This is a genomic window from Ideonella paludis, assembly GCF_018069865.1.
GTDB classification, from domain to species: Bacteria; Pseudomonadota; Gammaproteobacteria; order Burkholderiales; family Burkholderiaceae_C; genus Ideonella; species Ideonella paludis.
This window is the reverse complement of record NZ_JAGQDG010000001.1, coordinates 786,091-842,149: the sequence shown is the minus strand read 5'-3', so window position 1 is coordinate 842,149 and position 56,059 is coordinate 786,091. Positions and strand designations below refer to the sequence as shown.

Below are 56,059 nucleotides of genomic sequence, written 5' to 3'. Positions count from 1 at the left end.
GCAAGACCTTGGCCAGTTGCTCGGGCTGGTTCACCGCCCAGTCCTTTTGCGGCGCCAGGCGGATGCGTGCGCCGTTCGCACCGCCGCGCTTGTCGCTGCCGCGGAAGGTGGACGCCGAGGCCCAGGCCACGCTCACCAAGGCGCTGATGGACAAGCCGCTGGCCAAGACGCGGGTCTTGAGCATGGACGCTTCGTGCGCGTCGATGAGCGCATGGCTCACACGCGGCAGCGGGTCTTGCCAGATCAGGTCTTCGGCCGGCACTTCGGGGCCCAGGTACAGGGCCTTGGGGCCCATGTCGCGGTGGGTGAGCTTGAACCAGGCGCGGGCATAGGCGTCGGCGAACTTGGCGGGGTGGGCGAGATAGTCGCGGGCAATCTTCTCGTAGGCTGGGTCGTAACGCAGGGATAAGTCGGCCGTGGTCATCATCGGGCGGTGCTTGACGCCCGGCACATGAGCGTCGGGGATCATGTCTTCGTCGGCCACGTCTTTGGCCAGCCACTGGTGTGCGCCCGAGGGGCTCTTGACCAGCTCCCACTCGTACTTGAACAGCGTGGTCAGGTAGCCCATGTCCCAGGTGGTGGGATGGGGCTTCCAGGCGCCTTCAATGCCGCTGGTGGTGGTGTGCTCGCTGTGGCCTTTGCCCAGGGCATTGATCCAGCCAAAGCCTTGGGCTTCCAGGGGCGCAGCCTCGGGCTCAGGGCCAACGAGCTTAGGGTCACCCGCGCCATGGGCCTTGCCAAAGGTGTGGCCGCCGGCAATCAGCGCCACGGTCTCGGCGTCGTCCATGGCCATGCGGGCAAAGGTCTCGCGCACATCGCGGCCAGAGGCCACGGGGTCGGGTTGACCGTCTGGGCCTTCAGGGTTCACATAAATCAGGCCCATTTGCACAGCGGCCAGTGGGGTGGCCAGTTCACGCTCACCGCTGTAGCGGCTGCCCGGCTTGTCGCTGGTGGCCAGCCATTGCTTCTCTGCGCCCCAGTAGATGTCTTCTTCGGGGGCCCAGATGTCGGCGCGGCCGCCGCCAAAGCCAAAGGTCTTGAAGCCCATGGTCTCCATGGCCACATTGCCGGCCAGGATCATCAGGTCAGCCCAGGAGATGGCGTTGCCGTATTTCTGCTTGATGGGCCACAGCAGACGCCGGGCCTTGTCGAGGTTGCCGTTGTCGGGCCAGCTGTTGAGCGGTGCAAAGCGCTGGTTGCCGGTGCCCGCGCCGCCGCGGCCGTCGGCCGTGCGGTAGGTGCCGGCCGAGTGCCAGGCCATGCGGATGAACAGGCCGCCGTAGTGGCCCCAGTCGGCCGGCCACCAGTCTTGTGAGGTCGTCATCAAGGTGGCCAGGTCTTGCTTCAGCGCCGCATAGTCCAGGCCCTTGAAGGCCTGGGCATAGTCAAAGTCGGCGCCCAGCGGGTTAGAGGCGGCCGAGTGCTGGTGCAGGATGCTGAGGTTCAGTTGCTCTGGCCACCAGTCGGCATTGGACTGCGCGCCTTGGGTGCTGCGGGCTCCGCTGGTGTGAAAGGGGCATTGGCTGGCTTGGGTCATCGTCATCTCCTGGGTTGAATGGGAACGAGTGGCGTTAGTGTTTGCCAATCGCCAGATTCAGTCCATTTGTTGTTCGCTATGGCATGCATTGCCAACTTGCATCGCCCTCGCCCGGGCTGCGCGGTGCCGATTGATGAACAAATTGAGATTTAACTCTCAATTACGGCAACTTTTCTGGCCTGGGCCGGTACCTACGGATGGCACGCCCGCAGGACGTGCTGAGGCTGAGGTACCGCTGGCGTGATGAAAATTTGATACTTTCATCTCGTTTTTGCGATTAACCTTTTCTTTCGATATCTCGCGAGGGGCGATCGTCCCCGAGCGCATGTGTCGCCCTAAACCCCCGAGGAGAAGCCATGAACATTCGCACCCCCCTGACCGCCTTGGCCACCCTGCTGCTGGCCGCGGCCAGTGTGCAAGCTGCACCCACCATCAATTACGAGAACCTTGAAATTGTGGAAGGCGTGGGCCTGGTGGACGCGGACACCAATGCCAAGTACATCACCTTGGGCATGAGCCGCAACAAGCTGATGGCCAATGCACCCCAGATGCATTGCTTGACGCCCGCCTACTGCGAAGTCCTCAGCTCCCCCACCACCGGCTTGGTCACCGTTCACTTGGATGAGGCTGGCAAGGTGTTCTACCTGCGCTTTTATCAAGACACCGCCCCGCACAAGTGGGCCAGCCGCAAGGGCGCCATGGACGGCATGACGCTGGCGCAAGTCCACGCCATCTACAAGGGCTCAACGCTGTCGTCCACCACCGACCCCACCAAGAGCCCCGCTGACGGCTACGTGCGCACCAAGAACGGCAACTACCTGTACCAGACCTACACGCTGTGCGGTGACACGGGTTGCACCTTCTCCACCGTCTCAGAAGTGGGCAAAGCCAGCAAGCCCTGAAGCCTCCATCGCCCGCTGATGCCTGCAGTGCCTTGCGCCTGCGGGCATCGGCTTCATCCACCACCCAGGAGTTCAACCCATGCGCATTCGCCACGCATTCGCCATCACCACCCTCTTGCTTGCCGGGGCCGCCCAAGCGCAATCCACACCGGTCGAGCAATGGCAGATCATTGAAGGCAAAGGCCTGACCGACAACTATGTGTTTCTGGGCATGAGCCGCAAGCAAGCGATCAGCCTGGACGCCTCCGGGAATTGCAAACTCAACCGCTTTCAATGCTCGTTCAGGGCGCTGAACCGCGGCGACACGCCCATCATCGTGCTGACCTTCAACGACAAGTCCAAGGTCATTCGGATTGAAGTCACGAGCAGCGACAGCGCGATCAAGTGGCCCACCACCGCCGGTGCCACAGACGACATGACTGGCGACCAAGTGCAGGCGCTCTACCCGCGCTCTGTCTTGACGGACTTGGGCCAGGGCGTCCAGGTCAACGCAGCACGCCAGGGCTATCAGTTCACCAAAGCGGCCAGCTGCGCCCCTTTTGAGCCCTGCCCCGTGACAGTGACGCACACCATCGTGAAGCCCAGCAAGGGCGGCTGACGCCCTCCACTCTGTGCACAACACCGAGGAGACTTTCATGAGCATTCGCAGCACCCTCACCCTGGCCACCTTGATGCTGGCCGGTGTAGCCCAAGCCCAGTCCACGCCCATCCAGCAGTGGCAGATCATCGAAGGCAAGGGTCTGACTGACAACTATGTGTTCTTGGGCATGACCCGCAAGCAAGCCGTTAGCGTCAATCGTGACTGCCGAGGCAAAGTGAGCCGATGCTCCTTTCAACCCCAAGATGGCTCCGGGACGCTCTTGGACACGCCGACAGTCACGCTGAATTTCGACGCCAAGAACAAGGTGTCGAGCATTGACATCAACCAAGGTGGCCGCGCCATTCAATGGCCCACCACAGCAGGTGCGGTGGACTCCATGACGGCCGACCAGGTGAAGGCCCTCTACCCTGGTTCGACCCTGGTCCGCGGCGACTCCGGCGACGCCACGGTGACCGCGGCCATGCAAGGCTATGTCTTCAACCAAGACTTTTCCTGCGCCCCCTTTGAGCCCTGTTCTCCACTGGTCCTTCACTCCATCGTGAAGCCCAAGAAGGCCCGGTGAGGCCCGCGGCGCACTGAGGCACCGATAATGTGGGCTCAGCACCCGTGATGGCGGCCGTGGACGGCTGTCGTCTCGGGTGCTCCCTCTTTTCGACGCCGCTCTTGCGGCCACGCACTGCCCATGTCCGCCGAACTCGCCGATCAGGTGCGCCGCCGTCGCACCTTTGCCATCATTTCCCACCCTGACGCGGGCAAGACCACGCTGACGGAAAAGCTGCTGCTGTTCTCGGGCGCGATCCAGATCGCGGGCTCGGTGAAGGCCCGCAAGGCCAGCCGCCATGCCACCTCTGACTGGATGGAGATTGAAAAGCAGCGGGGCATCTCGGTGGCCTCCAGCGTGATGCAGATGGAGTACCGCGACTGCACCATCAACCTGCTGGACACCCCCGGCCACCAAGACTTCTCGGAAGACACCTACCGCGTGCTCACCGCCGTGGACGCGGCGCTGATGGTGATCGACGCGGCCAACGGCGTCGAGCCGCAAACCCGCCGCTTGCTGCAGGTCTGCCGCGCCCGCAACACGCCCATCCTGACATTTGTGAACAAGATGGACCGCGAGGTGCAAGAGCCCCTGGCGCTGATGGACGAGATCGAGCGCGAGCTGGGCATGACGGTGGTGCCCTTCACCTGGCCGGTGGGCATGGGCAAGCACTTTCACGGCGTGATGGACCTGCGCAAGCAGCAGATGCGCGTCTTCAGCCCTGGCGAGGACCGCGTGGCCGGTGACGAAGAAGTGCTGGACGGCCTGGACCACCCCGAGTACGCCCAGCGCTTTGGCATGCAGTTTGAGCAGGCCCAAGGCGAGATCGAGCTGGTGCGCGAGGCCGCACCCGAGTTTGTGCTGGAAGACTTTTTGGCCGGCAAGCAAACGCCCATGTTCTTTGGCTCGGCCGTCAACAACTTTGGCGTGCAAGAGGTGCTGGATGCGCTGGTGGGCTTGGCGCCCTCGCCGGGGCCGCGCCAGGCCATTCAGCGCGTGGTCGAGCCCGACGAGGCCAAGTTCAGCGGCGTGGTGTTCAAGATCCAGGCCAATATGGACCCGGCGCACCGCGACCGCATCGCCTTCTTGCGGGTGGCCTCGGGCAAGTTTGAGCGCGGCATGAACTTGAAGGTGGTGCGCTCGGGCAAGAGCCTGCGGCCCAACTCGGTGGTGACCTTCATGAGCCAGAAGCGCGAGCTGCTGGACGAGGCCTATGCAGGCGACATCATAGGTATTCCCAACCACGGCGTGCTGCAACTGGGCGACACCCTGACCGAGGGCGAGGCCCTGCAGTTCACCGGCCTGCCCTTCTTCGCACCCGAGCTCTTCCGCAGCGTGGAAGTGGCCGACCCGCTCAAAACCAAGCAACTGCGCGCCGGCCTGACCCAACTGGGTGAAGAAGGCGCGATCCAGGTCTTCCGCCCCATGGCGGCCTCATTGCTGCTGCTGGGCGCCGTGGGCCAATTGCAGTTTGAAGTGGTGGCCCACCGCCTGGAGCATGAATACGGCGTGAAGGCCCGCGTGATGCCGGCCCGCTTCAACGTGGCCCGCTGGGTCACCTGCGACGAAGCCGACGGCGGCGAGAAGGAGCTGAAGCGTTTTATCGACGCCAACAGCCACCGCATGGCCCTGGACGCTGTCGATGCCCCCACCCTGCTGCTGGAGTACGCCGGCGAGCTGCGCGCCATTGAAGCCAACTGGCCCAAGATCAAATTCCACGCGCTGCGCGAGCACGCGGGGCTGGTGTTTCAGCAGCGGATGGAAGGGTGAGTCCCTGTTTCCGTACCAAGTTCATCACTGAGGAGAGAGATATGACGAAGAAGTCGAGGACATTCGGCGCAATTCTTGTCGCCGTCGGCATTTGCGGGTCGGCGTTGGCAACCAATGCTGCTGCAACCGAACCCCAACAGAGGCCTCGCGAAGTCACCCATCAACAAGGCCTGGAGGAGTTCGTCAACACATTCAATCCAAATGCGGCCTGGGCATATGACGGCGGCGCATTCGGAGTATCTGGGGTTGACTCTATGCTTGGCCGGGAGCACGCGGCCATGGCTTTTAATCCCTCAAAGAGCTACGCCGTAAAAGCAATTACGGTCGCGGTGGGTTATCAGTTTGGTACCAATGGCGCGACCGTCAGCTTGAACTCCGATGCTGCAGGTGCGCCCGGCGCTGTGCTGTACCAAGCCGCCATCACCGACTTGCCGAACTTGGGCACCTGCTGCGTAACGTCCATGGTGAAGGTCAAGCGGAAGGTGAATGTGACAGCTGGCAATCAATACTGGATCGTCGTGAAGACTGGTAAGAAGACGGCTGATACCGGTGCGGGCTGGAACCTCAACAGCATCGGTGCCGTAGGAACCTTTGCTGTTGACTTTGGTGACGGCTGGCAAGTCCACAATGGGCAAACAGCGGCCTATAGCGTCTCGGGCACGCGACTGCGATAGGCTAGACAGGCCCTTACATTTCCGTCGTGGGCCGCTCTCTGGCTCGGATGCAGATGAACTAGTGCCCGGGTTTCCCCACCCCTCAACCCCCTCTAAAAGACTAGAACTTGTCACGAAGTTTCTCTATCCTGTTGTCAAACAGACAAAGTGATCGAGGAGTGGGCAGTGGACGGCTTGGGCAACAAGGGGGCACTGGTGCCTGTGGAGGGCACCATCGTGTTTGCCCTGGTGGCGGCGCAGGTACAGACGGGGCAAGCCCTGTCATTGCTGGCCGCAGGCATTGCCGCGCAGCGGCAGTTGTTGAGCCGCGCGGCGGCCTTGGTGCAGCCGCCGCAAGGGCGCGTGGTTGAGCGCCAAGGCGATGGGCTCTTGCTGCTGTTTGCAGACCCACACGCCGCCCTGAGCTGGGCCCAAGCCAGCCAAGCCCTGTGCCCCGCCGAGCCGGGCCACCCCACCTCAGCCACCTTGGCCCTGCGCATCGGCGCCCACCATGGCCAGGTGCTGAGTGATGGCAGCGCCCTGTTTGGCCACGGCGTCAACTTGGCCGCCCGCATTGCGGCCGTGGCAGGCCCTGGCGAGACCCTGCTGTCTGCGCCCACCCAAGCCCAAGCCAGCCCCGCCTGGCGCGCGCTGCTGGAAGACCTGGGGCCGTACTACCTTAAACACTTTGATGAGCCACAGCAGCTCTTCAAGCTCGGCCCCTCCCCTGCATTGAGGATGACAGGCACGGCCTGAGGCCCGCACCATGACTGCGCCCGACTCCACCTTGCCCACCGACTTTGCCGACCTCGGCTTTGGGCTGAATGCCCAGCGCCGCGTGCTGCTGGTGGCGGACATGGTGGAGTCGGTGCGGCTGATGCAGCGCCATGAGTGGGAGACCACGCAGCGCTGGCGCAGCCTGGTGCAAACCTTGGTGCAAGACGTCCTGCCCGCCCACCAAGGCACGCTGGTGCAACGCCGTGGTGACGGCCTGATGTTGGAGTTTGAGTCCGTGACGGGCGCTGCCGCTGCTGCCTTTGAATGCCACCGCCGCGCGGACGCCGCCAACCAAGGCCGCCCCGGGGACCAGCACATCGTGCTGCGCATGGGCCTGCACCACGCCGAAGTGCTGGCCGACGGCATCGACCTCTATGGCGCGGGGGTGCAGCTGACCCACCGCTTGGCCGCCTTGGCTCAGCCGGGTGAGACGCTGTGTACAGCGGAGGTGAGGGACGAACTGACGGATGGGCTGCATGCCAGCGTCTGCGACAAAGGTGAGCGCCTGCTGCCAGGGCAAGACGACCCAGTGCGGGTGTATCAACTGCAGCCGGTGGGTGATGCGCCGCGCAACCTGCTGCGCTGGGCGCCCGAGTCTTTGCTGCCGAGGGTTGCGTTTGTGGCGGCACAAAACTATGCCAACCCCGACTGGAACACCGTCTGCCAACTGGTCGTGACCGAGCTGACCGCAGCCGCCAGCCGCGTCACCTCGTGGCGCGTGATCTCGGCGCTCAGCACCCGGCGCCTGACGGCCCAAGGCCTGCAGCAGCTCGACGCCCAGGGCGAGCAGCGTCTGGCCGACTATGTGGTGCAAGTGGCCTGGGGCCACAGCGACAGCACCCCTGTGATCAGCCTGCGCTGCACCGACGTGCGCCGCCAGCAAGCCATCTGGCAGCAAGATATGGCCGCCCCGCCTCAAGCCTGGGTCGCCAGCCAAGAAGGCCTGGCCGCCGACATGGCCCGCGACCTCGCCACCACCCTGCTGGCCCGCGAGGTCCGCATTGCGCATGACAGTGCGTTGCATTCGCTGCCGGGGTATGCGCTGCTGTTGGCGGCAGTCGGCTTAATCCATCAAACCACTAAAAGCGCAAGCGAGAAGGCAAGCCAGATTCTTGAGCATCTAGCTCAAAGACATCCACGCTGTGCCGAAGTTTTATTTTCTCTGGGCAACTTGTTTTTCTTATCAGGAATCCATGGATTTTTGCCCCTGGACAGGGTCCCTACTACATCTCTTAATTACTTATCTTCAGCGATTGACGTAGATAACGAGCATGCAGGCTCGCTGGGTCTGAAAAGACATATCACCGAACTTTTCAGAATCCCTACAGATTCCGATCCATTCACAGCCTCTCAACTGACACAAATATTTCCTAACGATGGTGATGTTTGGTACTACGCCTCCTGCAGTGAGGTCGATCCAAGTAGTGCTCAGCCAACATTTTCTATCAACTGCGCTCACATCGCAATTGAGGTATCTCCCCTCGACCCTCAACTTCCACTGCGACAAACAAGTTTGGCATTTGCGCACTTCCGTGCCAATCAAATCGAAGATGCTCTTCATCAAGCAAAAGAAGCCGTCCGACTGAATGGATCGCACCTGCCGGCCATGGCGCTTTTGATTGCCTGTCACTGGGAATCGGGCGACTTGGATTCGGCTAAGTATTTTGCAAATAAATACATGACCCTTCGCCCTAGTGCTTGCGTGCAAGCATTCGTCAAGCACAGAACCAGCGAACAAAATACACTTACACAGCGCATAGCCACTGCGCTCTATAAATCTGGCATGCCATTTGACTAAGTCAAATGTTTTCAAAGTAGATAAATGTAGGAGCAACTGAAATGTCCATATTCATTCCACCTCTGTCACTGTCGAAATATGCGGAGTTTGTGCAAGACAGTTCAAGTTCCACAGGTTATGACACCTTTCAAGCAGAGGCAGACGGCACACCCATTGAGAGGCAGTATTGGGAAGAAAAAATCGCGCCAATGTTATATAACATCGCAAATTTAGCAAAATCATCAACTGAATTAATGAAGAGAGCTTGGCAAGAAGCCTCACTTGAGACCTTGGGGCTCAGAGATGACAAAAATTATCTAGGTTTTCGAATGGCGATGCGGATTTCCAAATCCATAAAGGTCAATTCAATCGGCAGCTCGAATTCATTAGAGATAAATATAGAGACGAGCACAAATCCTTTGGTGGTTTGGAAGGAAGACATAGCAGCTCAACCAAGGTTAATTAACTCGTCGAATGAGTTCGACAACGAAATATTCAATCAAGACCAGTTGGGAGATTTTTTTATTCTGCGGTACTTCATACATCACTGGAAGTGGTTCACCGATTCAGAACGCGTTGCGTTTACATCGAATGCCTTTAATATTTGGAATGCGATACAAATACCATTGGCTGAAGTGGTCTTCAGCGCCAAGAGCAAAAACAAAGGGTTTTTGCGCCCTTGCGAATTGGATGCGAAAAAATATCCGATCAAACATGGTTTGAAAATTCCGCCGCACAACACCTTCCCAAGCGGTCATGCTGCGGGGGCCGGCGCCCTGGCGGGGCTACTGTATTTTCTGGCGATATCCGCCGGAAAGGGTCCGGCCGTTGGAGAGAAGTTTGTCAAAGCCTCATATCGGATTGGGCTTTTGCGTGAATATGCCAATCTGCATTGGACGGAAGATACACAGGTCGGATTTATGGTGGGTTTGAGATTCACCAAGGCTGTGATTGAGTTAGCGTCGAGCTCCACGAATCTCGATGATTTAAAATGGCTGACATCCCAGTGCGTCGACGGCCTCATGCGCACGAAACCGTGACCCCCGCCACCCGCACCACCCTGCGCCAACTCTGCAGCCTGGGCCTGCCCGGCCCGCTGCTGCTGCCGTCTTTATTGCCGGTGTTGCGCGCTTGGGTGCCTGCGGACCACGGGGCGTTTTTTTATTGTGATGAGCGGGGCAGCATCACCAATTTCTACCCCGAACGCATGCTGCCGCATGAGGCCATGGCGCGGTATCACGACAGGCACAACGACACGCAGTTTCGGGCGCAGTATCAGCAGCGCTTGGCGGCTGAGAAGCCCACCAGCCGGCGCAGTGTGACGGCCGCCGAGCGGGCCAGCGCCTATTACCAAGAGGTGTTGGCGCCGCTGGGGGTGGAGCATTTTTTGTATGCGGTGGTGCGGCACCAGGGTGTGGCGCTGGGGCAGCTCAGTTTGTACCGGGGGCCCCAGCAGCCGCCGTTTTCGGACGAGGACGAAGCCACGCTGACCGAGGTGCTGCACTACTTGGGCGAGGCCTTGGCCGTGCCGACGCCCACGCCAGCGCAGGCGGCTCAGGAGCATGTGGTGGAAGAAGGCCTGGCGGTGCTGGACGAGCAGGGGCGGGAGCTGCTGGCCGACGAGCACTGGCCGCGCCTGGTGCGGCTGGCGCAGGGCGATGTGCTGTCGCCCGCCCGCGCGCACGAGGACGCCGAGCGCCTGCCGCGCTTTGTGGCCAGCTTGTTGGCCGCGCTGCTGGCCAGCCCGCAGGCGGTGCACCGGGTTGATTCAGCCTGGGGGCAGTTTGTGTTTCGCCGCCAGGCGCTCAGCGGCCCGCAGGGCGCGGCAGCCACGGCGCTGCGGGTGTCGCGCTTGTCGGTCGAGCCGCTGCGCCTGGCCGAGGGCGCCGCAGCGCTGGGCCTCTCGCCCCAGCAGCGCGAGGTCGCGGTGATGATGGCCCAGGGCCACAGCAACCAAGCCATTGCCGAGCACATGGGCGTGTCGCTGAACACCGCCAGCTATCACGTCAAGCAGGTGTTCCAGCGCCTGGACGTGCACGAGCGCACCGCCGTGGCCAAGCTGCTGGCGCAGGCGGCGAGCGCCCAATCCTACCTGTGCAGGTAGGTCACACAGCCCTCCTCTTTCTTGATGATCACTTCACCGTCAACCAGTGAGTTGGCGCAGTGATTCTCAACAAGAGGGGTGATGTATGTTGATGCACATGGTGGAGCGCCGTCGGCAAAGTGACCGGCACTTGGACATCTTGGCGGGCGTGTTGGACGAGGTGGACTACGGCTTGCTGTTGCTCAATCCGCAGTTGGAGCTGCTGCACATGAACCATGCGGCGGAGTCCGAGCTGGATGAGAACCACCCGCTGCTGATGCACCAGCAGCACCTGTTTGCCCGGGACCCACGCGACGCCACGCCGCTGCGCGAGGCCTTGCAGGACGCCGCCAGCCGGGGCCTGCGCCGCATGGTGGTGGTGGGCGCGGCGCGCGGTGGGGTGCGCTTGTCGGTGGTGCCGCTGCGGGCGGGCCAGGGCCAGACGGGGGCGGTGCTGGTGGTGTTGGCGCGGCGGCAGATGGTCAGCGCACTGGCGGCTCAGGCCTTTGCGCGGGCCTACCAGCTCTCGCGCTGTGAAGAGCAGGTCTTGCTGGCCCTGTGCCAAGGCCAGACGCCGCAGGAGATCGCCGAGCAGCATGGCGTGAAGATCGCCACCGTGCGCACCCAAGTGGCCAGCGTGCGCTCCAAGACAGGCGTGGCCAGCATCCGCGACCTGGTGCAGCAAGTGGCCTGCTTGCCGCCGCTGGTGGGCTCGCTGCGGCAGTGCTCACCGCACCGCGAGGGGCCGCGCTTGGCGGCGTGAGGCCTGCGGAGCAGACCGAGGGTATCCCCCTTGTCCGCAGGGGCGCAGCCGCCCCCGCTTGCGCTCAGAATGGGGCTGGCCCTTGAGCGGGCTGTCCCCTAGCTGAGGAGCACTGACATGTGGACTTGGATCAAACGCATCGGCGGCCTGCTGGCGCTGGCCGTGGTGGTGGTCGTAGGCCTGGCCCTGACCAAGGCCGACACGTTTGCGGTGGAGCGGCGCATCAGCATCAAGGCCGCGCCCGATGCAATCTACCCGCTGCTGGCGGACTTTCAGCAATTCGGCAAATGGTCGCCCTGGGAGCACCTGGACCCGGCCATGACGCGCAGCTTCTCGGGCCCGGCCAGTGGCGAAGGCTCGGTCTATGTCTGGAAGGGCAATAGCGAGGTGGGCGAGGGCCGCATGGAGATCAAGCGCGCCGAGCCGCCGACCAAGGTGCTGATCAAGCTGGATTTCATCGAGCCCTTTGCCAGCCAGAACATGGCTGAATACACGCTGAGCCCCAAGGGCGCCGAGACCGAGATGGTGTGGCGCATGACCGGCCCCATGCCGTTTGTCTCAAAGGTGATGAGCGTGTTTGTGAGCATGGACGCAATGATCGGCCCCGACTTTGAGCGCGGCTTGGCCAAGCTCAAAAAGGTGGTCGAAGGGGCGTGAGCCTGCGGGCCGCTCACTCGGCAAAGCGCGCCATGATGCCCATCACATTGACGGCGCCGTCTTGCAGTGCACGCACGCAATCGGCATCGAGCCGGCCCTGTTGGGCCATCTGTTCAAGGGTGTCGTAGGCGCGCTGCAAAGGCCAGGCCTCTTTGTAGGGGCGCTGGCTGGTGAGGGCATCAAAGATATCGGCCACGGCCACGATGCGGGCCTCGATGGGAATGGCCTCACCGCGCAGGCCCAAAGGGTAGCCAGAGCCATCCATCAGCTCGTGGTGGCCGGCCACCAGGTTGCGCAAGATGCTGACCCCGGACATGGCCTCCAGCCTGAAGACGCGCACGAGGCGCGCCACCATGGCGCAGCCTTTGTCCACATGGGCCTGCATGGCGCGGCGCTCATCAGGGCTGAGCGCCCCCGGCTTGAGCAAGACTTCGTCGGCCACGCCGACTTTGCCCAGGTCGTGAAGGGGCGCGAACAAGAACAGCAACTCGATGAACTCGTCGCTGAGCCGGTGCCGCGCAGCCACGCCCTGGGCGATCAGGCGGACATAGTGGGCCATGCGGTCCAGGTGCACGCCTGTTTCAACATCGCGCAGATGGGCAAACTCCCGGGCCAGCTTGACTGAGCCCACCAAGGCGCGGATGGACAGCAGCTCGTGGCTGATCATCAGCGCCACGAGGTGACCATAGATGTCGAGTTGGGCCGTCACCGACGGGCTAAAGTAGGCGGGCTCGCGCGAGTCAAAAAACACAAAGCCGTCAAACTCGCCTTGGTGCTCCAAGGGCACGGTGTAGGAGCTTTGATAGCCCTGCTCTCGCAGCCAGCGGCTGTGCTCAGACTGGCCGGGCAACATGCCGGGAATATCGTCGATGACCCGGGTGCGCCGCTCGCGCGCCAGGTTCAGCAGGCTGGGGCTTTGGGCCAAGGCAAATTGGTAGCCCGTCAGGGGTTTGCCCTCACAGGTGCTGTGGGCCAAGGTCTTGAGCAAGCCCGTGTCGGGCTCATACAGCGCACAAGCCACGCGGGCTACACCTGGAGCCGCAGCGCAGATGCGTTGATGCAAGACGCGGATGCGCTCATCAAGGCCTTCAGGCGGTTGAGCCGGTACCCCGGGGTGCAAGGCAGGAAGGTGCGGGATGTCTTGAAGATCCATAAACGACCGGATGACAGCCAGCCCAGGGTAGCGGCGCACGGCTCACAATGCAATCCGCCAGAGGGGGGTGCTTCAGCCGCTGATAATGCGGCGCGCACCACACCGGGCTCCACCATGACTGCTCCCTCGCCCACCCGATTTGCCCTTTATCTCAACCTGATCCGCTGGGACCGCCCCGCCGGCTGGCTCTTGCTGCTGTGGCCCACCTTGGCGGCGCTGTGGATGGCCGCCGATGGCTTTCCAGGCTGGCATTTGCTGGCCGTGTTCACGGCGGGCACGGTGCTGATGCGCTCGGCCGGGTGCTGCATCAACGACGTGGCCGACCGCGACTTTGACAAGCATGTCAAACGCACGGCACAGCGGCCCGTCACCAGCGGCCAAGTCTCGGTGAAAGAGGCTTTGCTCTTGGGCGCTGGCTTGGCCTTGCTGGCCTTTGGGCTGGTGCTCACCACCAACCCGCCCACCATCATCTTGTCGGTGCCCGCCTTGCTGATCGCCATCGCCTACCCCTGGGCCAAGCGGGTGGTGTCCATGCCCCAGGCCGTGCTGGGCGTGGCCTTCAGCTTTGGCATTCCGATGGCCTTTTCCGCCGTGCAGGGCGGGCAAGAGTGGAGCCTGGACGCGGTGAATGCCGCCGTTCCGCCGCACGCTTGGTGGCTGCTGCTGGGCAACCTGTTTTGGGTGCTGGCTTATGACACCGAGTACGCCATGGTCGACCGCGACGACGACCTGCGCGTCGGCATCCAAACCTCGGCCATCACGCTGGGCCGCTTTGATGTGGTGGGCGTGATGGCCTTTTACGGGGTCTACCTGGGCAGTTGGGCCTGGCTCAGCCAACTGCTGGGCCTGGGCCACGTGGCCTTGCTGGGCACCGCGCTGGGCGCAGCACAAGCCTTGTGGCACTACACCTTGATCAAAGACCGCAGCCGCGAGGGCTGCTTCAAGGCCTTCCGCCTCAACCACTGGGTGGGCTTGGCGGTGTTTGCAGGCATTGCGCTGGCCTTGGCGCTGCGCTGACGGAACAAGGCCCGCTTAGCGCGCCGAGCGCACCAGGCGCACGTGGAAGGGGTTGCCGATGCCCGAGAGATTGCTCACGCTGCCTTGGCTGAAGTCCACCTTCCAAGCGATGTTGGAGCGGGTGGCATTGGGCGTGGCAGACCAAGCGGCGGCGGCTGGCGTGCCCGGAAACACCGCCGTGTCGATGGCCGGGGCCGTGCAGCCCAAGTCGGCCAAGCTGGCCAGCTCTTTCACGTTCGGCAAGCGCCAACCAGCGGGGCTGTCGCTGGGGTTGGCCTGCTTGGCCAAGCTCAGCGCTTCGGCCTGACTGTAGGTACTGGCCGTGCCGGCGCAGGTGCTGCCATTCCAGCTTTGACCGGCACTGCACCGCTGCCACACCAAGCCAGTGCGCAGATCGATCACTTCGCTGTCATGCAGCTCAAAGCGGCTGGCGCTGGACCAGGTGGGGCAGGCGGCTTGGGTGCCGAGCGTGAGCAGGGCCAGGCTCAGGGCGGAGAGGGTTTGCTTGATCATCATGAGGGTCTCCAAAGGCTGCTTCACGGTGCGCCGCGCACCAGTCGCACGGGCAGCAGATAGCCGTCTCCGTTGGCGTTTTGGCGTGGGGTGGTGAAGCCCAATCCATCGCGGAAGTCCAGCACCCATTGGCCCGTGGTGCTGCCGGCCTCCGGAGTGGCCGACCAGTAGACGCCGCTGCTGGTATTGGTGTTCACCAGCCACGCAGAGGCCAGCACCGGGCCGGGCGAGGCCTTGCTGTAGTCGGCAATGGACTGCAGCTCATGCAATGTGGGCAGCCGCCAGTCTGCATAACCGCACAGGCGCTGGGTGTTGGCGGCCGCCACGTAGTAGCTGGTCGAGACCACGCCCAGGTCGGGTCGGTCAAAGCCAATGTGGTTGACCAAGGTGCTGCCGGCACGCAAGCCGCTGGTGGCCTTGCCCTCCCACACCAGGCCGGTCACATCGTCCTTGACGCACTCTTCCAAGGTGTAGCTGCCGACGCGGCTGAAGCTCATGGCGTTGACGCTGGTGCGATGGCCGTCCTGCTGGCCATTCAGGGCCACAGCACTGGCACTGCTGCAGGCTGACAAGACGGTGCCACCGCCGCTGGTGTAGCACTGACTGGCCGTCACACCGCTGTGCGGCAACTTGGGCGCTGGGGCCACCACCGGGGGCACAGCCACCGGCAATTGCCACGCTGCCAAGACCGGGCCACTGGCCCCGCCAAAGCGCAGCGTGCCCGCCTTTTGGCCCGCGCCTGCACTGGCGCTGAGCGTGCAGGCAAAGACGCGCTCGGTGGCGCTGCCTGTGCCCACCTCCGTGGGCGCGCTGCTGCAGCCGTCCACACTCAGCAGCCAATCGGTGTCGGCCAGCAGTTGGGTGCCGCTGAGCTTGAACTGCACCTGCTCACCGAGCAGCACCGTGCCCGTGCCAAAGCCTCCGCTGCTGGGCGAGGACCAGCTCACAGCGCTGACATTGCTGTTCACCGTCACGCTGGGTTGTGCCACGGTCTGGCCGTTGAGCTTGAGCGCCACTTTGCGCTCACCCAGTTGGAAGAAGGTGCAGCTGACATCCAGGCCGGTGTCACTCACACCGGTGGGCGCGGCGCAGGTGGCGCGGGCATCGTCCAGCGGCTCCACGCTCCAGCCTTGGGCGGGCCATGCGCTGCCGCTCAGCCGCAGGGCCAGCGGTGTGGCGCGCAGGCCTTGCGCAGGGCTGATGCTTTGCCAACGGGCCACCGCCACCGTCACCTCATAAACAGCACTCCGCGTGCCGGCTTTGCCATCGGCCCCGACAACTTCGGCGCTGAAGCGGTGGACGCCCTCTGCCAGATCAAGGCTGGGCGTCAGGGTCCAGGTCTGGCCCTGCACGGTGGGGCTGGTGGAGAGGGCCGTGTCGCCGTCATAGACCTTGAGCTTTTGGCCCTCTGCCAAGGCCGCACTCAAGCTGCCGGAGATCAGGGGCGTCAGGTCATCGGTGCGGCTGCCGGCCAGCACGGTACCGGGCTGCGTCAGGGTGTTGGAGCTGAGGGTGCTGATGGCCACGGTGGGCAGCACCAAGGTGCCACCGCCACCGGTGCCCCCGCCCGTCCCGCCGCCCGTTCCCCCGCCTGTGCCGCCGCCTGTGCCACCACCAGAGGCGGGGTCCGAGCCTCCGCCACCGCCACCGCAAGCGGCCAGGGCTGCGGCAAGGGCGATGACCGCCAAGCGCTGACCGACGGGACGCCTGGCATGGCGGCCCAGATCTCGGGCAAAGAGGAGAGAAATGGGGCTTGAGCGCATGCGTGGGTTCTCCGACGACACCTGCCGAGTTCGGCTGCTTGCGCCCAACTCAGCGGCTTATTGAACGTTGTTTGTCGTCAGAACTTTAGAAACCCGTCGCGGCAACGTCTTCCTCAAAACAGTGGAAAGGAGAGCGGCTGTGAGCGGCCCAGCAGGGGCAACTGGCCCACCGTGCAGTGGGCCAGGGCGCAGTCGCGCCTAAGGGGCGCCTTACTCCGACAGAACGAAGCCTTCGGTGCCGACGACGGGGGTCACCGACTCAGACAGCACAAAGCCTTCGGACAGGACAAAACCCTCCAGGGATTCGGCGGCGCCGCCCGCCACATGGCTCAGCTCGCTGAGGCTCAATTCGCGCGGTGCGCATGGGTTCGCTGTTGTCATTCAATCTCCCAGTTCAAACGTGCGCAACATCGCGCACCCCTGCATTGCAGCAAGGGGGCGCGCACGGCGGCACTGTCAACCTTGACAGGGGGATCGTGGCAAGGCCTCAGGCTTGGCCGAATTCGTCGCCCAGCTCTTTGGCCCGGCGGCCGGCCGCCCCCAAAGCGGCCACAAAACTGGCTTTGACCCCCGCGTCGTCCAAGGCGGTGATGGCGGCATGGGTGGTGCCGCCCTTGGAGGTCACACGCTGGCGCAGCACGGCGGCGGGCTCACTGCTTTGCTGGGCCAAAGCGCCAGCGCCCACCACGGTTTGCTGCGCCAGGGCATAGGCTTGCTCGGCGCTCAAGCCTTGGGCCACGCCGGCTTCCGTCATGGCTTCCAGCAGGTAAAACACATAGGCCGGGCCTGAGCCGGACAAGGCGGTCACGGCATCAAGCAGCTCTTCGCGCTCCACCCACAAGGTCTTGCCGGTGGTGGCCAGCAGGGCTTGCGCGGCGTCACGCTCGGCAGCCGTGACGGCGGCGCTGGCGAACAAGCCCGTCATGCCCTGGCCAATCAAGGCCGGGGTGTTGGGCATGCAGCGCACCACGCGGGAGCTGCCGCTGGCGCGGGCAATGGCCTCGCTGCGCAAGCCGGCCATCACCGAGAGCTGCAAGGCACCGCTGATATGCGCCCGGCAGGGCGCTGCGGCCTCTTGAAACAGTTGGGGCTTGACGGCCCAGACCACGATCTGGGCCTCCGCCAACGACGCGCCAACGGCTGCATGAACGCGGATGTTGAAGTCGCGCCGCAGGGCCTCGGCCGTGTCCGCAAAGGGCTCCACCACCTGCAGTGAATCCGCCGGCCAGCCCGCTTGCAGCAGGCCCCCCAAGATGGCACGCGCCATATTGCCGCCGCCGATGAACGCCACCCGCAAGGGGGCCACAGAAGGAGTGTCAAAAGTGCTCATGACGGCAGTGTAATGAGGCCCAACGCAGGGCATGACGGTGCGCGCCAATCAGGGTGAACACCCATGCGACATAAAGCCCCTTACGGACCTTATGCATATCTTGCATGATGGACGGTGACAAATTCGGCCCCAGCCCGTCTAGAGTGCGCACCCATGCACTGACGCTGGCTCACAAGGCCTGCGCCAACGCCCTTCTACAGCCAGGAGATCCCTTCCCATGATCAGCAATCTGTCATTCGTCACCCCCACCCCGGACAGCCCTTGGGGCACCTACCTGATGCAGGTGGATCGTGTGACCCCTTACCTGGGCCACTTGGCCCGTTGGGTCGAGACGCTCAAGCGCCCCAAGCGTGCGCTGATCGTGGACATTCCCATTGAGCTGGATGACGGCACCGTGGCCCACTACGAGGGTTATCGCGTGCAACACAATATGTCGCGCGGCCCCGGCAAGGGTGGCGTGCGCTACCACCCCGATGTCACGCTGGAAGAAGTGATGGCCCTGTCGGCCTGGATGAGCGTCAAGAACGCCGCCGTCAACCTGCCTTACGGTGGCGCCAAGGGCGGCATTCGTGTCGACCCCAAGAAGCTGTCCAACAAAGAGCTGGAGAAGCTGACCCGCCGCTACACCAGCGAGATCGGCTTCATCATCGGCCCGCAGCAGGACATCCCAGCCCCTGACGTGAACACCAACGGCCAGATCATGGCCTGGATGATGGACACCTACTCCATGAACGTGGGCGCCACCGCCACGGGCGTGGTCACCGGCAAGCCCATCCACCTGGGTGGCTCTTTGGGCCGCGTCAAGGCCACTGGCCGCGGCGTGTTCGTCACCGGCCGTGAAGCCGCCCGCCGCATTGGCCTGGATCTGCAAGGCGCCCGTGTGGCCGTGCAGGGCTTTGGCAATGTGGGCTCGGCTGCGGGTGAGTTGTTTGTGCAGGCCGGCGCCAAGATCGTCGCCATCCAAGACCACTCCGGCACCATCTTCAACGACAAGGGCTTTGACCTGGCTGAACTGATGCCCCATGTGCGCGCCACCGGTGGCGTGGGCGGCTTCAAGGGCGGCGAGAAGATGAACGCCGAGGAGTTCTGGGACGTCAAGTGCGACATCCTGATCCCCGCTGCGCTGGAAGGCCAGATCACGGCCGAGCGTGCCCGTCGCATCACCGCCAAGCTGGTGCTCGAAGGCGCCAACGGCCCGACCCTGGGCTCGGGTGACGACGTGCTGTCCGACCGTGGCATCTTGGTGGTGCCGGATGTGATCTGCAACGCCGGTGGCGTGACCGTCTCCTACTTCGAGTGGGTGCAGGACTTCTCCAGCTTCTTCTGGACCGAAGACGAGATCAATGTGCGCCTGGACAAGATCATGGTCGACGCACTCAAGCGCATCTGGGCTGTGGCCGACGAGCACAAGATCACCCTGCGTACCGCCACCTTTGCCGTGGCTTGCGAGCGCATCCTGATCGCCCGCGAAGAGCGCGGCCTCTACCCCTGATCCTCCAGATCAGTCTGCACAGTTGAGCAAGAGCGCGGTGCTGGGGCACCGTGTTGACAGCCGCCGTGGGCCACCCGCCTGCGGCGGCTTTTTTGTGGGCGCAGCCAACGACACCGCCTGACATGCGCCAAGCGGCAGAGCTTCACTACAATCCCGCCGCCATGCGTCTGTGCTTCGTCCTGTTCTGTGTTGTGTGCTGCTGGTGGGGTGTGCCCGCCTTCGCGCAAGCGCCCGTGCAGGCCGCCCCCACCGTGGGTGCGGCCGCTGCGAGCGGGATGATGTCGGCCGCCATCCTGGCGGACGCCGCGCAGGTGAGCGCATCTCCAGCACCGACCCTCGACACTTCGGCCCAAGACGCTTCCTGTGAGCTGGCCGAGTTCATACCCCATGTCATCCCGAAGGCCTGGGCGCTGATGACGGCGGACCGACCTTGCGAGGGGCCTTTGGCCGAGCCCGACGGGGTCCCACGCGGCCGCTTGTCGCGGCCACCGCAGCCCCAGCGCTGATCCCCCGCGGCTGCGCGGCCACACGCCGCGTCACGGCCTCGTCTCCTCGTCTGGCACCTGCGCCTGTCCGCAGTGCCCCGCCCCCCCGCTGACCCCGGCTCAGACCCTGGGCAGCCACGAGCCCCACCATGACCAGACCCTTGCTTTTGATCGGTTTGTTGATCCCGACGCTGTTCGCCTGCTCGGAAGGCTACTCCGAGGAAGAACAGAGCTTGAATCTGCATCTGCAGATGAGCCAGACCGAGGCCCTGGCGGCCTTGAACACCATTGGCGCGAGGCCACACTTGGAGCCTCAACGAGCCTACCAGTTGCACCAAAACTGCGAGTTGGAGGTGATCACCCGCGACTCGATGCTGCGCCCCAGCAAGCAGAGGGTTCACCTGGCGCTGACCGATGCCTCCTTGATCAAGGAGGACGGCGGTGATGTGTTCTCTTTGCTGCTCAGGCCCAAGGACATCGAGACTCCCCTCTTGACCCCCGTGTTGACCGAAGGCACTTGGCGCGATGCTTCTCAGGCCAAATGGGTGTTGAACTATCTGCTGAAGTTTTGCTTGGCTGGAACGGGCACCTCCACTCCACCCACCCAGCCCTTGGCCGGTGGCGGATACTTCAAACTCCAACTCCATCCCTGATTGACGAGGTTTTCATGCATCGCCGTCTGCTTCTTGGCACCGCCGTCTGCGCTGCCCTCAGCCCTTGGCCCGCCGCTGCTCAAGGCGTGGCGTGGCCCACCAAGACCGTGCGGGTGGTCGTGCCCGCGCCGGCGGGCAGCTCGCTGGACATCATTGCCCGGCTCTTGGCCGACAAGCTCAAAGACCGCTGGGGCCAGCCGGTGGTGGTGGAGAACAAGGCCGGTGCCGGCGGCATGCTGGGTGTGGATGTGGCGGCCAAGGCCACCGACGGCCACACCTTGGCGGTGGGCTTCAACGGGCCGGTGGCTTATGCGCCCTTCCTCTACAAAAAAGTGCCTTATGACCCGGTGAAGGACTTGGTGCCGGTGGTGATGACCACCTCGCAGCCCAATGTGCTGGCCGTCAGCACCGACAAAGTCCCGGCGCAAGATGTCAAAGCCTTCATCGCCTGGGCCAAGGCGCAGCCGCAGGGCTGGAGCTATTCGTCCTTGGGCGTGGGCAGCTCGGCGCACCTGACCATGGAGCTGTTCTTGGCCGAGGCCGGGCTCACCGCCACGCATGTGCCATTCAACGGCTCGCCGCCCTCGGCCATGGCCGTCGCCCAGGGCGAGACGCAAGCCACCTTCATGGTGGCCCCGGCCATGCTGGCCCATGTGCGCAATGGCAAGGTGCGGCTCTTGGCTGTCAGCAGCAGCCAGCACCCGGAGAGCCTGCGTGAGCTGCCCACGATGGCGGCCATGGGCTTCCCGAAGGTGGAGTCGCTGGCCTGGAACGGCCTGTTGATGCCTGCGGGCACACCCGAGGCCGTGGTGCAAAAGGTCAATGCGGATGTCAACCTAGCGCTGCAAGACCCGGCCGTTCGCGCCACCATGAACGCCCAGGGCTTGAGCCCCGTGGGCGGCAGCCCAGCCGACTTCAAGCGGGTGATCGACGCCGAGCGTGAGCGCTGGGCGCCGGTCATCAAGCGCTTGGGTTTGGCGCTGGATTGACGCCAAGCTTGAGCCAGCGCAATCCTAGGTGTGGCGCGCAAGCGCACGGGCGCAGACACTGGGGCCATCCCTGCACTGACCGCCCCACACCATGCGCTTCGCGCCTCTGCCCTCCCGCCTCTTAGCCCTGGCCGCACTGTGCGGCAGTGCTTTCTCCACCCCTGCAGCCGTGGGCGTGCAATGGGTGTCCGACCCTGGCGGCGTCGGCGTGGCAGCGACACCGCAAGGCGAGGCCTATACCGCCGCCTGGGAATATGCGCCAGCAGGTGACATCGTGGTGAGCAAGCGCAGTGCCAGCGGCCAGTTGCTCTGGGAGCGGCGCTTTGACAACACCGACAACACCCGCCATGAAGCGGCCACCAGTGTGGCCACCGATGCCCTGGGCCATGTCTGGGTCAGTGGCACCATTCGCTCCGGCTACTCCTCGCCCGTCAATGCCGCCAGCGTGCTGATGAAGTTCAGCCCGGACGGCCAACTGCTGTGGCGCCAGGTGTTTGACAACAGCTTTGACGGCTCCTCCACCCGCCGCGTGCTGGTGGATGCGGCCGGGAACAGCTATGTGCTGGGCCTGGGCATGGGGCCGCTGGGCTTGGTGAGCCGCGTCAAATCCTTTGACGCCAACGGCCTGGTGCGATGGGACTACTTCGACACCGCCGGCATCGGCGCACCGCTGCACATGAAGTGGGGCCAAGACGGCAGCTTGCTGGTCAGCGGGCGCAGCGTCACCGGCAGCCGCAACGGCTATCTCAAGCTCAGCTCTGCGGGGCAATTGGTCTGGGCCAGCGCCGGGCACGTCAGCCTCACAGCGGGCGATGTGGCGGCCACTGCCAATGGTGAGTCCTACCTGATCAACGGCCAACCCGATGGCAGCGCTGGCAGCCAGTTGCGCAAGCTGGACGCCACCGGGGCCACGCTCTGGACCGCCAGCCACCCCATGGCCGCCTTCCGCGTGGAAGCCGACCGCACGGGCCAAGCCGTGTTCAGCGGCTTTCCCAACAGCGGCACAGCCGGTGCGGCCTTTGCTAAGTTCAATGCTCAAGGCCAAATGCTGTGGCAAAACCTAGACGCGGACGGGCCCAGCAACTCGCTGCTGCTGCATGCGCAGATGCTGCTGGATGCCGATGACAACGCCTACCTGGCCGCCAGCACCTTGTTCCAGATGGCGCTGACCCAGGTGCGTGCCGACGGCAGCACCGGCTGGACCGTGACCGCCCCCGGCAGCAACTCCTCAGGCATGGCCTTCACGCCCGACGGCGGCGTGCTGCTGGCCGGCGGCCAAACCGCCAAGATCGGCGACCCGGCCACCGCCAACGCCAGCGTGGCCCTGAGCGCCACCCCCGAGCCGGTGCGCGTGGGCCAAACGCTGACCTACAACATCACTGTGGCCAACGCCGGCCAGGCCACTGCAGCCAAGCTGAAGTTGAAACTGGCCCTGCCCACCAAGACCAACTTGCTCAGTGCCGTGCCCAGCCAAGGCCAGTGCACCAACACCAAACCGCTGAGCTGCACGCTGGGCAGCTTGGCCGCCGGCGGCAGCGCCAGCGTGCAGGTTCAAGTGCAACACACGGTCAAGGGCAAGCTCAACAGCACCGCCACGCTCAGCAGCAGCACGCCAGACCCAATCGCGGCCAACAACAAAGCCACCCACACCGCCACTGTGAAGCCTTGAGAGAAGCGCCGGCGCCGACCTTGATGGCCGGCCCGGCGGGCCTCATGCGGCCAAGCGCACCGGCTCCTGCACAGGCAGGCCCGGTGCAGCGTCGCTCAAGCGCCAGTACCGCCGTGCGGCCTCCAGGACCACGGCTTCGCCCTCGGCCAAGTGCTGGTCGGCACGCGCTGCGGCGGTGGCCAGCGCGAGCACGTTGGCCTGCAAGGCCGGGTCGTCCACCTCGGCCATCAGCGCCGCCAAGGCCGCCTCATCCAACTGCGTGATGAGTGAGCCGCCGCTGTAGCTGCCCATCAGCAGGTCTTCGCACAAGGCCTGCACCGCTTGCGGCAAGCCGCCTGTGGGCAGGCCTAAGGCGCGGGCTGCGTCGAGTTGATCCAGGGCCTCAAACTCGGAGCGGCAGACATGGCCGTCGGCGATCAGAACAAGGGCCACGATGCGGGCGGCGGCTTCCGGGCTGTTGCGGGGGTAGGAGCGCATGGCGGTGGTCTTTCTGGATGATGAGTGGTTCGGGTGGAGGAACTTCAGCGGTGGTGGGGTGGCACATACCGCGAGATTTTGCGCGGGTCCACGCTGATGCGCACGGGGACGTGAACCGGCGCCATGCGTTGCGGCCGTAGCACCGCGCGAAGCCGATGCAGCAGGGCCTTGACGGCTTGACGCACACGCTGCCACTGACGCCGCAACCAGGGGCTGCTGGAGCGGTCACTGGGTCTCAAGATGACTTTCATGAATGGGCCTCCTAGGCTTGATGCGAGTCGTCAGTCTGGGGCTGCAACTCATCATGAAAAATCAGAATAAATGTGAGTGTTATATCGTTTTTTACGAATTGAATGAACCGCCCTTGTCCCTCACATTGGCAGCTGTGGCGTGGCCCTCGGTGGCAGGGCCATCACTCAACACAAGCTTGGCTCTTAACGGTCATCCTGATGGAGGCGTGACATGGATGTGATGGGTATCGTCTGGTTGGGCATGCCGGTGTGGATCTGGCTGGCCTTTTTGCTGGCTGTGCTGGCGATCCTGGCCTTTGACCTGGGGGTCATGCACCGGGGCTCCCAAGAGATTGGGGTGTCGGAAAGCCTGAAGATGTCTGCGCTCTACATCGGCTTGGGGCTGGCCTGGGCGGGCGCGGTGTATGCCATCTACAGCCATTACCCCAACGCCGGCGCGATGGACCCGCAGATGGCCGCCGCCGCCAGCTCGGACGAGCGCGCCTGGACGGCGGTCAAGCTCTACATGACGGGGTATCTCGTGGAGAAGACGCTGGCCATGGACAACGTCTTCATCATCTCGATGATCTTCACCTACTTTGCGGTGCCGCGTGAGTACCAGCACCGGGTCTTGTTCTGGGGCATTTTGGGTGTGATCGTCTTGCGCGCCATCATGATCGGCCTGGGCGCGGCGCTGGTGATGGAGTTCGTCTGGATCATGTATGTGTTTGGCGTGATCCTGCTGCTGACCGGCGTGAAGATGCTGGTGATGGTGGACCACAAGCCAGACATCGCCAACAACCCCGTGCTGCGCCTGATGCGCAAGACCATGCGCGTCACCGATGACCTGCACGGCCAGGCCTTCACCGTGCGCCTGCCCCACCCCCAAACCGGCAAGATGGAGTTGTATGCCACGCCCTTGCTGCTGTGCTTGATCTTGGTGGAGATCGCCGACCTGGTGTTTGCCATCGACTCCGTGCCGGCCATCTTCGCCATCACGCCGGACCCGTTCATCGTCTACACCAGCAATATCTTCGCCATCCTGGGCCTGCGGGCGCTGTACTTTGCGCTGGCGGCAGTGGTGCATCGCTTCCACTACCTCAAGTACGCCCTGGCCATGGTGCTGATCTTCATCGGGGCCAAGATCTTCTTGGGCGACTGGTTGTTCGACGGCAAGGTGCCGGCCTCCATCAGCCTGGGCGTGACCGGCGGCTTGCTGGCGGGGGGCGTGCTGTTCTCGCTCTGGAAGACGCGCCGGGCGACCAGCTCATGATCAAGGCATGATGGCGTCTGCTTACCCAGTGGTTCTGCCTGGGGCTCGGTCTTGCTTTCAGGGCCAGGCCCCGGGCTTGTCTTGACGCCCCTCATGCCAGACTTCCCCCGCGGCCTCACCCTTGAACAGGTCTTCACCGCCATCCCCGGTCAGTGGGAGAAGGTGATCGTCAGCCTGCTGCTGATCAGCTTGGCGCTATTGGCCTCACACCTGTGGGCGCGCTATTTGGCGCGGGGCGAGATGTCGGCCCAGAAGCGCCGCCTGCACTTGGTATGGGCGCGCAACATCATCTGGTGTGTGGTGTTGCTGGTGATTGCGGCGGTGTGGGCCTCGACCATTGCTGGATTTGCCTTGTCATTGGCCGCCGTGGCCGGCGCCATGCTGATCGTCAGCAAGGAGCTGGTGATGTGTGTGCACGGCTACCTCTATGTCACGGTGGTGAGCCCCTACAAGGTGGGCGACGCGATTGAGTTTGGCGAGCTGCGCGGGCGGGTGATCGACATCGATATGTTCGCCACCTCCTTGGCCGAGTTGGATGAGTTGGGCCAGCAAACCGGCAAAGTCGCCGAGTTTCCCAACGGCCTCTTGCTCACCACACCAGTGAAGAATGTGACGCCCACGGGGGCCTTTGTGCTGCACCACATACGCATCCCGGTGCCTGAAGCACGGGTGGGCCACTTGGCGCCGATCGAAGCTGCTGCGCTGCAAGCGGCTGATCGCTGCACCGCCGCTTGGCGTGATGAGGCGATGGCGCATTTCCGCAAAGTGTCGGAGGAGAACTTCATCGCTCTGCCCTCCGGCAGAACCAAGGTGGCCTGGGACTTCTCAGAGCCCGGGCACCTGGTGCTGGTGGTTCGCGTGGCCTGCCCAGGCACGGAGCGACATGCGGTGGAGCAAGCCGTCTTCAAGGACACCTGGCGGGCTTTGTCGCCGCCCCCGGCGAGCACCGTAACGCCGTCTCAGGCTGAGTAAGCAGCGAGGTTGCGCCGGGCCTGTGCCTCCAGGCGGTCTCGCACTGCCGAGGTCAAATACAGGGGCTGGCGCTGCGCAAAGCCCCGCATCACCTCACGCCGTTTGCGGCGATACAGAAAGCCAGGCACCCAAGCGTACTCATCACGCACCTGTCGCTCATACTCGGCAAAGCGGGCAGCGTCTGCGCCAAGGATGGCGAGGTCGATGTCCACCAGCAGTGCCTCATCCGCCGTGGCGGTGGGCGCGGCATGGCAGGTCGCCATCACCAAGGCGTGCACGCGCTGGGCCATGGCGGCCTCTGCGCCAGCAGCCAACAAGGCTTGGCGCGCCCAGTCGGCACTGCGCAGTTCGTTGTCGTTGGCTTTGACCTCGTACACCGCGTCATGGAACCACAGCGCCAGGCCCACTTCACCGGGGTACTCGGCATAGGGCCGCAAAGCCTCCCACAGGGCCAAGCACTCGCTGAGGTGCTGCTGGGTGTGATAGCGGCGCTGCGGCTGGGCATAGGCGGCCCAGAGCGCGTCGCGCAGCTCATGCCCCAAGCCAGGCAGGCCGGCATCGGCCCAGGCCACCGCCCACGCCGCAGCGATGGCAGCAGGCGGTGGAGTGCTCGGTGTTTGGCTCATGGCATGCCGTTGTTGCCGTGTTGTTGAAAGCCTTGGCGCTCGTTCAAGCGACGCAGATAGTCCAAGACATGTGGCAGCTCGGCATGAGCGATGGGTGCCATGTGCCAACGCTGGGCGGAGAGGCCCAACACCACATCGGCCACCGTGAAATGCGCGCCCGTCACATAAGGCCCGCCGTGGGCCAGGGCCGCATCCAACAGGCTCATCTGGCGGTTCCATTCCTGCACGCTGGCGGCGATGGCAGCCTCGTCGGTGTGTAGCGGGCTGCGGCGCACCAGGGCCATGAAGGCATAGCGCCAAGCATTGTTCAACTCGGTGGCCTGCCAATCCATCCATTGCTCCACCTGCGCCCGCTGCAGTGGGGAGGCGGGCAGCAGGTCATGGCGATCTTGGCGGGTCGCGAGATAGCGGCAGATGGTGTTGGACTCGGTCAGCACCGTGTCACCATCGACCAAGACCGGCACCAAGCCTTGCGGGTTGTGGGCCAGGAAGGCCGGTGACTGCAGCGGCAAGCCAGGATCGCCCCAAGGCTCGTGGACGATGTCCAGACCCAACTCGACACAGGTCCACAAGACCTTGCGAACGTTGATGGACGATGCGCGACCGAGTACTTTGATCATGTCTTCCCCTCAGGCCTTGCGTGCGTGCAAGACCGCTTGCGCCACCACGCCCACCACCACGCCCCAAAAGGCTGAGCCCACGCCCGCCACGGTGATGCCAGACAGGGTGACGAGGAAGGCCAACAAGGCGGCGTCGCGGTGGCTGTCGTCCTTCATGGCCGAGGCCAAGCCCGCCGCAATGGTGCCCAGCAGCGCCAAGCCGGCCACGGCCAGCACCAGGGCTTTGGGAAAGGCGGCCAAGAGGCTGACGATGGTGCCACCGGCCAAGCCCAAGACGATGTAGAGCACGCCGGCCGCGGCTGAGGCGGTGTAGCGGCGCGCGGGGTCCGGGTGGGCTTCTCGGCCCATGCAGATGGCGGCGGTGATGGCGGCCAGGTTGAGCGCATAGCCGCCAAAGGGGGCCAGCAGCAAACTGGCCAAGCCGGTGGTGCCCACCACCGGTGAGACCGGGGTGCTGTAGCCCGAGGCGCGCTGGGCCGCGACGCCGGGCAGGTTTTGCGAGGCCATGGTCACCACAAACAAGGGCAAGGCCACGCTGACCATGGCACCCAGGCTCCATTGCGGGCTGACCCACACCGGCGTGGCCCACACCCAGCTCACGCTGCCGAGGTGGAGTTGCCCCAGCGCTGCCGCCACCACCATGCCCACCGCCAACACGCCAGGCACGGCCCAGCGTGGCCACAGGCGCCGCCCCAGCAAATAGGCGGCCGTCATGCTGAGCACCAGCACCGGCGCGGTGCTGACGGCGCCCACCGCATCCAGCGCAAAACGTGCCAGCACACCGGCCAGCAGCGCATTGGCCAAGGCGACGGGGATGCGCGACATCAGCCGCTCAAAAACGCCGCTATAGCCTACCGCCATGATGAGCAGCGCGCAGACGATGAAGGCGCCGGTGGCCTCAGGCAAGCTGACGCCTTGGCTCACGGCCAGCACTGCCGCACCTGGGGTAGACCAAGCGGTAAGCACCGGCTGGCGGTACCAGAGGCTGAGCCCCAAGCTGGTGAAGCCCATGCCTAAGCCCAAGGCCCACATCCAAGACGCCGTTTGCGCGGCATTGGCCCCGAGCGCCTGGGCGGCCGCAAAGACGATGGCGGCGGAGCTGGTGAAGCCCACCAGCACCGCCACAAAGCCGGCCACGGCGGCCGACACCGACACATCACGCCAAAAGCGCTGCATCAGATCTCCACCTTGGCTCCCAACTCCACGATGCGGTTGGACGGCAGGTTCAGGAAGTCGGCCATGTCGGCCGCATTGCGGTGCATGCTGGCAAAGAGCTTTTCGCGCCACAAGGCCATGCCGTCGCCGAAGGTGGGGATCACCGTGTCGCGGCTCAGGAAGTAGCTGGTGTCCATATCGTCCAGCGGCACACCGCGGCCCTTGAGCAATTGCAGCGCCTCGGGCACGTCCGGGTCGTTCTTGAAGCCGAAGTTCAAGGTGACTTGCCAGCAATCGTGGCCCAGCGAGGCCATGCTGACGCGCTCGTTGAAGCCGATCCAGGGCACCTCGTGGTGCTTGACGGTGACAAACAGGTTGTACTCGTGCAGCACCTTGTTGTGCTTGAGGTTGTGCATCAGCGCGTTGGGCGTGAGGCCTTCTTCCGCCACCAGGAACACCGCCGTGCCCGACACCCGCACCGGCGGGCTGATGAAGATGGCCTCCAAGAAACCGTTGAGTTCAATGGCCTCATCGCGCACGCGATTGCGCATCAAGCGGCGGCCTTGCTTCCAGGTCAGCATCAGCAAGAACATGCCAATGCCCAGCACCAGCGGGAACCAGCCGCCCTTGAACAGCTTGAGCATGTTCGAGAGGAAGAAGGTGACATCAATGACCAGGAAGAAACCCGTGACGGCCAGGCAGAGGCTCAAGGGATAGCGCCAGCCGTAGCGGATGACGAAGAAGGTCATCACGGTGGTGATGGTCATGTCCAGGGTGACCGCAATGCCGTAGGCCGAGGCCAGGTTGGACGAGCTCTTGAACAAGGCCACGGCCAGCACGATGAAAACATACAGGCCCCAGTTGACGAAGGGCACGTAGATCTGGCCGGTGTCTTTGACCGAGGTGTGGCGCACCGTCATGCGGGGCAGGATGCCCAGCTGAATGGCTTGCTTGGTGACCGAGAAGGCGGCCGAGATCAAGGCCTGCGAGGCGATCACCGTGGCCGCCGTGGCCAAAAAGACCAAGGGCAGTTGGGCCCAATCGGGTGCCATCAGGTAGAAGGGGTTTTCTACGGCCTGGGGGTTTTTGAGCAACATGGCCCCCTGGCCAAAATAGTTGATCACCAAGGCCGGCATGACCAGGCCGTACCACGCAATGCGAATGGGCCGCTTGCCAAAGTGGCCCATGTCGGCATAGAGCGCCTCGCCGCCGGTGACGCACAACACCACCGCGCCCAGCGCGATGAAAGCCACCAAAGGTTGCTGTGCGAAAAAGCCCGCGGCATAGGCCGGGTTCAGCGCCACCAGCACCGCCGGGTTGGCCAACACATGCGGAATGCCCAAAGCAATCAGCACGAAAAACCACACCAAGGTGATGGGCCCAAAGAACTTGCCAATGCCGCCCGTGCCAAAGCGTTGCACGGCAAACAAGCCCGTCAGCACCAGCAAGGTGATGGGCAGCACAAACGCATGCAGTCCAGGCTCGGCGACTTCCAAACCCTCGACCGCCGAGAGGACGGAGATGGCCGGGGTGATGACCCCGTCGCCATAAAAAATGGCGGTGCCGAACAAGCCCACCACCATCAGCGTGCGGCGCAAGGCAGGCCGCTCTTTGACGGCCGTGGTGGCCAGCGCCAGCATGGCGATCAGGCCGCCTTCGCCGTTGTTGTCGGCCCGCAAAATGAGCAGCACGTACTTCAAGGAGACGATGATGGTCATCGTCCAGAAGATCAGGCTGAGCACCCCCAACACATTGTCGGCCGTGGCCGGCACATGGCCTGCATGGAAGACCTCTTTGAGGGCATACAGGGGGCTGGTACCGATGTCGCCATAGACGACACCCAGGGCAGCCAAGGTCAGGGTGGCCAACGCGCCCCCGGTTGGGGCGGCTTTATCGGAGGGTTTCAAGGGACTGCTTCGACAATGCGAAGCCGGTATTGTGCGCCGCATCAAATTCTTGTCCACCCCCCGAGGCCGCGCTTATGACTGAGAATCAGTCTCTTTTCTGAGCACTGTGAACCCGAATGCCGGACAACGTTGCGCCCTTGCCACCCACTCCCACCCATGCGGCACCGTCGGCCGCCCGAATGGCCTTGGAGCGCATTCAGGGCCTGACCTTGGTGGGCTGGGCGCTGGACCCGGCGGACTTTGGGCGCGAGCAGTTGGAGCTGCGCTGCGGCGCCACCACCTTGATGGTGCGAGTGCGACGGGTGCCGCGGGAGGACGTTTGCCAGGCACTGGGCGTCAAGGTAGAGCGCCCCGGCTTCGAGATGGACCTGCCGGAAGAGGTCTGGCCCGCATTGGCGCGGGGTGGCCAACTGCAGGTGCTGGTGAACAAAGCCGCCTTGCCCCACCCCAGCTTGCGACCCAGCATTCAGAGCGTGACGGAATGGCTGGCTCAGGTCGAAGCCCAGCCTGGCTCCATCCGGCGCACCAACCAAATCGCCAGTGCACAGGCTCACTTGGCGGTGGCCCGCCCGCTGCAAGCGGCCCTGGCTGAAGCGGAGGTGACTCAGCAAGCTCAGCAAGGCCATGTCGCCGGCCAGGTGGAATCCTGGCGCGGCTTGAGCCTGGTGGGCTGGGCCGCCGACAAGCCCCAACAGCGCGCCAGCATCCGCCTGCGGGTGGGCGAGCAGACCCTGGCCGCGCCTGTGCGCAGAGTGTCGCGTCAAGACGTGGCCCAGGCGCTGGGCTTCAGCGACGAGATGCTGGGCTTTGAGATTGAAGTCCCGGGCACACTGTGGCCCGAGCAGCCGGGCACCGAACAGCTCGACATTCTGGTGCTGGTCGACGGCGTGGCCTGTGGCGCACCGTGGCGACTAGAGCGCAGCCAGCTGGCCAATGCCCTGGCCGATGCGCTGGCCCTGAACGACGCCACCCAGCGCCAGCACCAGACCTTGCTGGCGATGGAGCACCTGGTGCGGGCCGACGCCCTGGAGACCTTGGACGACAGCCAGCGAGACGCCCTCTACGCCCAGGCCCAAGCCAGTGGCTTTGAGCCCTGGTTGCGCCAGCGCGGTGTGGTGGCCAAGCTGCCCAGCGCCGCGCTGCGCCGCCCCATGGCCATGGGCCCACGCGGCCGCATGGGCAAGTGGCTGAGCCGGCCCGAGCGAGCCGAGCGCGCGCTGAACATGCTGCTGGCGCTGAAGGGCAAGCCCGCCCTGAGGCGCGCCGCCGAGAACCTGGAGGTCTCGCTGACCCAAGCGCTGGGCTTGTTCGACCGCGCCTTGTACGACGAGCAAGTCCCGCCTGACGAGCGGCAGGGCCAAAGCGCCGTGCGCCACTATGTCCGCCATGGCGATGCCCTGTCTCTAGCGCCGAATGCGCTGTTTGATGCGCGCTATTACACCGGCCAGTTGCCGGGCCGCCTGCACCCTGGTGTGAACCGGCTGCTGCATTACGGGCTGGTCGGCCGCTTTCGGGGCCTGAACCCCTGCGCTTGGTTCCAGCCGCAGCATTACCTGCTGCGCAACCCCGATGTGGCCAGCACCAAGATCGAGCCCTGGCTGCATTACATGAACTGGGGCTGGCGCGAAGGGCGCACGCCCCACCCTGACATGGCCGAAGGCCACCTGGCCTGCCCGCCCCTGCTGCAGCGCCTGGCCCACGCCCAGCAGGCCCAACACCCCGACCCACGCGTGGATGACCTGCTGCGCCGCCTGCCGGTTTCTGCCGGGGTCGAAGGCCTGCGCCTGCCCTGGATGCCCCCGCTGACCCTCGGCGGGCGCAACTACCTGGACCTGGAGCGCTGGCGCACCCTCAAGCCGCCGGCCTCAGGCCGTGGCGCCGTCAACGTCATCGTGCCGGTGTATGCCGGCGTGCAAGAAACGCTGCGCTGTCTCTGGAGTGTGTTGGCCTCCCCCGTGGACACGCCGTTTGAGCTGCTGGTCATCGACGATTGCAGCCCCGACCCTGCGCTCAGCGCCATGCTGCGAGAGCTGGCCGCGCTGAAGCTGATCCGCCTGGTGCGCAACCCAAAGAACCAAGGCTTTGTGGCCACCGTCAACCTGGGCATGTCGCTGCAGTGGGAGTCGGACGTGGTGCTGCTGAACGCCGACACCCAAGTCTTCCCTGGCTGGCTGGACCGCCTGGTGGCCCACGGCGCAGCCCACCCCGAAGCGGCGTCCATCACCCCGCTGTCGAACAACGCCACCATCTGCAGCTACCCGCGCATGCCCCAGGGCCAAGAGGCGCCCGAGGACGCCGCCGAGCTGGACCGCCTAGCGGCCTTGGCCAACCGCGGCCAAGTGGTGACCGTCCCCACCGGCGTGGGTTTTTGCATGTGGATGCGCCGCAGTTGCATGGACGCCATCGGCCTGTTTGACACCGGCCGCTTTGGCCGCGGCTATGGCGAAGAGAACGACTGGTGCCAGCGCGCTCAAGCAGCCGGCTGGACGCATCTGATCGCCACCGATGTCTATGTGGTGCACCAAGGCGCGGTGTCCTTCTCGTCCGAGACGGCGGTGCGAGTGCGTGCCGCCATGGCCGTGCTGGCCGAGCGCTACCCTGACTACAGCCGCCAGGTGGACGACTGGATCGCCAAAGACCCGATGCGCGAGGCCCGTGCGCGCTTGGATGTGGCGCGCCTGCGCGAGGTGGTGGGCCACAAGATCGTGCTGATGATCAGCCACAACCGAGGCGGTGGCACCGCCCGGCACGAGCGCGAAGAAGCGCAACGCCTGCGCATCCGCCACGGCTTGGGCACGCTGTGGCTGCGCCCGTCTCGCCGCCCAGGCCGCCTGGCGCTGACCCTGCCCGGCCAAAACCCGCTGCCCAATCTGGAAGCGCTCTCCCCTCAACTGGACGGCGAGCTGGAGCGCTTGCTCGCTGCGTTTGAGCTGGCCGAGGTGCAACTGCATCATCTGGTGGACCTGCCCAGCACGCTGCGCGACAGCGTGGGTGCGTGGTGCCAGAAGCTCAAGGTGCCGCTGGTGATGATGGTGCACGACTACCACCTGATCTGCCCGCGCATCACCCTGAGCGACGCCAGTGGCCTGTATTGCGGCGAGCCCGACGCCACGGGCTGCGCACGCTGCCTGCACCGCGACGGCCTGGACAAAACCGTGGGCGCGATTGGCGACTGGCGTGCGGCCAGCCTGGCGCTGATGCAGCAAGCCAAGCAGGTGCGTGTGCCGGACATTGACGTGGCCCAGCGCCTGGCGCGGCATTACCCCACGCTGAAGATGATGCTCAAGCCGCATGAGACGCCACCGGCCGCGCCCACCGACACGTCCACGCCACCGGCCGTGCAGCATGTCTTGGTCATCGGCGGCCTGAACGAGCCCAAGGGCTATGAGGTGCTGCGCCAAGCCGCCGCCAGCCCCGAGGCCCGCAGCGCGGGCCTGCGCTTCACGCTCTTGGGCCACTCCATCAACGACGAAGCGCTGCGCCAAGCCGGCGTGACGGTGTTGGGCCGCTATGAAGAAGCCACACTGAACCAGCGCATTGAAGACCAGAACCCCGACCTGATCTGGCTGCCCTCCATCTGGCCCGAGACCTACAGCTATGTGCTGAGCGCCGCCATGGAGTCTGGCCGCCGCGTGGCCGCCTTCAAGATCGGTGCCCCCGCCCGCCGCCTGCGCGAGTGGGACCCCAGCGGCCGCTGGTTCACCCTGCTGCCGCTGGAACTGGCCCGCAACCCGGCGGGCGTGGTGGCGCTGCTGCAGGCGGTGCCGCCGCCGGTGGTGGTGGCTGCGGCCGCCGGGCCTTCGGTGGGTGGTGCGGCGGGTCATCTGGCGGGTTAGCGCTACTGGGGCGATGTCGCTCGGCCTGCTTTGGGTGGGCTGCCTTTGCGGTGGTTTGGGTTGCGGTTTGGCGTGAGGCCTTGCGTGCGTGGGCCTGGTGCGTGGGCCTGGTGCGTGCGCTGGCGCAGGCCGTGGCCCGGGGCTCATGTCCCGGTGGTCGGCTTGCGCCGACTTCCCTCGGTGCTCGGTCCAGGGCGTGCGCCGTCAAACTCCCTCCGCTCCCGGGCTTTGCCCGGTCGCTTTGGTCAAACAGTGACGGCGAGTATGTTCTTGAACCGCGTGAAACCACGCGCCACGCCCTTCCCCTGCGCGCCTCGGCACCTCAAAATCGCCCCGGGCCACGGCCTGCACCAGCGCAAGTCCATCGTCACTGGCCTGCGGTTGGAGGCGCTGTTGGGGTTGGTGTCTTGGCTGCCAAAGAGCCCGTGCTCGGTGAGGTTGGGTCGTACAAGCGAGGCTTGCTTGGGGCCAGAACTCTCAATCAAAATGGCCACAAGGGAGGATGCCGTCTTTGGTGGCCGAATGCGCTGAATGAAATTGCTGCAGACAGGGCGCAAGTTGTCGCCACGGAATGTCTTTTCAATCGACAGCCGCTTGGCGTTGCAGAGACAGGTATTGTTGTTATGCAGCAATTCTGTCGCCCCAGATCACGGTTGGGCATCAGCCTGACCTACTTGTTCTACTCGACGAGTGCTCAATGACGACGTGCTATGAATGCAAATATGTGGTCCGGGGCCACAGCGCCAGTCATGGTCATTTTGAGGAGCCTGGCATTGGGTCAATTCGTCGCTTTCCCGATCAGTGGTGGACCGAAGAGCAACTTGTTGAAGAATTCAAGAAGGGTGCGATCGATGCCTTCAACTCTGTCAACCAGCATCGTCGCAACCCGAAGTACAAAGGTGTGTCCAAGCTCGAAGTGACGGTCGGGCCGATCGAGACGATTGACGAAGACACTGCGCGTCCGCCGCAGCAACTCCCGTGCCAGTGAGGCGCGCAGATGCCCAACCCATCATTCAAATGGATCTGCGCCGGGTGATTCCTTTCAAGCGACAGTCCAGTTGCTGGTTCCAGAAGCTAAGCAATACTTTCCCGTCGGCGCCGAATTCACGGTTTGGGAGGGCGGCACAAAGGGAGTGGGTCTTGTTTTGCCTTGTGCTCTTTAACCTTTGGATTAAGTGGACTTGCAGTCCGCTGCGCTGGATGACCTGATGAAATCAAGCTTGAGTTGCATGTGAGACTTCCTACTACACCGCCGCCATGGCCGGGTGCTTGCCTTTGTGGGCAGGTGCAGTTTGAACTTATGGCACTGCCCATCACGTTCTATGCGTGTCACTGCACTGATTGCCAACGTCGAACAGGGGGCGCAATGCGCCTCGTCATGTGGGTCGATCTTTCGGCACTCCGGCTTACACGAGGTCAAGCAAAGCTCATCACATTTCAAATTTCGGAGCACAAGCAGAGGCGTGCCATGGCTTGTGCCGAGTGCGACACCAGGCTCTGGGCGTTACCGACCGATCGGCCAACCATGGCTGGGCTGTTCCCCGGCACACTGCACAACGCGCGAGAGTTCGAACCCGTTGCGCACCTCTGGACACGGAGTGCGCCTTCATGGGTTCAGATTCCTCCTGGTGCCATCGTTTACGAAACTCAGCCAAGTCGTCCGGGTGAATTGGCTAGGCTCTGGCAAGAAGCCATTCAAAATCATGCGTTCAACAATGAAACAGACCCGTCCGTCTAGCAGGCCAATTGCAGCGATTCGCCATCAGCCACTCACTTCTAGCGTTGTGAGTCATTAAATGTCGCGGGTCATTGCCCGACTGGCTTGCCAGAGACGCAAAACCGGTGAGCACCTCACCGTCACAGGACACGCCGTGCCACCCCTCCACCCGCCCTGGTGCGGGGTGGTCACCAGGGCGATATAAGAGGCGCTGAGGCGCGCAGGGCAAGGGCGTGGCGCGCGTAACCGCGCGCTTCAAAAACAACCTCGCCGGAAGGGTTTGACCATAGCGAGCCGCAGGCGAGCGGAGGGAGTTTGACGGCGCACGGCCTTGCCCGAGCACCGAAGGGAGTCGGCTTTAGCCGACCGCCTCTCCATGAGCCCTGGGGACTGCCCCGCGACAGGGCCAGGCAGTCCTCCACCGGTCAGCCTGAGAACCGCCAAGCCAGCTATAAGGCCGATCAAGCAACTCACCGAATAGCCAGCGACGCCCAAGCGCAATGACCTGAGCACCCCCCTCAATGCCCCCCCGCCAACAGCGTGGCATTGCCCCCCGCCGCTGCCGTATTGATGGTCACGGTTTGTTCGGCGCAGAAGCGGTAGAGGTAGTGCGGGCCACCGGCCTTGGGGCCGGTGCCGGAGAGGCCTTCGCCGCCGAAGGGTTGGACGCCGACGACGGCGCCGATCATGTTGCGGTTCACATAGACATTGCCGATGCGGGCCTGGTGGGCCAGGCGGGCGGCGCGGCTGTCGATGCGGGTTTGGATGCCGAAGGTCAGGCCATAGCCCAGGGCGTTGATCTCGCGCACCACGGCGTCCACGTCGCCGCTCCAACGCACCACGTGCAACACCGGGCCAAAAATCTCTTGGCGCAGGTCGCTGATGCGGGGCAGCTCAAAGGCGATGGGGGCCACCAAGCGCGGCACGGCGGCGCTGCCTGCGGACAGCGCGGTTTCGCCCAGCAGCTTGGCCTCGCGGCGCAGGCGCTCGACATGGCGGCTGATACCGGTGAAGGCCTCGTCGTCGATGACCGGGCCGACATCGGTGGCCAAAAGCGCCGGGTCGCCCACGCTCAGCTCGGCCATGGCGCCCTTGATCATCTCGATCACACCGTCGGCAATGCCCTCGTGCACGCACAGCAGGCGCAGCGCAGAGCAGCGCTGGCCGGCCGAGCGGAAGGCGCTTTGCACCACGGCGTCGACCACTTGCTCGGGCAGGGCCGTGCTGTCCACCAGCATGGCATTCAGGCCGCCGGTTTCAGCAATCAGCGGCACGATGGGGCCGTCTTTTTGGGCCAGGGCGCGGTTGATCAAACGCGCCACTTGGGTGGAGCCGGTGAAGCAGACACCAGCGGTGCGGGCGTCGGCCACCAAGCCTGCGCCCACGGTTTCACCAGGGCCATGCAGCAAGATCAAGGCGTCTTCGGGCACGCCGGCTTCGCGCAGCAGCTCGACCATGCGCTGGGCCACGGCCGGGGTTTGCTCGGCGGGCTTGGCGGCCACGGTGTTGCCCGTCACCAAAGCGGCCACCACTTGGCCGGCAAAGATGGCCAGCGGGAAGTTCCAGGGGCTGATGCAGACGAACACGCCGCGGCCATGCAGGCGCAAGGTGTTGCTCTCGCCGGTGGGGCCGGGCAAGGTTTGCTCGGCCAGGCGCTGTTCGGCTTGGTCGGCGTAGTAGCGGCAGAAGTCCACCGCCTCGCGCACTTCGGCCACGCAGTCGCCCAGGGTCTTGTGCGCCTCTTTGACCAGCAGGCCGCAGAACTCGGCCAAGCGGGCATCCAGCAGGTCACCGGCCTTGCGGATGATGGCGGCGCGCTCGGCCAAGGGACGGGCGCTCCAGGCCTCAAAGCCGGTGTGCAGCGTGCCCATGGCCAGCTCGATCTGAGCCGTGCTGGCCTCAGGCACCGGGGGCACATGGGTTTTGGCAATGGCCTCGTCCAGCGGGCGGCGCTGCACCAGGCAGGTCAAGTCAGCCCCGGTGGAGTTGCGGCGGCCCTCGCCATACAGTGCATGCGGCAGCGGGAAGGCCTCGATGTGCTCGCCCGCCACGCAGGCGTCCAGCGGGGAAGAGAGCAACTCGTCGGTGGGCACTTGCTCGTCGGCCAATTGGTGCACAAAGGAAGAATTGGCGCCGTTCTCCAGCAGGCGGCGCACCAAGTAGGCCAGCAAGTCGCGATGCTCGCCCACCGGGGCATAGACGCGGCAAGCCATGTGGCCGTCGGCCAGCACTTCGCGGTAGATGCCGTCACCCATGCCATGCAGGCGCTGCATCTCGTAGTCTTTGTCCGGCTCGGCGCCGGCCTGTGCGGCCATGCGGGTGATGGCCGAGATGGTGCCGGCGTTGTGGGTGGCGAACTGCGGGTAGATGACCTTGCGATGGCCGAGCAGCGCTTGGGCGCAGGCCAGGTAAGAGACATCGGTGTGCGGCTTGTGGGTGTAGACCGGATAGCCGGCCAAGCCCAGCTCTTGGGCGCGCTTGATCTCGCCGTCCCAGTAGGCGCCCTTGACCAAGCGAACCATGAAGCGCAAGCCGTGCTCGCGGGCAATGCGGGCGACTTCGTCGACCACGGCCAGCGCACGAGTCTGGTAGGCCTGCACGGCCAGGCCAAAGCCACGCCAGTGCGGGTAGCTGCGGCTGATGCGGGCGGCCAAGGCTTCGAACACGTCCAGCGACAGCTCCAGCCGGTCGACCTCTTCGGCGTCAATGGTGAGGTTGAGGTTGGCCGTGGCGGCCTGCTCGATCAGGCTCCAGACGCGGGGCAGCAGCTCGGCAAAGACGCGCTCGCGCTGGGCGTCTTCATAGCGCGAGAACAAGGCCGAGAGCTTGATGGAGATGCCATCGGCACCCTCTGGGCCGCGGGTGTGGGTGCCTTGCGCCACGGCAATCGTCTTGATGGCATTGGCATACGAGGCCAGATAGCGGCGGGCGTCGTCCTCGGTGCGGGCGCCTTCGCCCAGCATGTCATAGGAGAAGCGCAGATTGGACAGGGCTTTGCGCTGGCTGGCGGCCTCGCTCATGGCCTCGCCAATGGTGCGGCCCAGCACAAACTGACGGCCCAGCAGTTGGATGGCGCGCACGGTGGCAGCCACCACGGTGCGAGCGCCCAGGCGCTTCAGCAACCCCGCCTCTTCTTCGGCGCCGGGCAGGAACTTCTTGGACATGGCGATGGCGCTGGCGGACAAGCCGGCCCAGACCCCACCGTCGGTCTGGTCAAAGTCAGCCCGGCCCAACTGATCCGCCGTCAAGGCCACCGCGGTTTCGACATCCGGCACCCGCAGCAGGGCCTCGGCCAGGCGCATCAAGGCCAGGCCTTCGGCGCTGGAGATGGGGTACTCCTTGAGCAAGGACTCCATGGCCCAAAAGGGTGCCGGCTTCTCACGCACCGCCCGGATCCAGGGGCGGGCGTGCTCGATCACAGCACTCCACTCCGTCACCGCGCCGAGCCGCGCACGCGCCGCGGCCAAGGCCTGGGCCTCCGGCAGATAGGCAAAAGGCAGGCGCTGGTGAGGCGCTGGCACAGAAAAGGAGGCCGGAGCGGTTGCGGTGAGGGTGTTCATGGCAGTAGAAAACCTGACTGGTAAGAATTGCAGCTTAAAGCCACAATTACTGAAAAAGATTCGGAGTTTTATGGTCTTGACGGAGTTTTCCCCGGTATGAAAGTGCCTTTAGACCTTTCAGATGCAGAGCGCGGTCTCGACAAAATCGACCTGCGCATCTTGCGCGTCCTCCAAAAAGACGGGCGCATCAGCAACCTCAAACTGGCTGAGGAGGTGCATCTCTCGCCCACGGCTGTGCTGGAGCGCGTCAAGCGCCTGACCCGGGAGAACTACATCCTGGGCTATGAGGCCAAGCTCAACCCCAATAAGCTGGGCGCGGGGCTGATGGTGTTTGTCGAGGTGCTGCTCGACCGCACCGTGCATGACGTGATGGACAGCTTCCGCGCCGCCGTGCAGGTGCGGCCGGAGATCCTGGAGTGCCACCTGGTGGCGGGAGGCTTTGACTACCTGCTCAAGACCCGTGTCTCTGACATGAGCGCTTACCGCTCCTTTGTGGGGGATGTGATCTGGTCACTGCCCGGTGTGCGGGAGACCCGCACTTATGCAGTGATGGAAGAGGTCAAAAACACCACGACGCTGAGCCTGGGGGCCTGAGCCGCGCCTCCCCCTCCTCCTGATGCCCCCCAAAGGGTGCGGTAGTTTCCCGCTCCCCCAAGTGGCCCCCCGCTGGGGCGATGGGCAAGGCTGAGGTGGGCCGCCATGATGCGGCCTCCCCCACCCGAGGAGACCGTCGTGCAACACCCCGCACCCCAGTCCGCCAGTTCCACCACCTTGTCACCGGCCCTACAAGCGGCCTTCTTGGCGGGTGAGCTCAATGACCAAGACTTTCTGCCCATCGCCTGGCCTGAGCTGTTCAAGGGTGTGGCGTGGCTGACCGAGCCCACGCAGGAGTTCATGCAAGGGGTGTTTGTGTCGGAGATGGTGTCTTGAGGGGGCGGCTGCCAAATATGGCGGTGCCCACCCGAACCAGCGTGGCGCCTTCCAGCACTGCGGCTTCCAGGTCATGGCTCATGCCCATGGACAGAGTATCGAGTGCCAGCCCTTGAGCCCGCAGTTGCGCCCACAAAGCGGCCAAGGCCCGGTGCGGCTCGCGCTGGGCGGCCAAGCCCTCGGCCGGCGCAGGCACGGCCATCAAGCCGCGCAGGTGCAGCCGGGGTAAGGCCGCCACAGCCTGCGCTACGGCCGGCAGTTCTGCCGCAGAGAGCCCACTTTTGCTCGATTCGCCGCTGATATTGACCTGCAAGCAGACTTGCAAAGGCGGCAAATGGTCCGGGCGCTGCTCGCTCAGGCGCTGAGCAATCTTGAGCCGGTCGACCGAGTGGACCCAGTCGAAGTGCTCGGCCACGACCCTTGTCTTGTTGGACTGCAGTGGGCCGATCAGGTGCCAACTGAGGTGTGGCCGCAAGTCGACCAGCGCGGCCATCTTCTCGACCGCCTCTTGCACATAGTTCTCGCCAAAGGCCCGCTGGCCTGCCGCATAGGCTTGGCGCACCGCATCAGCCGGGCAAGTCTTGCTCACCGCCAACACAGTGACATCCTTGGCAGACCGTTGCGCTTGCTCACAGGCACGCTGCACACGGAGGCTCAAGTCTTGAAGGTTCTCGGCGATACTGAACATGATGGTGGGAGGATAAACCAGGGGCTGGCTTGGCCCCTGACCTGCCGATTCCCTGAGCCACTTTTTGCGGGCATTCGCATCCATGGACATCACCCAACTGCTGGCCTTTTCTGTCAAGAACAAGGCGTCTGACCTTCACCTGTCTGCCGGTTTGCCACCCATGATTCGCGTGCACGGGGATGTGCGCCGCATCAATGTCGACCCGCTGTCGCACAAAGAGGTGCACGCGATGGTCTACGACATCATGAATGACAGCCAGCGCAAGCACTATGAAGACACGCTGGAGTGCGACTTCAGCTTTGAAGTGCAAGGCTTGGCCCGCTTCCGGGTGAATGCCTATCACCAGAACCGCGGCTCGGGCGCCGTGTTCCGGACCATTCCGTCCAAGATCCAAACCCTGACTCAGCTGAACTGCCCGGCCGTCTTTGCCGACTTGGCACTCAAGCCGCGTGGCTTGGTGCTGGTGACCGGGCCGACGGGCTCCGGCAAGTCCACCACGCTGGCGGCCATGGTGGACCACCTCAACGAGAGCCACTACGGCCACATCCTGACGCTGGAAGACCCGATCGAATTTGTGCACGAGTCCAAGAAGTGCTTGGTCAACCAGCGCGAAGTCGGCCCTCACACACTGAGCTTCTCCAACGCCCTGCGCGCCGCGCTGCGTGAAGACCCGGACGCCATCTTGGTGGGTGAGTTGCGCGACCTGGAAACCATCCGCCTGGCACTGACGGCTGCCGAAACCGGCCACTTAGTGTTCGGCACGCTGCACACCTCCTCGGCCGCCAAAACCATTGACCGTATCGTCGACGTGTTCCCCGCGGCTGAAAAAGACATGGTGCGCGCGATGTTGTCGGAGTCGCTGGTCGCGGTGATCTCGCAATCGCTGTGCAAGACCAAGGACGGTAACGGCCGTGTGGCCGCCCACGAGATCATGCTGGGCACGCCGGCCATCCGCAACCTGATCCGCGAGAACAAGGTTGCGCAGATGTACTCGGCCATCCAAACCGGCCAGAGCATGGGCATGCAAACCCTGGATCAGGCCTTGGCCGATCTGGTACGCCGCAATATCATCGCCGCAGCCGAGGCTCGCACGCGGGCCAAATCGCCAGAAATGTTCCCTGGCTAAACCTCACCTTGAGCATGTGGCAATTCATTTCGCGTCTGTGGAGCAGCAAGCCTCAAAAGCCCGTGTTCCAGCTCAGCACCTCTGCGGACTCGGGCTATTACGCCACCCAGTTCGTCGACCACCAAGCCACTGACACCCGGCTGTTTGTGCGCTGGAGCCACCGCGCGCCAGACCTGCAAGCCTCGCCGGTGGCACAAGCCACGGGCACGCAGTTGCTGGTGCGCCTGCTGGTGCAAGACCCGGCCATGCTCAGCCTGGGCGTCGAGTGGCTGCATGCCATGGGCAACTACTTTGATTACGCCCGGGTCGAGGCCGGCAAGCGCTTGTTTGCTCAAGACGAGCAAGGCGATTTCATCTTGCTGGTGCTCGATGGCAGCGTGGCCGAAGACCGGCTGCAGCCCTCAGGCCACAAGGTCCGCTTGGGTGAAATGCGTGGCGGCGATGTGCTGGGCGAGTTCTCCATGCTGGATGGCGGCACGCGCCTGGGCACGTGTGTGGCCTTGACGCCGGTGACGGTGGCCGTGCTGTCCAGCCACAGCCTGAGCCGATTGCTGGCTGAGGAGCCCCGTTTAGGGGCCGAATTGGCGCTCTGGCTGGGCAAACGCTTGTCGCTGCGCCTGCGGCAGATCAGCGCCCGCTTGTCGGTGCAATTGGTTCGTGCAGACACGCACTGAGCCTCAAGGGAGTTTTCATGGAACGCGATCAGGCCTCGAAATTCGTCAGCGATTTGCTGCGCTTATTGGTCACCCGCAGTGGCTCAGACTTGTTCTTGACCGCTGACTTTCCGCCGGCCATCAAGGTCGACGGCAAGGTCACCAAGGTCTCGCCACAGCCGCTCTCGGGCGCCCACACCGTGGCCTTGGCACGCGCCTTGATGAACGACCGCCAAGCCGCAGACTTCGAGCGCACCAAGGAATGCAACTTCGCCATCTCGCCCCAAGGCATTGGCCGCTTCCGCGTCAGCGCTTTCATGCAGCAAGGCCATGTCGGCCTGGTGCTGCGGACGATTCCCTCGCAATTGCCCACCATTGACGACTTGGGCCTGCCCAAGATCCTCAAAGATGTAGCCATGACCAAGCGTGGCTTGGTGATCGTGGTGGGCGCCACGGGCTCGGGCAAAAGCACCTCGCTGGCGGCCATGGTGGACTGGCGCAATGAAAATGCTTTTGACCACATCATCACCGTGGAAGACCCGGTGGAGTTTGTGCACCCCCACAAGAACTGCGTGGTGACCCAACGCGAAATCGGCGTGGACACCGACGACTGGCAAGTGGCGCTGAAGAACTCGCTGCGCCAAGCGCCTGATGTGATTTTGATGGGCGAAATCCGCGATCGCGAGACCATGGAGCTGGCCATCAACTTCGCCGAGACCGGCCACCTGTGCATGGCTACCTTGCACGCCAACAGTGCCAACCAAGCGCTGGATCGCATCATCAACTTCTTCCCCGATGACCGCCGCGCGCAGATGTTGATGGACTTGTCACTCAACCTGAAAGGCATGATCTCGCAACGCCTTCTGCCACGCCAAGAAGGCAAGGGCCGCATTGCGGCGGTGGAGATCATGCTCAACACGCCCTTGATGTCGGACCTGGTCTTCAAGGGCGAAGTCTCTGAGATCAAAGACCTGATGAAGCGCTCGCGCGAGCAGGGCATGCAGACTTTTGACCAGTCGCTGTTCGACCTCTACGAAGCCCATGCCGTGGCGTATGAGGACGTGCTGCGCAATGCCGACTCCGTCAACGACCTGCGCCTGAACATCAAGCTCAACAGCAAGCGCGCCCGCGTGACCGATTTGGCCGCCGGCACCGAACACCTCACCATCGTTTAAGTCATCCTCATGTCTGAAGCTCCTGTCGCCCCCCAGGCCTTGGCGTTTTTGGGTCTGGGCGTGATGGGTGGCCCCATGGCCGGCCATTTGCGCAAGGCGGGCCATGCCGTCACCGTCTACAACCGCACCGCCAGCAAAGCCCAGGCTTGGGTGGCTGAGCACGGCGGCCAAGCAGCCCCCACCCCGCGCGAGGCAGCCCAAGGCGCGGCCATCGTGTTTGCCTGCGTGGGCAATGACGACGACCTGCGCTCGGTGGTCTTGGGGGAAGACGGTGCGTTTGCGGGCATGGCGCCGGGCAGCGTGTTTGTCGACCACACCACGGCGTCCGCGGAAGTCGCGCGCGAGCTGGCCCAAGCCGCCCGCGCACGCGGCCTGTGGTTTGTGGATGCGCCCGTCTCCGGCGGCCAAGCCGGCGCCGTCAATGGCGTGCTGACGGTGATGTGCGGCGGCGAGGCCTCGGCCTTTGAAGCCATGCGCCCCGTCGCCATGGCTTACTCGCGCGCCGTCACGCTGTTAGGCCCCTCGGGTGCGGGCCAGTTGGCCAAGATGGTGAATCAAATCTGCATCGCCTCACTGGTGCAAGGCTTGGCCGAAGGCATTGCTTTTGGGCAAAAAGCCGGCCTGGACATGAAGGCCGTGCTGGACGTCATCGGCAAGGGCGCGGCCCAGAGCTGGCAGATGGACAACCGTGGCAAGACCATGGTGGACGACCAGTTCGAGTTTGGCTTTGCCGTCGACTGGATGCGTAAAGACCTGGGCCTGGTGCTGGAAGAAGCGCGCCGCAACGGCGCCACCTTGCCCGCCACCGCCATGGTGGATCAGTTCTACGCCGATGTGCAGGCCATGGGCGGCCGGCGCTGGGACACCTCCAGCCTGATCAAGCGCCTGCGCTAAGCCCTGCGCTGGCCCGCCGCGACGCGGGGGCCAGCAGGAGGCGCCGACCGAGAGACGCTCACTGTGCGGGCTGTTGTGCCGGCTTGGCCTTGGGCTCGGGCTGCAGGGCCTTGAGTTCCTCCTCGCTGAGGATCTCGAACACCCGCACCACCTTTTGCACACCGGACACGCCGCGCGCCACTTCAGCGGCCCGGGCGGCCTCGCGCTCCGTGACGCGACCCATCAGATAAATGATGCCGCGCTCGCCAACCACCTTGATGCTGTTGGCTTGCAGGTCTTTGGCTTCGACAAAGCTGGCCTTGACCTTGCTGGCGATGATGGTGTCATTGGTGCGCGAGGTCAGTGAGCTCAGGCCCGCCACCGCCGTCTCATTGACCACCGCCTTGACGTTCTCCACGCCTTGGATCGTGCTCTCCACCAACTGCCGATCAGCCTCATTGGCCACCTCACCGGTGATCAAGGCCGTGCGGTTGTAGCTGGTGACGTTCAGGTGGGCGCGGTCACCCAACGCAGCCCTCAAGCGGCTCTCGCCTTTGAGCTCAATGCCCTGGTCTTCGACTTGGGCACCCGAGGTGCGACGGTCGGTGACCATCAAGGCGCCACTGACCGCCGCCCCGCCCAAAAGCAGGGGCGCACAGGCGCTCAACAAGGTGGCACTGGCCAAGGCTGCGGCCATCAAAGTGCGTCGGAAATGCATGGGAGAGTCCCTCAAGTGGAGAATGCTCAAGCGCCTTCGTGGGCGCCCAGCAGTTGAATGTCAATGGCGTCGCACAAGGCATGCAGCGCCAGCAAATGCAGCTCTTGAACCCGCGCACGGCGCTCGTGCGGCACCGCGATCCAGACGTCGGTATCGCGCAGCAATGAGGGCCAATGGCCCCCCATGCCACCGCTGAGCATGACCACGCCCATGTCTTTGGCATGGGCTTGAGCCATCAGCTCGGCCGTCAGCGCGTCTTCGTCTTGCGGGCACAGGGCTACCAGCAAATCGCCGGGATGACCCAAGGCCGCCAACTGCGCCAAGGCTTCCGCGTTGAGCGTCGCCAGTGGCACAGCGGCCAGCGCCGGTCGGTCGCGCTCAAAGCCCTGCAGCAGGCGGGCACTGAAGGCCTGCGCCAATTCCGGGCCGCCGTGAGCATGGACCAGCAATTTGCCGCCGCTGGTCAGGCAGGTGGTGATGATCTGTGCGGCTTCAGCAATCGGCCGCGAGAGGTGCTCGGCCACCTGATACATCAGGTCCGCCGATTCGAAGAAATGTTGTTGGATGCGCTGTTCAAGCATGTTCATGATGATAAGTGGCGCAGCCGCTCAGAAAAGTTCCGGCCGGCCGATGAAGACCGCACCGGCGGGATCAATAGGCCTCAAAGGCCGCTTTGAGCCACTGCACCTCACCCGCGTCGACCGCCACCACATCAAAACGACACGGCGGCAGATGCGGCAGACGGCTGAGGTAACACTGGGCCGCAAAAATGAGCTTGGCCTGTTTGCTGTGCGTGACGCTGGCGGCGGCTCCGCCATGGCGGGCATTGCGCCGCGCGCGCACCTCGATGAACACCAAGGTGCCGTCGCGATCGCGCATGATGAGGTCGATTTCACCGGCTCGGCGCGAGGGCCCGCGGGCCACCCGATAATTGCGCTCGACCAGCGTCAGCCCGTGGCGGCGCAAGACCTCCAGCGCTTGGGCCTCGGCCTGGGCTCCTGTTTCGCCCCTCACCCCGACATTCGGCGCCGGCTGTTGCGCTGGCTTCTGCTTGCTTGCCGTGACCATCACCCCCTCCTCGTCCTCGTCGCTTGTGTCTGTGGCTGCCAGTGTGGCGGGCGGGCAGCAACACCCGCCCAGCACGCTTTATATGGTGGCCACGCCCATCGGCAATTTGGCGGACTTCAGCCTGCGCGCCATTCATGTGTTGGCGCTGTGCGATGCCGTGGCTTGCGAGGATACGCGGGTCAGCGCCGGCCTGCTGCGTCATTTGGGGCTGCACAAACCCCTGATCGCCCTGCACGACCACAACGAGCATGAGGCCTCGGCCAAGGTGCTGGCGCGCCTGCAGGCCGGGGAGCGTGTGGCCTATGTCAGCGATGCGGGCACGCCCGGTGTGTCGGACCCTGGCGCCATCTTGGTGGCCCAAGTGCGGGCTGCCGGCTTGCGCGTGATGCCACTGCCCGGCGCCAGCAGCGTGGTCACGGCCCTGAGCGTGGCGGGCGACGCGGGTGCGCCCCTGGGCCATGTGTTTGCGGGTTTCTTGCCGGCCAAGGGCCAGGAGCGAGCCCAAGCGCTGGCGTCGGCGGCGGCTGAGGTGCGCAGCACCGTGCTGTTTGAAGCGCCGCACCGCATCGACACCTTGTTTGGCGGCCTGGCCAGCACCTGCCCCCAGCGGCTGGTGACGGTCTGCCGGGAGCTCACCAAGCAATTCGAGCAGATCTGCACCCTGCCGGCCGCCGAGCTGCCGGCCTGGCTGGCTGCGGACACCCAGCGCGGCCGGGGTGAGTTTGCGATCGTGCTGCACGCTCAGGTGGTGGGGGCTGAAGACGAGGCTGCGATCCCAGAAGCGGCGGAGCGGGCCTTGCAGACCTTGGTGCCGCTGCTGCCTCTGAAACAGGCCGTCAGCCTGGTGGCCGATTTGTGCGGCGCCCCGCGCAATGCGCTGTACGCCCGCGCGCTGGCCTTGCGGCAAGCGGCGGACGACGAGGACGCGGCTGACGAATGACCTGAGCCCTCAGGCCTGACAGGACGCGCGTTCAGCCTTGTTTATTGCTTGGGCGCGCCGCCATCCACGGGGGGCTTGGCTTTTTGCTCATCATGGCGCTGGCGCTTGATGTCCTTGCTGGCGCGGTCTTGCATGCGGTCGATGCGGGCGCGCTCTTTGTCGGTCACCTGGCCATCCGCTTCGGCGCGCTTCTGGGCACGGTCAATGCCGCGCTGCTCCATCTTCAGGCGCTTGGCTTCGTGCTTGCTGATCTCGCCGTTGGCCATGCCCTTTTCGATGCGCTTTTCCTGCATCTTTTCGCGGGCATTCATGTCCAGAGGCTTGGAGGCAGCGCCTGTCATCGGGGGCACTGCGGGCGGGTTCGTGGTTTGAGCAAAGGTGCCAGCAGCGGCCAAAGCCAGGCCAAGGGCAGTCAAGGTGGTGCGAATCTTCATATCAACTCCTGCGGTGGGTTTGGGTTTGTTCGCAGCGCGTTGTGCTGCGAGGCCTTGATTCAACGACAGCCGCACCCGGGCAGCCGACCCCGGCTATGCAAAGACACGTAAATCCCTGTTCCCCACGAAGAGGGGCGGGCTCCTACAATCCGCCGATGATCTCTCGCGACCCCACTCTTGAGCGCTTGGCCCAGGCCCAGCAATTGCTGCTTGACCCTTACGGTCTGAACGAGGCCAGCCTGGCGCGGGCCTTGGCCACCATTGGCGAGCACAAGGTCGATGACGCTGACCTTTACTTCCAGTACACCCGCCATGAAGGCTGGAGCCTGGAAGAGGGCATCGTCAAAAGTGGCAGCTTCTCCATCGACCAAGGCGTTGGTGTGCGGGCGGTGGCCGGCGAGAAAACCGCCTTTGCCTATTCCGACGATCTGTCTGACGCCGCGCTGCTGGACGCCGCCCGCACCGTGCGCAGCATTGCCGCCGCTGGCCAGAGCCGCCGCGTCAAGGTGGGCACGCCGACCAAGTTAGCGCGCAGCCGCACGCTGTATGCGCCCATGGACCCGATCGCCTCGCTGGACAGCACCCAGAAGGTCGCGCTGCTGGAGAAGATCGAACAAATGGCCCGCGCCCGCGACCCGCGCATCGTGCAGGTCATGGCCGGTGTGGCAGCCGAGTACGACGTGGTGATGGTGGCCCGCGCTGACGGCACCCGGGCCGCCGACGTGCGCCCGCTGGTGCGCTTGTCCCTGACGGTGATTGCCGAGCAAAACGGCCGCCGCGAAGTGGGCTCGGGCGGCGGCGGTGGCCGCTTTGGCCTGGGCTACTTCCAGCAAGCGCAACTTGAGCAATACGTGGATCAGGCGGTGAACGCCGCTCTGACCAACCTGGAGAGCCGCCCGGTGCCCGCCGGTGAGATGACCGTGGTGCTAGGCCCCGGCTGGCCCGGCGTGATGCTGCACGAAGCCGTGGGCCACGGCCTGGAAGGCGACTTCAACCGCAAGGGCTCGTCCACCTTCTCCGGCCGCATCGGCCAGCGCGTGGCCGCCAAGGGCGTGACGGTGCTGGACGACGGCACCATGGCCGACCGTCGTGGCTCGCTCAATGTGGACGACGAAGGCAACCCGACCCAGCGCAATGTGCTGATCGAAGACGGCATCCTGCGCGGCTATATGCAAGACAGCATGAACGCCCGCCTGATGGGCGTGAAGCCCACCGGCAACGGCCGCCGCGAAAGCTATGCCCACGTGCCCATGCCGCGCATGACCAACACCTATATGCTGCCCGGCGACAAGAGCCCCGAGGAAATCGTCGCCAGCATCAAGCGCGGCCTCTACGCCACCAACTTTGGCGGCGGCCAGGTCGACATCACCAGCGGCAAGTTCGTGTTCTCAGCCTCCGAAGCCTTCTGGGTTGAGAACGGCAAGATCCTCTACCCCGTCAAGGGCGCCACCCTGATCGGCAACGGCCCCGAAGCCATGGGCCGTGTCAGCATGATCGGCAACGACCTTCAACTCGACAGCGGCGTCGGCACCTGCGGCAAAGACGGCCAAAGCGTGCCCGTGGGCGTGGGCCAGCCCACGCTGCGCATTGAGCGGCTGACGGTGGGGGGGACTGCCTAAGCCCATTGAGAAGAAGCCCAGAGAGGCCAGGTTACAGACCCGAAGATCAGGAGGAGAATTAATGTTCGGATTTTTTAAGAAAAGGGAAGCGGCGACACCAGCGCCCGCCAACTCCGATGCTGACGCATCGCCCAAAGTGCCTAGAGCGGCTGATTCGCCTCTCGGGGAGTTGTGGATCGACCAAAACAATGCCCTAGATCAGGCCGATCGGCTGGGTCTCGATGCGCTAGCTGCGGCCGACTTGCGACAGTTCATCTCGCAGGGCTATTTGGTCATTCCTGGGGCCATTTCCGAGGCTTTGGCTGATCAGATCGTAGCTGACGCACATCGTGTGAGATCGAACCCAGGCGACTATGTCGTCCGGGATAAAGGGGCCTATATCAACCCAGCACATATCGAGGAGTTTCACCTAGGTCACCGTATCATTGATCTGTACGCCGTCTCAGCAGCGGCCCGTGAGGCGGTCTTCACACCCCGAGCGTCACGGCTGCTGAATTTGATATTCGGGGAACCGGCACTGGCCATCCAGTCGCTGTACTTTGAGTATGGTTCACAGCAAGCGGTGCACCAAGATACCGCATACGTTGTCTCTCGAAAGCCTTTGGCATTGGCTGCCATCTGGATTGCTTTGGAAGATGTGCAGCCTGGTACAGGAGAGCTTTGTTACTACCCAGGCGGACACCGACTGCCACACGATCTCTTCGGCGGCACACGAAAGCACTGGATTCAGTCTCAAGATGGAGTTGAAGAGCATCAGCGTTACCTCAAGAGCCTACGGGAGCGCTCCGAGGCGGCCGGCCTGACCCTTGAGACCTTCTTGCCAAAGAAGGGTGATGTGTTGCTTTGGCATGCAGACTTGCCGCACGGCGGCACACGTATCAGCACTTTGCATACGCGACGCAGCTACGTGCTTCACTTCGCCCCGAAGAGTGTCAAGGCAAATTACATGAGCAGGATTGGTGCTGACTATCACGAGCATCTAATGCCGACAGGTGATGGTTTTTCATGCCGCCATTACGCCTTGGCAAAGATGCGCCCTGATGGGCGCGCACCGATCTTGTTCGATGGTGGCATTTCGCGCCGCTAGTCGTTGTCAGCAACGTCGATGGTATCGCCGCAGATTTGCGGCGGCTTTTGCCCAAACTCTCTCGCCCATCCCACTTTTTGCTTGACCACGCGGGCAGGTACGCCCGCGGCAAGGCATTCTTTGGGTATCTCTTGAGTCACGACCGCGCCAGCAGCCACGATGCTGCCTGCACCGATGCATGCATCTGGCAAAACCATTGCTCTGCGGCCAATCCAGACATGACGATCAATCCAGATGGAGCGACGGTCTGCGTTGACCACCAATCCAGACTCAAGGTCAAAGATCGGATGCTGGTCGCTTGACTGCAGAATGACCTCATCCGAAAACTGGCAGTCATCACCAATCACAACATCTGCACGTGCCCCGATCAATCGAACCTGCCCCATGGTGGTGCAATCACCCACAAACACGGTGGCTCGCCCGAATAGTTGCCAGCCGCCACGGATGATGCAATCTGAGCCGATGATGACTTTCAATTGATCATCACCAAGCACGACACTCAGAGCACAGCGGTTACTCAAGAAGGCCAGATGTACGCCGCTATAGCGCAGCTTGCCGGCATGGAGTTGCAGCGTAACCTGACTGCACCATGTCTCAATATCGGCCTCTACAGGTAGAGTCAAGAAACAGCTGTCGTCGAAGTCCGCCTTCAACGAGGACGTCAACGGACTGTCCCTCAGCAGTATCGTCTTGAGGGTGCGAAACCGGCTCTTGGGTGCAAAACGAGCCAAGGTGGGCTTGAGGCCCATGACTCGCAGAAGCGGCTCGAAAGCAACAATGTTCAGTGACATTCAGTCAGTTTACTGGGGGCCTACAAACATTGAGCTGAATCCTCCGGCGATCTCGACTCTCAGCCCCGCAGCAGGGTTGTAAACCTCTTGCCCAATGTCAGCGGACAGCAACACCCATGCGGACGGCTGGTCCCAACCTGTGCCCCATTCACTTCGCAGTTGCGCATCGGAGAGAGTTTCCAGAGCAGAAGATGTGGCTTTAGCCGTCGTGTAGCGCAATACGTGTTTCAGCTGTTCAAACGTAATGGTTACATCAAACGTGCGGCCGGCGAAAGCTCTGTACTGCGTACTGCTACCTTGGGAGCTGTATAGCGCCACGCCCATCGTTGGCTCGATGGCGGCGCGACCTGCGCTAGGCACGGGCCCATCGACAACAGGAATATTGCCCTGCGCGGGATCAAACCAAATGCCGGGCTTATTGAACCAGTCAACGAGCGACCAGTCGGACACACCAGATCGCTGAATGCTGGTATTGAAGAGGTACTGTATTTGGCACGGCTTGCCCTGGGCCGACAGCTCCCGGGCACAAGAAGTATTCAGAAAGGTTGCCATCATTTGTTGTTTGGCTTGAACGACGACACTTGAGGCGCTCGGCACTCTTACCCCGCCGACACTCTGCACGCTTTGAATTCTGGCCGTGCCACTGGTGAGCCACGGCTGAAGTGGATCTGCCTTCCACCAGGGTTGGCGGAAGTTCACAAAGCTACCTGAGATGTAGGCATTCGCTCCTTGCCCGTTCTGCCCCTGCGCATTGAATGGCCCCAAGAAAGGGGCACGTCCATCTGCCTGAGGCCCAGACGTCGTCACCAGCGCAACAGCACCCTTCTGATTGTCAGCATTGACGAACACAGACGATCCGCCCGCTCGACTGCGAGTGCTGCTCTCACACCCATCCACATCCCCCGAGGGGGTCCACGTCAAGCGATCAGAGACTGCATTGACGGCCAGGCCGGTGAGTTCGGCTAACTCTGCCAAGCGAGTGTTTGGTATGGCTTGCAAGGGTCCTTGAGTATTGGCGGTGCAGCCCTCGGCAGTTCCAAAAAACATGACTTTCATGCCAGGCTTCAGCGCTGTATTCGGATCGTTCGGGTTCCATGCCGCGAAGAGGGATCCCTGATCAACGACTGCTTCCAATGCTGCGAGCTCAGCATGGGCTGCCGACGGCTTGAAACGGAAGCTTTCAGCGTTGAGATTCAACGCTGGACCCGTGCTTTGCCCGTCGTCACCTGGGATAGCCGCAGGCGGCTCTGTGGGAGGAGTCACGCCCGTGGGCACCTCGCCACCGCCCCCGCCACCACCGCAAGCCACGAGCGCCCAAGCCGCGAGCAAGGTCAATCCAAAGAAGTGCGTCCGCCTGAGATGGTTACGTTTTGCACACTGCTGCCCAACGGCGTTTGTACCGACCATGCCTGCCCCCAGTTACCAAGGCGTGGCAACCAGCAGCCACGCATGTCAGGGGTTTCGGCAGAAAAAGGTCAGCGCATGAACGTAAACAGCAGTTAGGTTCTCTCGCAGATCACACTTAAGTTCAACTCAATTCGGCCGAGGGGGCATCAGCTGATCCAGCTCAGCCATCACGGCAGCATTGGCGGCCTCGCCAGCCAAATTACGATATTCCTCTGGGTCCTGGCGCACGTCATACAACTCGCGCTCGCCATTCGCATAGCGGATGTAGCGCCAAGACTCGGTACGCACCGCATGGTCATGTTGTTGGTGAGTGGTCAGCACCGGCACATTCCACTCGCGCTTTGGTTGCTCCACTAAACCTCTGAGGCTGCGACCGTCCATGGTGTAAGCCGGTGCGACACCCGCATAGTCCAGCAGTGTAGGAACCATATCCCTCAAACTGACGCAAGCGCTGACCGTGGTACCCGCACTTTGAGTCGCAGGTTTGAAGAGAAACGGCACTCGCGTGCTGCGCTCCCACAGCGCTTGCTTGTGCCAATGAAACTTTTCACCTAGATGAAAGCCGTGGTCACTCCAAAGTACTACGTTGGTGGTCTTTGCATGAGGGCTCGCTTCTAGGGCTGCGATCAACCGCCCCACCTGTTCGTCGACCCAGGAGATGCTGGCAAGGTAGGCCTGCACCGCATCTGCCCAGAGGTTTTGCCGGGTGATGCAATCGTGAAAATTGAACTTCAAGGCCATGGCTTTGCCAGCAGGGCCAAGGTCATCCAAATCGTCGATCGGCGGGCTCGGCAGCACCAAACTGTCTTTGGGATACATGTCGAAGAAGCGCTTGGGCACGTACCAACCCACATGCGTACGAACCAAGCCTACAGCCAAGTAAAAGGGTTGAGTGGTGGACGCCTGAGCCAAGAAATCAATACCGGCTTGGGCGAAGCGGTAGTCCGGATGATCACTATCCGGCCCCTCCGTCGGGCCCCAGTCAAATGCGCCAACGCCAAGTGTGGGCACATTGGCACAGCTCTTATTGGCATAAGGGATGGTGTCGGGCAGAGGTTGATCGCCCAGTTTGAACACATGATCTACCTTGCCGATGATTTGGGTAGTAAACCCCGCGCTACGCAGCATGTCATCCACCATCGGCTTACCAGGGTTCAGCGCCCTGAAGGTATGGTTCAGGTCCCAGACACCCGTGGATTGCACCGACAGCCCCGTCAGCGCGCCGGCCCGTGAGCCGGTACAGGTGGGCGCAGTGCAGTAGGCGCGCTCAAACACGGTGGACCGTGCCGCCAAAGCGTCGATGTTTGGTGTCTTGACTTGTGGATGCCCCTTCAGGAACCCGACCCAATCGTTGAGATCATCGATGGAGATCATCAGGATGTTCCGACCTCCAGATGGAGGCGGGGGCGCGGGCGGTGGTGGCGGTGTTGGCGGTGTTGGCGCATCTCCACCACCACCACATCCCAACACCGCTGCACTCAGGCCTGCGGCTTGCAAAAGAGTCCGTCGCTTCATTGCTCCACCATCTCATGATTTGAGCGACGCAGCATAACGGCTATACCGCGCTACCGCGACCCCACGACTGTCAGCCTCCCGCCAGCCAGCCCATGCTAAAGTCCGCCCATCATGCGTGCACCCGCTTTCTTTTTTGCCTACTTTTGGTTCTTGCCCTTCAAGGCGGCTCAAGAGGCAAACGCGCGCACCTGATACAAGCGAACAAACCCTCAAAGAACCGCCGGCCCTCCCGGCGGTTTTTTTTTGCCCGCCTTCCAGCCTGCACCCTCCCCAAGGAGCTTTTGATGAATGCCAAGTCTGTGACCCCCGCCAGCGACCTGCGCACTGGCCTGTGCTTCAGCGAGCGCACCAGCGAAACCGATGACCAGCGCATCGAGGACGTGACACCGCTGCCGCCGCCCGAGCACCTGATCCGCTTCTTCCCGGTGGCAGGCACCCCGATTGAAAAGCTCATCAAGTCCACCCGCCAGACCATCCGCAAGCTGGTCACCGGCAAGGACGACCGGCTGCTGGTGGTGATCGGCCCCTGCTCCATCCACGACCCAGCCGCGGCACTGGAGTACGCCCGCCGCCTGAAGGCCGAGCGCGACAAGTACGCCGACACGCTGGAGATCGTGATGCGCGTTTACTTCGAAAAGCCGCGCACCACTGTCGGCTGGAAGGGCCTGATCAACGACCCCTACCTGGACGAGAGCTACCGCATCGACGAAGGCCTGCGCATTGCCCGCCAACTGCTGCTGGAGATCAACCGCATGGGCGTGCCCGCCGGCTCAGAGTTCTTGGACGTGATCAGCCCCCAGTACATCGGCGACCTGATCTCTTGGGGCGCGATTGGCGCGCGCACTACCGAAAGCCAGGTGCACCGTGAGCTGTCCTCCGGCCTGTCCGCCCCCGTCGGCTTCAAGAACGGTACCGACGGCAATCTGAAGATTGCCTGCGACGCCATCCAAGCCGCCAGCAAGCCGCACCACTTCTTGTCGATTCACAAGAACGGCCAGGTCGCCATCGTCGAGACCAAGGGCAACAAAGACTGCCACGTCATCCTGCGCGGCGGCAAAGCGCCCAACTACGACCGCGTCTCAGTGGCGGCCGCCTGCAAAGAGCTGGAAGCCGCCAAGCTGCCACCGACCTTGATGGTGGACTGCAGCCACGCCAACTCCAGCAAGCAGCACCAGCGGCAGATCGACGTGGCCACCGACATTGCTGAGCAAATCAGCAATGGCAGCCGCCACATCTTCGGCGTGATGGTCGAAAGCCACCTCATCGCCGGCGCCCAGAAATTCACCCCGGGCAAAGATGATGCCAGCGCCCTGACCTACGGCCAAAGCATCACCGATGCCTGCATCAACTGGGATGACTCGGTGAAAGTGCTGGACGTGCTGAGCGCGGCAGTGAAGGCGCGCAGGGGCTGAAGGCTGAGGGCTGAGGGGGCCCTGGCCTAAGGCCGATCGCCCCCAAACCTGGCCATAAACCCCCGATCAATGCTGTCCTTCCATGCCCAAGCCCACGCCCCATCGGCCACCAAGGGGCCCCAGGT

The 56,059-nt window shown here is 63.8% G+C and carries 54 protein-coding genes (2 of these 54 running past the window's edge); 32 read left to right on the top strand and 22 right to left on the bottom strand.

Features of this window, described 5'->3' with window-relative positions; genetic code table 11:
• Positions 1-1,537 carry the 5' portion of a catalase/peroxidase HPI gene (katG, locus tag KAK11_RS03880; RefSeq protein WP_210806326.1) on the bottom strand. Its footprint begins 665 nt before the window's first position, so the window shows 1,537 of its 2,202 coding nt (coding positions 1-1,537); the start codon lies at positions 1,535-1,537; its stop codon lies beyond the left edge, outside the window.
• A gap of 356 nt (positions 1,538-1,893) precedes the next feature.
• Between katG and KAK11_RS03875 the strand changes: the two genes are divergently transcribed.
• The 11 genes from KAK11_RS03875 to KAK11_RS03825 all read left to right on the top strand — a co-directional run bounded on the left by KAK11_RS03875 (position 1,894) and on the right by KAK11_RS03825 (position 12,061).
• Positions 1,894-2,439, top strand: a complete 546-nt coding sequence (locus tag KAK11_RS03875) for a hypothetical protein (protein ID WP_210806324.1) — start codon at positions 1,894-1,896, stop codon at positions 2,437-2,439.
• A 79-nt stretch (positions 2,440-2,518) separates the two neighbouring features.
• On the top strand, positions 2,519-3,037 hold the full coding sequence (locus tag KAK11_RS03870) for a hypothetical protein (protein WP_210806322.1): 519 nt from the start codon (positions 2,519-2,521) through the stop codon (positions 3,035-3,037).
• Between the two features lie 37 nt (positions 3,038-3,074).
• Complete coding sequence (locus KAK11_RS03865) at positions 3,075-3,602, top strand: hypothetical protein (RefSeq protein ID WP_210806320.1); 528 nt, start codon at positions 3,075-3,077, stop codon at positions 3,600-3,602.
• Between the two features lie 120 nt (positions 3,603-3,722).
• Positions 3,723-5,351 carry a peptide chain release factor 3 gene (locus KAK11_RS03860; RefSeq protein ID WP_210806318.1) on the top strand — a complete coding sequence of 543 codons (1,629 nt, stop codon included), beginning with the start codon at positions 3,723-3,725 and terminating at the stop codon, positions 5,349-5,351.
• A gap of 41 nt (positions 5,352-5,392) precedes the next feature.
• On the top strand, positions 5,393-6,025 hold the full coding sequence (locus tag KAK11_RS03855; RefSeq protein ID WP_210806316.1) for a choice-of-anchor R domain-containing protein: 633 nt from the start codon (positions 5,393-5,395) through the stop codon (positions 6,023-6,025).
• 165 nt (positions 6,026-6,190) lie between these two features.
• Positions 6,191-6,760 carry an adenylate/guanylate cyclase domain-containing protein gene (locus tag KAK11_RS03850; protein ID WP_210806314.1) on the top strand — a complete coding sequence of 190 codons (570 nt, stop codon included), beginning with the start codon at positions 6,191-6,193 and terminating at the stop codon, positions 6,758-6,760.
• Positions 6,761-6,926: 166 nt separating this feature from the next.
• The gene (locus tag KAK11_RS03845) at positions 6,927-8,579 is read left to right on the top strand and encodes an adenylate/guanylate cyclase domain-containing protein (protein ID WP_210806312.1); all 1,653 of its coding nucleotides are present in this window, start codon (positions 6,927-6,929) and stop codon (positions 8,577-8,579) included.
• Positions 8,580-8,620: 41 nt separating this feature from the next.
• A complete protein-coding gene (locus KAK11_RS03840) occupies positions 8,621-9,598 on the top strand; it encodes a phosphatase PAP2 family protein (protein ID WP_210806311.1) in 978 nt (325 codons plus the stop codon).
• Positions 9,550-10,662 (top strand): helix-turn-helix transcriptional regulator, encoded by a 1,113-nt coding sequence (locus KAK11_RS03835; RefSeq protein WP_210806309.1) that lies wholly within the window; start codon positions 9,550-9,552, stop codon positions 10,660-10,662. Before KAK11_RS03840 ends, KAK11_RS03835 begins: the two co-directional genes overlap by 49 nt.
• 85 nt (positions 10,663-10,747) lie before the next feature.
• A complete protein-coding gene (locus KAK11_RS03830) occupies positions 10,748-11,404 on the top strand; it encodes a helix-turn-helix transcriptional regulator (protein WP_210806307.1) in 657 nt (218 codons plus the stop codon).
• 117 nt (positions 11,405-11,521) lie between these two features.
• The gene (locus KAK11_RS03825; protein ID WP_210806305.1) at positions 11,522-12,061 is read left to right on the top strand and encodes an SRPBCC family protein; all 540 of its coding nucleotides are present in this window, start codon (positions 11,522-11,524) and stop codon (positions 12,059-12,061) included.
• A 13-nt stretch (positions 12,062-12,074) separates the two neighbouring features.
• Here KAK11_RS03825 and KAK11_RS03820 read toward each other — a convergent pair whose 3' ends face one another.
• A complete protein-coding gene (locus KAK11_RS03820) occupies positions 12,075-13,214 on the bottom strand; it encodes an HD domain-containing phosphohydrolase (RefSeq protein WP_210806303.1) in 1,140 nt (379 codons plus the stop codon).
• 114 nt (positions 13,215-13,328) lie between these two features.
• On the opposite strand from KAK11_RS03820, the gene ubiA reads away from it, so the two are divergent.
• Positions 13,329-14,231, top strand: coding sequence for a 4-hydroxybenzoate octaprenyltransferase (gene ubiA, locus KAK11_RS03815; RefSeq protein WP_210806301.1), 903 nt, complete (start codon positions 13,329-13,331; stop codon positions 14,229-14,231).
• 15 nt (positions 14,232-14,246) lie between these two features.
• On the opposite strand, the gene KAK11_RS03810 is transcribed toward ubiA, so the two are convergent.
• From KAK11_RS03810 to proC, 4 genes are all read right to left on the bottom strand, one after another.
• A complete protein-coding gene (locus KAK11_RS03810; protein WP_210806299.1) occupies positions 14,247-14,747 on the bottom strand; it encodes an Lcl C-terminal domain-containing protein in 501 nt (166 codons plus the stop codon).
• Positions 14,748-14,767: 20 nt separating this feature from the next.
• Positions 14,768-16,507: an Lcl C-terminal domain-containing protein gene (locus KAK11_RS03805; RefSeq protein WP_210806297.1), complete on the bottom strand. Its 1,740-nt coding sequence runs from the start codon at positions 16,505-16,507 to the stop codon at positions 14,768-14,770.
• 210 nt (positions 16,508-16,717) lie between these two features.
• Positions 16,718-16,888 carry a hypothetical protein gene (locus KAK11_RS03800; protein WP_210806295.1) on the bottom strand — a complete coding sequence of 57 codons (171 nt, stop codon included), beginning with the start codon at positions 16,886-16,888 and terminating at the stop codon, positions 16,718-16,720.
• Between the two features lie 106 nt (positions 16,889-16,994).
• Positions 16,995-17,837 (bottom strand): pyrroline-5-carboxylate reductase, encoded by an 843-nt coding sequence (gene proC, locus KAK11_RS03795; RefSeq protein WP_210806293.1) that lies wholly within the window; start codon positions 17,835-17,837, stop codon positions 16,995-16,997.
• 217 nt (positions 17,838-18,054) lie between these two features.
• On the opposite strand from proC, the gene KAK11_RS03790 reads away from it, so the two are divergent.
• From KAK11_RS03790 to KAK11_RS03770, 5 genes are all read left to right on the top strand, one after another.
• Entirely contained in the window at positions 18,055-19,329 is a 1,275-nt protein-coding gene (locus tag KAK11_RS03790; RefSeq protein WP_210806291.1) for a Glu/Leu/Phe/Val family dehydrogenase, read from the top strand.
• A gap of 209 nt (positions 19,330-19,538) precedes the next feature.
• Positions 19,539-19,835 carry a hypothetical protein gene (locus KAK11_RS03785; protein WP_210806289.1) on the top strand — a complete coding sequence of 99 codons (297 nt, stop codon included), beginning with the start codon at positions 19,539-19,541 and terminating at the stop codon, positions 19,833-19,835.
• Positions 19,836-19,963: 128 nt separating this feature from the next.
• A complete protein-coding gene (locus KAK11_RS03780) occupies positions 19,964-20,467 on the top strand; it encodes a hypothetical protein (protein WP_210806286.1) in 504 nt (167 codons plus the stop codon).
• Positions 20,468-20,481: 14 nt separating this feature from the next.
• Positions 20,482-21,456: a Bug family tripartite tricarboxylate transporter substrate binding protein gene (locus KAK11_RS03775; protein ID WP_210806284.1), complete on the top strand. Its 975-nt coding sequence runs from the start codon at positions 20,482-20,484 to the stop codon at positions 21,454-21,456.
• A 91-nt stretch (positions 21,457-21,547) separates the two neighbouring features.
• On the top strand, positions 21,548-23,125 hold the full coding sequence (locus KAK11_RS03770; protein ID WP_210806282.1) for a DUF11 domain-containing protein: 1,578 nt from the start codon (positions 21,548-21,550) through the stop codon (positions 23,123-23,125).
• A gap of 42 nt (positions 23,126-23,167) precedes the next feature.
• Here KAK11_RS03770 and KAK11_RS03765 read toward each other — a convergent pair whose 3' ends face one another.
• Together KAK11_RS03765 and KAK11_RS03760 are read right to left on the bottom strand one after the other, a co-directional pair.
• The gene (locus tag KAK11_RS03765; protein ID WP_210806280.1) at positions 23,168-23,602 is read right to left on the bottom strand and encodes a TerB family tellurite resistance protein; all 435 of its coding nucleotides are present in this window, start codon (positions 23,600-23,602) and stop codon (positions 23,168-23,170) included.
• A 44-nt stretch (positions 23,603-23,646) separates the two neighbouring features.
• A complete protein-coding gene (locus tag KAK11_RS03760; protein ID WP_210806278.1) occupies positions 23,647-23,853 on the bottom strand; it encodes a hypothetical protein in 207 nt (68 codons plus the stop codon).
• A 211-nt stretch (positions 23,854-24,064) separates the two neighbouring features.
• Here KAK11_RS03760 and KAK11_RS03755 point away from each other — a divergent pair, with 211 nt between their 5' ends.
• A complete protein-coding gene (locus KAK11_RS03755; protein ID WP_210806276.1) occupies positions 24,065-25,105 on the top strand; it encodes a TerC family protein in 1,041 nt (346 codons plus the stop codon).
• A gap of 93 nt (positions 25,106-25,198) precedes the next feature.
• On the top strand, positions 25,199-26,077 hold the full coding sequence (locus KAK11_RS03750) for a mechanosensitive ion channel family protein (RefSeq protein ID WP_210806274.1): 879 nt from the start codon (positions 25,199-25,201) through the stop codon (positions 26,075-26,077).
• On the opposite strand, the gene KAK11_RS03745 is transcribed toward KAK11_RS03750, so the two are convergent.
• From KAK11_RS03745 to KAK11_RS03730, 4 genes are read right to left on the bottom strand one after another with little or no spacing between them, the layout of a single operon-like run.
• On the bottom strand, positions 26,065-26,703 hold the full coding sequence (locus tag KAK11_RS03745) for an HD domain-containing protein (protein WP_210806272.1): 639 nt from the start codon (positions 26,701-26,703) through the stop codon (positions 26,065-26,067). The genes KAK11_RS03750 and KAK11_RS03745 overlap by 13 nt on opposite strands.
• A complete protein-coding gene (locus KAK11_RS03740) occupies positions 26,700-27,323 on the bottom strand; it encodes a glutathione S-transferase family protein (RefSeq protein ID WP_210806270.1) in 624 nt (207 codons plus the stop codon). Before KAK11_RS03740 ends, KAK11_RS03745 begins: the two co-directional genes overlap by 4 nt.
• 9 nt (positions 27,324-27,332) lie before the next feature.
• A complete protein-coding gene (locus KAK11_RS03735) occupies positions 27,333-28,499 on the bottom strand; it encodes a benzoate/H(+) symporter BenE family transporter (protein ID WP_210806268.1) in 1,167 nt (388 codons plus the stop codon).
• Positions 28,499-30,385, bottom strand: a complete 1,887-nt coding sequence (locus tag KAK11_RS03730; RefSeq protein WP_246498262.1) for a potassium transporter Kup — start codon at positions 30,383-30,385, stop codon at positions 28,499-28,501. The genes KAK11_RS03735 and KAK11_RS03730 overlap by 1 nt, the downstream gene beginning before the upstream one ends.
• Before the next feature lie 116 nt (positions 30,386-30,501).
• Between KAK11_RS03730 and KAK11_RS03725 the strand changes: the two genes are divergently transcribed.
• The 3 genes from KAK11_RS03725 (at position 30,502) to KAK11_RS03715 (ending at position 35,959) form a co-directional block, all read left to right on the top strand.
• The gene (locus tag KAK11_RS03725) at positions 30,502-34,221 is read left to right on the top strand and encodes a glycosyltransferase (protein ID WP_210806264.1); all 3,720 of its coding nucleotides are present in this window, start codon (positions 30,502-30,504) and stop codon (positions 34,219-34,221) included.
• Positions 34,222-34,918: 697 nt separating this feature from the next.
• Positions 34,919-35,209 carry a hypothetical protein gene (locus KAK11_RS03720; protein ID WP_210806262.1) on the top strand — a complete coding sequence of 97 codons (291 nt, stop codon included), beginning with the start codon at positions 34,919-34,921 and terminating at the stop codon, positions 35,207-35,209.
• Positions 35,210-35,452: 243 nt separating this feature from the next.
• Positions 35,453-35,959 (top strand): GFA family protein, encoded by a 507-nt coding sequence (locus KAK11_RS03715; RefSeq protein ID WP_210806260.1) that lies wholly within the window; start codon positions 35,453-35,455, stop codon positions 35,957-35,959.
• 497 nt (positions 35,960-36,456) lie between these two features.
• On the opposite strand, the gene KAK11_RS03710 is transcribed toward KAK11_RS03715, so the two are convergent.
• A complete protein-coding gene (locus tag KAK11_RS03710; protein WP_210806258.1) occupies positions 36,457-39,498 on the bottom strand; it encodes an L-glutamate gamma-semialdehyde dehydrogenase in 3,042 nt (1,013 codons plus the stop codon).
• Between the two features lie 96 nt (positions 39,499-39,594).
• On the opposite strand from KAK11_RS03710, the gene KAK11_RS03705 reads away from it, so the two are divergent.
• Both KAK11_RS03705 and KAK11_RS03700 read left to right on the top strand, forming a co-directional pair.
• A complete protein-coding gene (locus tag KAK11_RS03705; protein WP_210806256.1) occupies positions 39,595-40,092 on the top strand; it encodes an Lrp/AsnC ligand binding domain-containing protein in 498 nt (165 codons plus the stop codon).
• 105 nt (positions 40,093-40,197) lie between these two features.
• Positions 40,198-40,428: a hypothetical protein gene (locus tag KAK11_RS03700; RefSeq protein ID WP_210806254.1), complete on the top strand. Its 231-nt coding sequence runs from the start codon at positions 40,198-40,200 to the stop codon at positions 40,426-40,428.
• Here the strand turns inward: KAK11_RS03700 and KAK11_RS03695 are convergent.
• Positions 40,391-41,116 (bottom strand): YggS family pyridoxal phosphate-dependent enzyme, encoded by a 726-nt coding sequence (locus KAK11_RS03695; RefSeq protein ID WP_210806252.1) that lies wholly within the window; start codon positions 41,114-41,116, stop codon positions 40,391-40,393. The two genes, KAK11_RS03700 and KAK11_RS03695, sit on opposite strands and share 38 nt — an antisense overlap.
• Positions 41,117-41,198: 82 nt before the next feature.
• Between KAK11_RS03695 and KAK11_RS03690 the strand changes: the two genes are divergently transcribed.
• From KAK11_RS03690 to KAK11_RS03675, 4 genes are read left to right on the top strand one after another with little or no spacing between them, the layout of a single operon-like run.
• Positions 41,199-42,242: a type IV pilus twitching motility protein PilT gene (locus tag KAK11_RS03690; RefSeq protein WP_210806250.1), complete on the top strand. Its 1,044-nt coding sequence runs from the start codon at positions 41,199-41,201 to the stop codon at positions 42,240-42,242.
• A gap of 14 nt (positions 42,243-42,256) precedes the next feature.
• Positions 42,257-42,916, top strand: coding sequence for a cyclic nucleotide-binding domain-containing protein (locus KAK11_RS03685; protein WP_210806248.1), 660 nt, complete (start codon positions 42,257-42,259; stop codon positions 42,914-42,916).
• Between the two features lie 17 nt (positions 42,917-42,933).
• Positions 42,934-44,070, top strand: coding sequence for a PilT/PilU family type 4a pilus ATPase (locus KAK11_RS03680; RefSeq protein ID WP_210806246.1), 1,137 nt, complete (start codon positions 42,934-42,936; stop codon positions 44,068-44,070).
• Between the two features lie 9 nt (positions 44,071-44,079).
• Positions 44,080-44,964, top strand: coding sequence for an NAD(P)-dependent oxidoreductase (locus KAK11_RS03675; RefSeq protein WP_210806244.1), 885 nt, complete (start codon positions 44,080-44,082; stop codon positions 44,962-44,964).
• A gap of 58 nt (positions 44,965-45,022) precedes the next feature.
• Here the strand turns inward: KAK11_RS03675 and KAK11_RS03670 are convergent, their stop codons facing one another.
• The 3 genes from KAK11_RS03670 to KAK11_RS03660 all read right to left on the bottom strand — a co-directional run bounded on the left by KAK11_RS03670 (position 45,023) and on the right by KAK11_RS03660 (position 46,729).
• Positions 45,023-45,661, bottom strand: coding sequence for a BON domain-containing protein (locus tag KAK11_RS03670; RefSeq protein ID WP_210806242.1), 639 nt, complete (start codon positions 45,659-45,661; stop codon positions 45,023-45,025).
• Between the two features lie 26 nt (positions 45,662-45,687).
• Entirely contained in the window at positions 45,688-46,248 is a 561-nt protein-coding gene (locus KAK11_RS03665; protein WP_310737736.1) for an SIS domain-containing protein, read from the bottom strand.
• Positions 46,249-46,312: 64 nt separating this feature from the next.
• The gene (locus KAK11_RS03660; RefSeq protein ID WP_210806240.1) at positions 46,313-46,729 is read right to left on the bottom strand and encodes a YraN family protein; all 417 of its coding nucleotides are present in this window, start codon (positions 46,727-46,729) and stop codon (positions 46,313-46,315) included.
• Between KAK11_RS03660 and rsmI the strand changes: the two genes are divergently transcribed.
• Positions 46,722-47,669 carry a 16S rRNA (cytidine(1402)-2'-O)-methyltransferase gene (gene rsmI / locus KAK11_RS03655; protein ID WP_310737735.1) on the top strand — a complete coding sequence of 316 codons (948 nt, stop codon included), beginning with the start codon at positions 46,722-46,724 and terminating at the stop codon, positions 47,667-47,669. The genes KAK11_RS03660 and rsmI overlap by 8 nt on opposite strands.
• Before the next feature lie 41 nt (positions 47,670-47,710).
• Here the strand turns inward: rsmI and KAK11_RS03650 are convergent, their stop codons facing one another.
• On the bottom strand, positions 47,711-48,103 hold the full coding sequence (locus KAK11_RS03650; protein WP_210806238.1) for a hypothetical protein: 393 nt from the start codon (positions 48,101-48,103) through the stop codon (positions 47,711-47,713).
• Positions 48,104-48,258: 155 nt separating this feature from the next.
• Between KAK11_RS03650 and tldD the strand changes: the two genes are divergently transcribed.
• On the top strand, positions 48,259-49,722 hold the full coding sequence (gene tldD, locus KAK11_RS03645) for a metalloprotease TldD (protein ID WP_210806236.1): 1,464 nt from the start codon (positions 48,259-48,261) through the stop codon (positions 49,720-49,722).
• 61 nt (positions 49,723-49,783) lie between these two features.
• Positions 49,784-50,809: a phytanoyl-CoA dioxygenase family protein gene (locus KAK11_RS03640; protein ID WP_210806234.1), complete on the top strand. Its 1,026-nt coding sequence runs from the start codon at positions 49,784-49,786 to the stop codon at positions 50,807-50,809.
• On the opposite strand, the gene KAK11_RS03635 is transcribed toward KAK11_RS03640, so the two are convergent.
• The 3 genes from KAK11_RS03635 to KAK11_RS03625 form a co-directional block, all read right to left on the bottom strand.
• Positions 50,806-51,600 carry an acyltransferase gene (locus KAK11_RS03635; protein WP_210806232.1) on the bottom strand — a complete coding sequence of 265 codons (795 nt, stop codon included), beginning with the start codon at positions 51,598-51,600 and terminating at the stop codon, positions 50,806-50,808. The two genes, KAK11_RS03640 and KAK11_RS03635, sit on opposite strands and share 4 nt — an antisense overlap.
• Positions 51,601-51,609: 9 nt before the next feature.
• Positions 51,610-52,797 (bottom strand): hypothetical protein, encoded by a 1,188-nt coding sequence (locus tag KAK11_RS03630; protein ID WP_210806230.1) that lies wholly within the window; start codon positions 52,795-52,797, stop codon positions 51,610-51,612.
• Positions 52,798-53,133: 336 nt separating this feature from the next.
• On the bottom strand, positions 53,134-54,381 hold the full coding sequence (locus tag KAK11_RS03625; protein ID WP_210806228.1) for a sulfatase: 1,248 nt from the start codon (positions 54,379-54,381) through the stop codon (positions 53,134-53,136).
• Between the two features lie 425 nt (positions 54,382-54,806).
• Here KAK11_RS03625 and KAK11_RS03620 point away from each other — a divergent pair, with 425 nt between their 5' ends.
• Positions 54,807-55,934 (top strand): 3-deoxy-7-phosphoheptulonate synthase, encoded by a 1,128-nt coding sequence (locus KAK11_RS03620; protein WP_210806226.1) that lies wholly within the window; start codon positions 54,807-54,809, stop codon positions 55,932-55,934.
• Between the two features lie 26 nt (positions 55,935-55,960).
• Here KAK11_RS03620 and KAK11_RS03615 read toward each other — a convergent pair whose 3' ends face one another.
• A protein-coding gene (locus KAK11_RS03615) for a slr1591 family oxidoreductase (RefSeq protein ID WP_210806224.1) crosses the window boundary here: on the bottom strand, positions 55,961-56,059 show its final stretch. 1,020 nt of this gene lie beyond the right edge of the window; 99 of the gene's 1,119 nt are visible here — the last part of the coding sequence; its start codon lies beyond the right edge, outside the window — the gene reads right to left on this strand; its stop codon occupies positions 55,961-55,963.

Coding starts and splice junctions, on each gene's coding strand:
- KAK11_RS03875 (WP_210806324.1), top strand. CDS start 1,894: ATGAACATTCGCACCCCCCTGACCGCCTTGGCCACCCTGCTGCTGGCC.
- KAK11_RS03870 (WP_210806322.1), top strand. CDS start 2,519: ATGCGCATTCGCCACGCATTCGCCATCACCACCCTCTTGCTTGCCGGG.
- KAK11_RS03865 (WP_210806320.1), top strand. CDS start 3,075: ATGAGCATTCGCAGCACCCTCACCCTGGCCACCTTGATGCTGGCCGGT.
- KAK11_RS03860 (WP_210806318.1), top strand. CDS start 3,723: ATGTCCGCCGAACTCGCCGATCAGGTGCGCCGCCGTCGCACCTTTGCC.
- KAK11_RS03855 (WP_210806316.1), top strand. CDS start 5,393: ATGACGAAGAAGTCGAGGACATTCGGCGCAATTCTTGTCGCCGTCGGC.
- KAK11_RS03840 (WP_210806311.1), top strand. CDS start 8,621: ATGTCCATATTCATTCCACCTCTGTCACTGTCGAAATATGCGGAGTTT.
- KAK11_RS03835 (WP_210806309.1), top strand. CDS start 9,550: ATGGCTGACATCCCAGTGCGTCGACGGCCTCATGCGCACGAAACCGTG.
- KAK11_RS03830 (WP_210806307.1), top strand. CDS start 10,748: ATGTTGATGCACATGGTGGAGCGCCGTCGGCAAAGTGACCGGCACTTG.
- KAK11_RS03825 (WP_210806305.1), top strand. CDS start 11,522: ATGTGGACTTGGATCAAACGCATCGGCGGCCTGCTGGCGCTGGCCGTG.
- KAK11_RS03820 (WP_210806303.1), bottom strand. CDS start 13,214: ATGGATCTTCAAGACATCCCGCACCTTCCTGCCTTGCACCCCGGGGTA.
- ubiA (WP_210806301.1), top strand. CDS start 13,329: ATGACTGCTCCCTCGCCCACCCGATTTGCCCTTTATCTCAACCTGATC.
- KAK11_RS03810 (WP_210806299.1), bottom strand. CDS start 14,747: ATGATGATCAAGCAAACCCTCTCCGCCCTGAGCCTGGCCCTGCTCACG.
- KAK11_RS03805 (WP_210806297.1), bottom strand. CDS start 16,507: ATGCGCTCAAGCCCCATTTCTCTCCTCTTTGCCCGAGATCTGGGCCGC.
- KAK11_RS03800 (WP_210806295.1), bottom strand. CDS start 16,888: ATGACAACAGCGAACCCATGCGCACCGCGCGAATTGAGCCTCAGCGAG.
- proC (WP_210806293.1), bottom strand. CDS start 17,837: ATGAGCACTTTTGACACTCCTTCTGTGGCCCCCTTGCGGGTGGCGTTC.
- KAK11_RS03790 (WP_210806291.1), top strand. CDS start 18,055: ATGATCAGCAATCTGTCATTCGTCACCCCCACCCCGGACAGCCCTTGG.
- KAK11_RS03780 (WP_210806286.1), top strand. CDS start 19,964: ATGACCAGACCCTTGCTTTTGATCGGTTTGTTGATCCCGACGCTGTTC.
- KAK11_RS03775 (WP_210806284.1), top strand. CDS start 20,482: ATGCATCGCCGTCTGCTTCTTGGCACCGCCGTCTGCGCTGCCCTCAGC.
- KAK11_RS03770 (WP_210806282.1), top strand. CDS start 21,548: ATGCGCTTCGCGCCTCTGCCCTCCCGCCTCTTAGCCCTGGCCGCACTG.
- KAK11_RS03765 (WP_210806280.1), bottom strand. CDS start 23,602: ATGCGCTCCTACCCCCGCAACAGCCCGGAAGCCGCCGCCCGCATCGTG.
- KAK11_RS03760 (WP_210806278.1), bottom strand. CDS start 23,853: ATGAAAGTCATCTTGAGACCCAGTGACCGCTCCAGCAGCCCCTGGTTG.
- KAK11_RS03755 (WP_210806276.1), top strand. CDS start 24,065: ATGGATGTGATGGGTATCGTCTGGTTGGGCATGCCGGTGTGGATCTGG.
- KAK11_RS03750 (WP_210806274.1), top strand. CDS start 25,199: ATGCCAGACTTCCCCCGCGGCCTCACCCTTGAACAGGTCTTCACCGCC.
- KAK11_RS03745 (WP_210806272.1), bottom strand. CDS start 26,703: ATGAGCCAAACACCGAGCACTCCACCGCCTGCTGCCATCGCTGCGGCG.
- KAK11_RS03740 (WP_210806270.1), bottom strand. CDS start 27,323: ATGATCAAAGTACTCGGTCGCGCATCGTCCATCAACGTTCGCAAGGTC.
- KAK11_RS03735 (WP_210806268.1), bottom strand. CDS start 28,499: ATGCAGCGCTTTTGGCGTGATGTGTCGGTGTCGGCCGCCGTGGCCGGC.
- KAK11_RS03725 (WP_210806264.1), top strand. CDS start 30,502: ATGCCGGACAACGTTGCGCCCTTGCCACCCACTCCCACCCATGCGGCA.
- KAK11_RS03720 (WP_210806262.1), top strand. CDS start 34,919: ATGACGACGTGCTATGAATGCAAATATGTGGTCCGGGGCCACAGCGCC.
- KAK11_RS03710 (WP_210806258.1), bottom strand. CDS start 39,498: ATGAACACCCTCACCGCAACCGCTCCGGCCTCCTTTTCTGTGCCAGCG.
- KAK11_RS03705 (WP_210806256.1), top strand. CDS start 39,595: ATGAAAGTGCCTTTAGACCTTTCAGATGCAGAGCGCGGTCTCGACAAA.
- KAK11_RS03700 (WP_210806254.1), top strand. CDS start 40,198: ATGATGCGGCCTCCCCCACCCGAGGAGACCGTCGTGCAACACCCCGCA.
- KAK11_RS03695 (WP_210806252.1), bottom strand. CDS start 41,116: ATGTTCAGTATCGCCGAGAACCTTCAAGACTTGAGCCTCCGTGTGCAG.
- KAK11_RS03690 (WP_210806250.1), top strand. CDS start 41,199: ATGGACATCACCCAACTGCTGGCCTTTTCTGTCAAGAACAAGGCGTCT.
- KAK11_RS03685 (WP_210806248.1), top strand. CDS start 42,257: ATGTGGCAATTCATTTCGCGTCTGTGGAGCAGCAAGCCTCAAAAGCCC.
- KAK11_RS03680 (WP_210806246.1), top strand. CDS start 42,934: ATGGAACGCGATCAGGCCTCGAAATTCGTCAGCGATTTGCTGCGCTTA.
- KAK11_RS03675 (WP_210806244.1), top strand. CDS start 44,080: ATGTCTGAAGCTCCTGTCGCCCCCCAGGCCTTGGCGTTTTTGGGTCTG.
- KAK11_RS03670 (WP_210806242.1), bottom strand. CDS start 45,661: ATGCATTTCCGACGCACTTTGATGGCCGCAGCCTTGGCCAGTGCCACC.
- KAK11_RS03665 (WP_310737736.1), bottom strand. CDS start 46,248: ATGAACATGCTTGAACAGCGCATCCAACAACATTTCTTCGAATCGGCG.
- KAK11_RS03660 (WP_210806240.1), bottom strand. CDS start 46,729: ATGGTCACGGCAAGCAAGCAGAAGCCAGCGCAACAGCCGGCGCCGAAT.
- KAK11_RS03650 (WP_210806238.1), bottom strand. CDS start 48,103: ATGAAGATTCGCACCACCTTGACTGCCCTTGGCCTGGCTTTGGCCGCT.
- tldD (WP_210806236.1), top strand. CDS start 48,259: ATGATCTCTCGCGACCCCACTCTTGAGCGCTTGGCCCAGGCCCAGCAA.
- KAK11_RS03640 (WP_210806234.1), top strand. CDS start 49,784: ATGTTCGGATTTTTTAAGAAAAGGGAAGCGGCGACACCAGCGCCCGCC.
- KAK11_RS03635 (WP_210806232.1), bottom strand. CDS start 51,600: ATGTCACTGAACATTGTTGCTTTCGAGCCGCTTCTGCGAGTCATGGGC.
- KAK11_RS03625 (WP_210806228.1), bottom strand. CDS start 54,381: ATGATCTCCATCGATGATCTCAACGATTGGGTCGGGTTCCTGAAGGGG.
- KAK11_RS03620 (WP_210806226.1), top strand. CDS start 54,807: ATGAATGCCAAGTCTGTGACCCCCGCCAGCGACCTGCGCACTGGCCTG.